This is a genomic window from Aeromonas tecta, from assembly GCF_000820185.1.
Lineage (GTDB): Bacteria > Pseudomonadota > Gammaproteobacteria > Enterobacterales > Aeromonadaceae > Aeromonas > Aeromonas tecta.
The window spans coordinates 57,452-109,987 of the sequence record NZ_CDCA01000023.1; the positions used below are offsets into that span (position 1 = coordinate 57,452).

Genomic DNA, 52,536 nt, shown 5'->3' on the forward strand with positions numbered 1-52,536 from the left:
GACCACGATCTTGGCATCGCCCGGGTTTTCCAGCAGGAACTCACCGAGCTTCTCACCCATCGCCTGTTCGACGGCGGTCTTCACTTCGGAAGAGACCAGCTTGTCCTTGGTCTGGGAGGAGAACTTGGGATCAGGCACCTTGACCGAGATGACCGCAATCAGACCTTCACGCACGTCGTCGCCACTGGCGGCCGACTTGGCCTTCTTGCTGTAGTCCTCTTTATCCATGTAGGTGTTGAGGGTACGGGTCAGTGCGGTACGGAAGCCCACCAGATGAGTACCACCATCCCGCTGCGGGATGTTGTTGGTGAAGCAATACACCCCTTCCTGATAGGCGTCGTTCCACTGCATGGCGACTTCGACGCCGATGCCATCCTGCTCGGTGGAGAAGTGGAACACCTTCGGGTGGATCGGGGTCTTGTTCTGGTTCAGGTATTCGACGAAGGCCTTGATGCCGCCCTCGTAGCAGAAATGCACCTCACGGCCATCACGCTCGTCTTGCAGACGGATAGACACGCCTGAGTTGAGGAAGGAGAGTTCGCGCAGGCGCTTGGCCAGGATCTCGTAGTGATACAGGGTATCGCTGAAGATGGTAGGGCTTGGCCAGAAGCGTACTTCGGTACCGGTGCCGGAAGAGCTGTCGCCGATCTGCTTGAGCGGTGCCTGCGGCTCGCCCAAGTGATAGGTCTGCTCGTAGACATGGCCGTTACGACGAATGGTCAGCAGCAGCTTGTCGGACAGGGCGTTCACCACGGAGACGCCCACGCCGTGCAGGCCGCCAGACACCTTGTAGGAGTTGTCATCGAACTTACCGCCTGCGTGCAGCACGGTCATGATGACTTCGGCGGCGGAGCGGCCTTCCTCTTCGTGGATGTCGACCGGGATGCCCCGACCGTTGTCACGCACGGAGACGGAACCGTCTGAATGGATCTTGACCAGAATATCGGAGCAGTAGCCAGCCAGAGCCTCATCGATGGAGTTATCGACGACTTCAAACACCATGTGGTGCAGACCCGAGCCATCATCCGTGTCGCCGATGTACATCCCCGGGCGCTTGCGGACCGCATCCAGGCCCTTCAGCACCTTGATATTCGAGGAGTCGTAAGTATTTTCACTCATAGCTTACTCTCTGCCTTCTCTAACGTTTCGGAGATCTTGCCTTGTTCCACGTGGAACAACTTGCAGTCATTCGCATCCATCATGTCTGCGAGCTGACCGGTATCGATGGCGGTGATAAACACCTGGGACGCACACTGCTTCAGCCTTGCGGCCAGCAAGCGGCGCTTGTCGACATCCAGTTCAGAGGCAAAATCGTCAATTAAAAAAATACAGCCGCGGCTGCTATGTTGATTCAAATAGAGCCCTTGGGCCAGTCGCATGGCACAGACCAACAACTTCAGCTGACCCCTGGACAAAATATCCTGAGCGGGCACCCCGTTCGCCTTGAGTCGCACATCGGCCTTCTGTGGGCCTACCCCTGTGTAACCCAGCGAGCGATCCCGCTCAAACCCCGCCTCCAGCAATTCGCCGAGGGGGCGGTCTTTCTCCCAGCCCCGGTAGAAACCGAGACTGATGTCGAATTCCGGCAAGAAATCCGCCGTCATCTCCTTGATCAGGGGCGTAATGGCCTGACAATAACTGGCGCGAAACGCTGCTAATTCAGTCCCCAGCCGTACTAACTCCTGATCCCAGAACGCCAACTGGCGATACTGACTGCTCTGACGCAGCAAGGCATTACGTTGTTTCAGTAGCCGCCGCACTCGTCCCCACAGGGAGAAGAAGGTCGGCTCCTGATGAAAAACACCCCAATCCAGCCAGGCACGGCGCGCCTGGGGCCCACCGGTCAACAGATTGAAACCATCGGGATGGATCAACTGCACCGGTAGCAACTCGGCCAGCTCGGCCAATCGCTGGGCCTGAGCCCCGGCGATCTTGAGCTGGGTCTCGCCGCTCTTGTCCTTGGCGAGGCCGATGGGCACCTGACGCCCCTCCAGTTCGCACTGGGCAAACAGGGTGAAGGCCCGCTCCCCCTGGCGGATGACCCGCCCGGTCAGGTGAGTACGAAAGGAACGACCGAGACCGAGATAATGAATGGCTTCCAGCACGCTGGTCTTGCCGCTGCCGTTGCACCCGACCAGGATGTTGAGGCCGGGGGACAGCTTGAGACTGGCCTGCTGGATATTGCGAAAGTCACTGAGCTGAAGTTTGACCAGGGACACGACTAGATCCGCATCGGCATCACCACGTACTGAGCATCTTGGCTGTCAAAATCCTCAATAATGGCACTGCTGATGGAATCGCTCAGGCTGATCCGGATCTGGTCACATTTTAACGTATTCAGCACGTCCAGCACATAGGAGACGTTGAAGCCGATCTCCATCTCGCTGGCCTCGTATTGTACGTCAAGCAGCTCTTCCGCTTCTTCCTGTTCCGGGTTGTTGGCGGTGATGCGCAGCAAATGTTGCTGCAAATTGAGACGCACCCCACGGAATTTTTCGTTGGAAAGAATGGCGGCGCGGGCGAAGGCCTGGCGCAGATCCTCACGACCGGCGATCAACGCCTTGTCGCTGTTGCGCGGAATGACCCGGCGCCAGTCCGGGAAGCGGCCATCTACCAGCTTGGAGGTGAAGATGAAGCCATCCAGCGCGGCGCGCAGGTTGCTGCGGCCGATCTGCAGCCGTACCGGCTTGTCTTCCGCCTCAAGCAGGCGCACCAGCTCAAGCACCCCTTTACGGGGCAGGATAACCTGATGATCGGGCAGCGATTCTTGTACCACTTCACGACGGCAGGTGGCGAGACGGTGACCGTCGGTTGCGACGGTGCGCAGGCCATGGCCTTCGCTCTCGAACAGCATGCCGTTCAGGTAGTAGCGCACGTCCTGGCTGGCCATGGAGAACTGGGTCGCATCGATCAGCTTCTTCAGTTCCAGCTGACTGATGTCGAATTCGAGCACGGACTCCCAGTCCTCGATATTCGGATACTCGGTCGCCGGCAGGGTCGACAGATTGAAGCGGGAGCGGCCGGAGCGGATGATCAAGCGTTCGCCTTCGGTGCTGAGGCGAATGTCCGCCCCTTCCGGCAGGCCACGGCAGATATCCAGCAGCTTGCGGGCCGGCACTGTGGTGCGGCCATCCTGGCTGTCGCTGTTGAGATAGACCTGACCGATCATCTCCACTTCGAGGTCGGTACCGGTCAGGGATAGCAGACCGTTGCTGACATCGAGCAGGACGTTGCCGAGGATCGGCAGGGTCGGCCGGCCACCCAGGGCACCGGACACCAGTTGCAGAGGACGTAACAGGGCCTCACGGCTAATTTCGAGCTGCATCTGTGCTCTCCGTTGTGATTAGGAGGAAAAGGTTCGGATCAGGTTGGAATATTCACACTGCATCTGTCCACTCCGTTCCGTTATCAGGAAGAAAGGGTACGGATCAGGTTGGAATAGTCTTCCTTGATGTCGTGACTCTCCTCCTTCAGCTGCTCGATCTTGCGGCAGGCATGAAGAACGGTAGTGTGGTCACGGCCACCAAAGGCATCCCCTATCTCCGGCAAACTGTGGTTGGTCAGCTCCTTGGCCAGTGCCATCGCCAGCTGGCGTGGACGGGCAACGGAGCGTGAGCGGCGTTTGGACAGCAGATCCGCCAACTTGATCTTGTAGTACTCCGCCACCGTCTTCTGGATGTTGTCGATGGTGACCAGCTTCTCCTGCAAGGCCAGCAAGTCGCGCAGCGCTTCACGCACGAAATCGATGTTGATGGCACGGCCGGTGAAGTTGGCGTTGGCGATGACCCGGTTGAGGGCCCCTTCCAGTTCACGGACGTTGGATCTCAGTCGCTTGGCGATGAAGAAGGCGACTTCGTCCGGCAGGTGGATCTGGTTCTCGTCCGCCTTGCGCATCAGGATCGCGACGCGGGTCTCCAGCTCGGGCGGTTCGATCGCCACGGTCAGGCCCCAACCGAAGCGGGACTTGAGACGATCCTCCACCCCGTTGATCTCTTTCGGATAGCGATCCGAGGTCAGGATGATCTGCTGGTTACCTTCGAGCAAGGCGTTGAAGGTATGGAAGAACTCCTCCTGGGAGCGCTCCTTGTTGGCGAAGAACTGGATGTCATCGATGAGCAAGGCATCGACGCTACGGTAATAACGCTTGAACTCTTCAATGGCGTTATTCTGCAGCGCCTTCACCATGTCCTGGACGAAGCGCTCGGAGTGCATGTAGATGACTTTGGCGTCTTTCTTGCGCTCTTTGATGGCATTGCCAACGGCGTGCAGCAGGTGGGTCTTGCCCAGACCGGTGCCACCATAGAGGAACAGCGGGTTATAAGCGCCACCCGGATTGTCGGCCACCTGACGGGCCGCCGCACGGGCCAACTGGTTGGACTTACCTTCGACGAAATTCTCGAAGGTATAGTTCACGTTGGTGTTGCTCTTATGGTTCGGCTCGGGCTTGGTTTCCGCCTTGCTTTCCCAACTCTTCTGCAAGTTATTCACAGGCGCAGCACCACGCGCCGGCGCTCTTGCGACCGCGACGGGATGGGGACGATTACCTATGTCAAAACGCAGGGTGGGACCATCGACGCCACAGAGCTCATTGATGATGCCGTTGACCCGGAGCAGGTACTTGTCGCGTACCCAATCCAGAACGAAGCGATTAGGTGCATACAGGGTCAGAGTATTGTCACTCAACTCCGCTTGAAGCGGCCGGATCCACATGCTGAATTCTGCCGAGGGCAACTCATCTTGCAGCCGGTTTAGGCACTGCTGCCATAGCGAAGCAGTCACTCTAGACTCCCGTCAATTGATTAACTAAAGACCGGCTATTCTACGTTTTTAGCGGCTGGATCTCTAGTTGCCGCCACGCGGATCCAGCAAATAAGATCCTTGACTTTCAAGGATCCAGCGCCCCAGGATCTGATTTCATCCCCAAAGTTACCCACAGCTACCAGCTGGGGTGTGGACAGAATGATTCGGTGCTGCTGCGGTTATTTTATATAACCAAATATCATTTATTCTTTATATTTTATTCCAATAACATCTGCGCCAACCCGTGATTACAACTAAAAATACAAAACAATATAGAGAGAGAGGAATCCCATGACATCCACTATCAAACTGATCTCCGGCGCAGCCATTTTGCTGGCCACCCTGTCTGGCCAGGCGGTTGCCCAGGAAACCATCAAGGTCGGTATGTCCGGCAAGTATTTCCCGTTCACCTTCGTCAAGCAGGACAAGCTGCAGGGCTTTGAGGTGGACATGTGGAACCAGATCGGTGAGCGCACCGGTTACAAGGTAGAGTTCGTCACCGCCAGCTTCTCCGGCCTGTTTGGCATGCTGGAAACCGGTCGCGTCGATACCATCTCCAACCAGATCACCATCACCGACGAGCGCAAGGCCAAGTACGCCTTCTCCCAGCCCTATGTCTATGACGGCGCCCAGATCGTGGTGCGCAAGGGCAACAGCACCATCCACGGTCTCAAGGATCTGGAAGGCAAAACCGTCGCGGTGAACCTCGGCTCCAACTTCGAAGAGCTGCTGCGCAAGAATGATCCGAACAAGAAGATCGATGTCCGTACCTATGACTCCAGCTTCGAGCAGGATGTGGCCCTGGGCCGCATCGACGCCTTCGTGATGGACCGCGTCTCCACCGCCCAGCTGATCAAGGAATCCAAGCTTCCGCTGCAACAGGCCGGCAAGCCGTTCGAGACCATCGAAAACGCCCTGCCCTTCCTGAAGACCCCGGAAAAACAGGCCGTGCTGAAGAAGGTTGATGATGCCCTGACCGCCATGCGCAAAGACGGCTCCCTGACCAAGATCTCGGAAAAATGGTTCGCAGCGGACATCACTAACAAATAAATGATGGAATTCGACCTCGAGTACACACTCGGGCTGTTCCCCATCCTGCTCAAGTATCTGGGCACCACGATGGAAATGGCCCTGTGGGGATTCGTATTGGCACTCGTACTGTCGCTGGCCCTGGCGATAGTACGGGTGTTTCGCGTTCCCGCAATTCACTGGCTGGCGATGCTCTATATCTCGTTCTTCCGAGGTACACCCCTGCTCGTTCAGCTGTTCCTGCTCTACTACGGCCTGCCGCAACTGTTCCCCATCTTCGTGGGAATGGATGCCTTTACCGCCGCCATCATCGGCCTGACCCTGCACTTTGCCGCCTACATGGCCGAGTCGATCCGGGCTGCCATCCTGGGGATCAACAAGAGCCAGATGGAAGCTGCCCTCAGCATCGGCATGAGTCGCTATCAGGCGATGCAGAGGATCATCCTGCCCCAGGCGGCGCGCATCGCGACCCCATCGCTGATGAACTACTTCATCGACATGATCAAGAGCACCTCGCTCGCCTTCACCCTGGGCGTGGCGGAGATCATGGGGAAAGCGCAGATGGAAGCCGCCTCCTCCTTCAAGTTCTTCGAGAGCTTCATGGCGGTGGCCCTGGTCTACTGGGTGGTGGTCATCTTCTTCACCCGCTTGCAGCATCTGCTGGAAGTGCGTCTCAACCGCGCCTACTGAGGAACAACTCATGATCAAACTGAGCGGCCTCACCAAGGCGTTTGATGACAATGTGGTGCTCAACAGCATCGATCTGGAGGTCAAGAAGGGGGAGATAGTGGTCATTATCGGCCCCTCCGGCACCGGTAAATCGACCCTGCTGCGCTGCCTCAACCTGCTGGAGACACCGGATGCGGGCCAGCTTGCCATCGATGATCTGCAGCTCAACCTGGCCCACGCCGACGAGAAGCAGGCCATCGAGCTGCGCAAGCGCACCTCCTTCGTGTTCCAGAACTACGCCCTGTTTGCCAACAAGACCGCGCTGGACAACATCGCCGAGGGTCTCATCACCGTCTGGAAGCAGCCGAAGGCAGAGGCCCGCGCCACCGCGCTGGGCATCCTCAAAGACATTGGCCTCGCCGATAAACAGGATGCCTACCCGGCGTCGCTGTCCGGCGGCCAACAACAGCGGGTAGGTATAGGTCGCGCCATGGCGGCCCATTCCAAGGTGATCCTGTTCGATGAGCCTACCTCGGCGCTCGATCCCGAGTGGGTCGATGAGGTACTTGGCCTGATGAAACAGCTCGCCAGCCAGCACCAGACCATGGTGGTGGTGACCCACGAGATCGAGTTTGCCCGTGATGTCGCCGATCGGGTGATCTTCATGGAGGGGGGCCGGATCGTGGAACAGGGCCCACCGAGCCAGATATTGGTCGATCCGCAGGATCCCCGCACCCGGGAGTTCCTGCGAAAAGTACTTAAATAGCTCTCTCTTTGGCGGCTTTGCCGCCTTTTTTATTGAGGGATCCTTGTTTAACCCCGGGTTGCCAGTATAATTCGGGCCCTTGATCCTTCGGATCCTGTCAGCTTTCACTGCCTCTTTAGGAGTTAGCGCAAGATGAGGGGGTACGGCGGATTGACTGGAAGCCGAACTCTGTTTAGAATTCGGCCTCTTTTGCTAGTCGTCACACGCTATAGCTGGCGCGTCGGCTAAGTGTGACAATCAAAACTGTACAGAAATACGGAATCGAATCATGAAACGTACTTTTCAACCGTCCAACCTGAAGCGTAAGCGCTCTCACGGTTTCCGCGCTCGCATGGCTACTGCCAACGGTCGCAAAGTTCTGGCCGCTCGTCGTGCCAAGGGTCGTGCCCGCCTGGTAGTCTAATGCCTACCCAGCACACCTTCTCTCGGGAGTTACGTCTGTTAACTCCCGAACACTTCAAACGCGTTTTCGCCGAGCCTGTCCGGGCCGCTTCTCCGCAAATTACGCTTCTTGCTTGCCCCAATACCCTCGAACACCCCCGTCTTGGCCTCGCTGTGCCCAAAAAAGCACTCAAGCGTGCCGTCTGGCGTAACCGTGTCAAACGAGTGGTGCGGGAAAGCTTCCGTCTCAACCAAGCCAATCTGCCCGCTATCGACATCGTCGTTATCGCCAAGGGTGGCGTCAAAGAGATGGATAACGAGGAGTTGTTCAAGTTACTGGAAAAGCTATGGCGCACTCTGTCACGCCGTTGCAATGGGTAGCTATCAAACTGATACGCCTGTATCAGCTAATCATTAGTCCCCTGCTCGGGCCGCGCTGCCGTTTCACTCCGACTTGTTCCCAATTTGCGATAGAAGCCATCCGACTTCACGGTTTCATAAAAGGCGTTTGGTTAGCTAGCAAACGTCTATTAAAATGCCATCCCTTATCCGAGGGTGGTTATGACCCGGTTCCGCAACCAAAGCGAAGAAACTGAAGACTATGGAATCACAACGCAATTTACTCCTGATCGGTTTGCTGTTCGTGAGCTTCTTGCTCTGGCAACAGTGGGAGTCCGACAAGGCTCCGAAGCCGGCCCCGACTACCGTGGCCCAAACCGAACATTTCGTACCTGAAGCCGGTCAGACCGGTGATATTCCTCAGGTTTCCGAGCAAGCCAACGCCACTACCGCACGCAAGCTGGTCACCGTCTCCTCCGACGTGCTCAAGCTGACCCTGGATACCCAGGGCGGTGACATCGTCTCTGCCGAGCTGCTGGCCCACAAGCTGGAAGAAGGCAAGGAACAGGCGTTCACGCTGCTGACCAGCCAACCTGCGCACATCTATGTTGCCCAGAGCGGTCTGGTGGGTCGTGATGGCCCGGACAGCCAGCCTCAGGGTCGTCCTACCTATGAAGCCGCCCAGACCAGCTATCAGCTGGCCGACGGTCAGGATCAAGTCGTGGTTCCCATGACCTGGACCGACAGCAAGGGCGTGGTCTTCACCAAGGAATTCGTGCTCAAACGCGGTGACTATGCGATTGGCGTCGATTACAAGATCGACAACAAATCTGCCGAGCCGGTTCAGGTGCAGTTCTATGGTCAGCTGAAGCAGACCGTGACCACACCGAAGGATCAGGAAGGTCATGCCATGGTGGCCAGCGCCTACCGTGGTGGTGCCTTCTCCAGCGAAGACACCCGCTACAAGAAGTACACCTTCGACGAGATGAAGGATGCCGACCTGAACAAGACCACCAAGGGTGGTTGGGTCGCCATGCTGCAACACTACTTCGTCTCTGCCTGGGCGCCGAATGCCGACGATACCAACAGCTTCTACAGCCGCGTGATCCCGGGTAAAGACCAGGCCATCATCGGCTACAAGGCACCGCTGGTTGACGTGGCTGCCGGCCAACAGGCCGAAGTGGGCAGCAAGCTGTGGGTGGGTCCCAAGCTGCAAGACCAGATGGCCAAGGTGGCAAACCACCTCGACCTGACCGTCGACTACGGCTGGCTCTGGTTCATCGCCCAACCGCTGCACTGGCTGCTGACCGTGTTCCACGGTTTCGTCCAGAACTGGGGTGTGGCCATCATCATGCTGACCCTGCTGGTACGCGGTATCATGTTCCCGCTGACCAAGGCCCAGTACACCTCCATGGCCAAGATGCGCATGCTGCAACCCAAGCTGGCTGCGCTCAAGGAACGCTTCGGTGACGATCGCCAGAAGATGTCCCAGGGCATGATGGAGCTGTACAAGAAGGAGAAGGTCAACCCGCTCGGTGGCTGTCTGCCGATCCTGGTGCAGATGCCTATCTTCATCGCCCTGTACTGGGCACTGATGGAATCGGTTGAACTGCGTCATGCGCCGTTCGCCCTGTGGATCACCGACCTGTCGGTGAAGGACCCCTTCTTCGTGCTGCCAATCCTCATGGGTGCTTCCATGTGGTATCTGCAGAAGATGAGCCCGACCACCATCACCGACCCGATGCAACAGAAAGTGATGCAGTTCATGCCGATCATCTTCACCTTCATGTTCCTCTGGTTCCCGGCAGGTCTGACCCTGTACTGGCTGGTGAGCAACGTCATCTCCATCACCCAACAGACGATTATCTATCGTCAGCTGGAGAAGAAAGGCCTGCATACCCGCAGCTGATCTTGCTTTCGATGACAAAAGAGGCGGCCTTAGGGCCGCCTTTTTTATTACAATGTCCGCAATCACCGAACTGACGAGCCAAGCAAATGACAACAGATACGATCGTGGCCCAGGCCACCGCCCCCGGCCGGGGTGGCGTCGGCATAGTCCGGGTCTCCGGCCCCGCCGCCCAGCGGGTCGCCGAGGTGGTACTCGGCAAGCTGCCCAGGGTACGTTACGCCGAATATCTGCCGTTCAATGACGAGCAGGGTCAGCCGCTGGATCAGGGCATCGCCCTGCTGTTCAAGGCCCCCAACAGCTTCACCGGCGAAGACGTGCTGGAGCTGCAGGGTCACGGTGGCCCCGTCATCCTGGACATGCTGATCCGCCGCATCCTGCAGATTGACGGCATCCGCCCCGCTCGCCCCGGCGAGTTCAGCGAGCGCGCCTTCCTCAACGACAAGCTGGATCTGGCCCAGGCCGAGGCCATCGCCGATCTGATTGAAGCGTCAAGCGAGCAGGCCGCCCGCAGCGCCATGCACTCCCTGCAGGGCCAGTTCTCCGGCAAGATCCAGCAGCTGGTAGAGAGCCTCACCCGGTTGCGGATCTATGTAGAAGCCGCCATCGACTTCCCGGATGAGGAGATAGACTTCCTCTCCGACGGCAAGGTGGCCGGCGATCTGTACACCATCATGGACGAACTGGATGCCGTGCGCGGTGAGGCCAAGCAAGGCGCCCTGCTGCGGGAGGGGATGAAGGTGGTGATCGCCGGTCGTCCCAACGCCGGCAAGTCGAGCCTGCTCAACGCCCTGGCCGGGCGCGAGTCCGCCATCGTCACCGAGATCGCCGGCACCACCCGCGACGTGCTGCGCGAGCACATTCACCTGGATGGCATGCCGCTGCACATCATCGACACCGCCGGCCTGCGTGACACCCAGGACAAGGTGGAGCAGATCGGCATCGAGCGCGCCTGGGCCGAGATCGAGCAGGCTGACCGGGTGCTGTTTATGGTGGATGGCACCACCACGGCGGCGGTTGACCCGCGCGAGATCTGGCCGGAATTTGTTGATCGGTTGCCAAAAAACATCGGCCTCACCGTGGTGCGCAACAAGGCCGATCTGACCGGTGAAGACCTGGCACCGAGCCAGGAGTTGGGCCACGCCGTCTACCGTATCTCCGCCAAAACCGAGCTGGGGCTGCCTGCGCTGCGTGAACACCTCAAGGCCTGCATGGGCTTCCAGGGCAATACCGAGGGGGGCTTCATGGCCCGTCGTCGCCATCTGGATGCACTGGAGCGCGCCGCCGAGCGGCTGCTGGTGGCAAAGGAACAGCTGGAAGTGTTCGTGGCAGGGGAGCTGGTGGCCGAGGAACTGCGCCTGGCGCAGGAGTCCTTGAGCGAGATCACCGGCGAGTTCAGCTCGGACGATCTGCTGGGCCGCATTTTCTCCAGCTTCTGCATCGGCAAGTAAGTCGCACGACAGACAATAAAAAGCCCGGGGTTATCCCGGGCTTTTTTGTGCGTTTTTTATTCTAAAACCTATAGCCGGCGCAGGCACCACATGAAGTAAGCGCCCCCTAACAGGGTGGAGACCAAGCCGACCGGTACTTCTTGCGGGAACAGGACTTGTTGACCTATCCAGTCCGCCGAGACCATCAGCAAGGCGCCGCAGCCCGCCGCCCCGAGCAGGTGCCAGCGCGCCCTCACCAGCCCCATCAGCTTGGCCATGTGCGGCGCCAGCAGGCCGGCGAAGGAGAGCGGGCCTATCACCATGGTCGCACTGGCGGTCAGCACCGCCACCAGCAGCAGGATGACGAGCTGGGCGCGGTTAAGGCGAATGCCGAGCGCCGTCGCCACCGCCGGCCCCATCGGCATCAGATCCAGCCAACGGCTCACCAGCAGACAGACCCCCAGCATCAGCACCGCCAGCACAGCCAGCGCCACGGCCACCGGCTGGGTGACGTAATAGGTGGAGCCGGACATCCAGGAGAGCAGCTGCTGCACCCGCAGATCGCCGTTGGCCAGGGCGATGGCCTGCAGCGGCTCAAACAGCGCCGTGATGGCGATGCCGGACAGCAAAATCCGCTCAGGCTGGAAGCCATGCTTGCGGTTGATCAGCACCAGCAGCAGCAGGCAGCCAAAGGCGCCCACCAGCCCGCCCAGCAGCATCATGGACAGCGGCAAAGCCGGCAACAGCAAGGCTGTCGCGATCACCCCCATAAAGGTGCCACCGCTCACCCCCAGCAGCTCCGGGCTCGCCATGGGGTTGTTGCTGACTCGCTGCAACAGAGTACCCGCCAGCGCCAGCAGCACGCCGGCTGCAGCGGCCGCCAGGGTACGTGGCAGGCGCCACTCCAGTTGGGCCTGCCATCTGAGCCAGCTCGGCCAACCCCAGCCACCCATCCCCTGCCCGAACAGCAGGGAGGCCAGCATGGCCACCACCAGCGCAGCCACCAGCAGGCCGATGAAGCGGGCCGGCGCCGGATGCCGCTCCACCACCAGTCCACTGGCCGATTTAGGCGTCGACGACTTGAAGGTGAGGCGCGGGATCAGCCAGAGCAGCAGTGGCGCCCCCAGCAGTGCCGTCATGGCACCGGTCGGGATCAGCACGGGCCAGAAGCGGGTCAGGGATTGCAACAACAGATCGGTGGCCGCCAGCAGCAAGGCTCCCAGTACCGGTGCCCACAGCAGCCGCAGGCCGAGCCGCCTCACCCCCAGCATCCGCACCATGACGGGGGCCGCCAGCCCGATAAAACCGATGAGCCCCACCACGCTCACCACGCAGGCGGTGATGAAAACCGCGAGGCCGAGCCCGGCGAAGCGCAGGTGCTTGAGGGAGACCCCCAGGCTGCGGGCGCTGGCATCGTCCAGCTCCAGCACCGCCAGCGGGCGGGTCAGCAGCGCCGCCAGCACGCCGGCCACCAGCAGCCGTGGCAACAGGTAGCCGACCCCGCTCCAGCTGGTCTGGGCCAGTGAGCCGCTACCCCACACCAGCAGGCCCTTGAGCTCCTCCTGAAAGAACAGCAGCAACCCCAGGCTGACGGCCGCCAGATAGAGGTTGATCACCAGGCCCGCGAACACGATGACCACAGGGTTGAGCTGACGACGCCAAGCCAGGGCAAACACCAGCCCCATGGCGAGGCTCCCCCCCAGCATGGCGATCCACTCGCGCCCGATCAGCAGCCAGCTCGGGGCAAACAGGGTCACCACCATCAGCGCCAGCTGGGCACCGGAGGCGACCCCCAGGGTGGTCGGTGAGGCGAGCGGATTGCGCAGCACCTGTTGCATCAGGGTACCGGCCAGCCCGAGGGCGGCGCCGGCCAGCAGGCAGATCGCTAGCCTCGGCAGCCAGCTGAAGTGGATCACCGCCTGACGGGCATCGTCCAGTTGTGGCGAGAACAGGGCCTGCCACCAGAGCGCTTGCGGCAGCTGGTGGGCCAGATCCCAACCAGCCAGCACACCTATCAGCAACAGCAGGAACAGGCCGGGCCTGAGCAGGGCCGCGGGAAGAACGTGATTCATTGGATGGCCCCCTTGGCGGTCACCTGAGTTGCCGGATCGGAGGACCTATCCTCTTGCAAGGCGCCACTCAACAGATCGGCGAAGCGGCGGGCGGCGAGCAGGCCACCGAAGCTCCAGACGGCGGGCAGGTGTAACACCTTGCCCTGCTTCACCAGCGGTAGGTGCTGCCACAGTCCCGGCTCCTGCAGCCGTTCACTCACCCCGACCGGAATGGGATCGACCACCACCAGTCTGGCTTCCGGCAGCGCCAGGAACTGCTCCAGGCTGACCACGGAGAAGCCCCAGGCATTGGTCTCCCCCTGCCAGGCGTTGCGCAGCCCCAACCGGTTCATCACCGCCTCGAACAGGCTGTGACGGCCGAATACCCGCACATGGCGCTCGTCGATAAATTGCACCAGCAGCAAAGGGGGAATATTGGCAGGAAGTTGTCCCTTCATCCGTGCCAGATCCCGCTCCAGCACGGCGAGCTGACGCTCGGCCTCGGCGGTTTTGTTCACCAGCGCGGCTATGGTCAGGGTCGCCTCGTGCAGCCGCTGCCACAGACCCGCATCGGGTTCATAGAGGGCGATGGATTGCACCGGCGCAATGTGGGACAGGGTGGGTTCCAGCGATGCCATCAGCGGCGAGATGAGGATGAGGTCGGGTTTGAGCTCCGCCAGCAGCTCGCGGTTGGGTTGCATGCGCAGGCCTATATCCACCACCTCGGCGGGCAGCCTGGGCTCCCCCACCCAGGCGCGGTAGGATTCCACATCCCCCATGGCCAGCGGCGTGACGCCGAGGGCCAGCAGGGTTTCCGCTATGGTCCAGTCAACCGTCGCGATACGGGGAGTGGATTGGGCATCCTGTTTGATCACTGCAGGCTTGCCGCTATCCTGCCCGGTAGCGATCGGCTTGGCCGGTTCGGCCTGCAACAGCAGCGGTGCCAGCAGGCAGCAGAGCCAGCCCGTTTTTTTCAATAAACGCATCGAGATGGCCCCGCTAGATGATGGCGATGGAGTGGGCATGGGCCGGATGACGCATCACCTCCATGGGAATGCCATAGATGTCCTGTAGAGTATCGCTGGTCATGATGCGCGAAGGCTCACCGTGGATCAGCAGGCGACCCGTGTGCAGCGCCACCAGTTGATCGCAGAAGCGGGAGGCCATGTTGATGTCGTGGATGACGATGATGACCCCGAGGTTGAGCTGACGGCTGAGCTGCTTGACCAGGGTCAACACCTCCATCTGATGGGCCACATCCAGCGCGGCCAGCGGCTCGTCCAGCAGGATGAAACGGCTCTCCTGGGCCAGCAGCATGGCGAGCCAGACCCGGCCGCGCTCGCCGCCGGAGAGGGTGTCCACCAGCCGATCGGCGAAGGGCTCGGTGTGAGTGAGCTCGATGGCCTTCTCTACCTGACGGTGATCTTCCTCCCGCATGCGGCCCAGCAGGCCGCGCCAGGGGTAGCGCCCCATCTCCACCAGCTCGCGGCCAATCAGGTTCTCGGCACTCGGCAGATGCTGGGGCAGGTAGGCGACCTGGCGGGCGAAGTCCCGGTTGCCCCAGTCGCTCAGCGGCTTGTCGTCGAACAGGATCTCGCCGCCGCTCAGGGGCTGCTGGCGGGCCAGCAGCTTGAGCAGGGTGGATTTGCCTGAGCCGTTGTGGCCGATAAGGCCATAGACCTGCCCCTGCTCGAAACGCAGATCGGTGGGGTGCAGCAGTTGGCGGCCATTGACCGCAAAGCTGGCAGCTTTCATCTCAAACATAAGCGGTTCCTGTTGGCCGGATTCAGACCGGCACCTCTGCATTCAAGTCTGTGTCCAGATGGGCGACCGCATCCTGGCTGACCCGGGCACGTTGTTCGCCGGTCAGCTCGGTGAGCTGGCCCTGACGCATCTCCAGCAGGCGATCCGCCTGGGAGAAGTAGAGATCGTCGTGACTGATGGCAATCACCGTCTTGCCCATCTCCTTGAGCCGTGGCAACAACACCTGATAGAAGATGCGGCGGAACTGGGGATCCTGATCCGCGGCCCACTCATCAAACAGCATCACCTCCCGCTGCTCCGCCAGCGCCAGCAGCAGGGCGACCCGCTTGCGCTGCCCCTGGGAGAGCTCGATGTTGGCGATGAAGTCATCCTCGATGCGCAACTTGCTGCCCATCTGCAGCCGTTCCAGCCACTCGGTGATCAGCGCCTGCTTGGGCTCAGGCCCCAGCAGATGCTGGAACAGGTGATAGTCGGTGAAGATGGCGGAGAACAGTGCCAGATAGGCGTTGCGATCCGCAATGGGCTCACCATCCAACAGGATCCGACCAGAGACCGGCTGATAAAGGCCGGTCAGCAGCATAGCCAGGGTCGACTTGCCGGAACCGTTGCCACCGATAATGAAGATCTGCTCTCCCTTCTCGATGGTCAGGCTGATGGGGCCCACGGCAAAGCCGCCCTCCCCCTGATAGTGAAAGCTCACCTCTTCCAGCTGGATCCGCAGCCAAGCGCGAGGGGCCGGCGGCAACGGGAAGGCAGGATCCGGCTTGGCCAATGTCAGGGTGGTTATCTTGTCAAACGCCACCTGGGCGGCGATCAGGGTCGGCAAGGCGCCAATGCCTTGCAGCAAAGGAGTGCGCAGGAACAGCAAGGTCAGCGCGAAGGTCGCCGCCACATTGGAGTTGGCCCAACCGAGGCCATTGGCCAGGAAGAACACCAGACCGATGGCTCCCAGCATCATGATATTCGACCAGTTCACCGCGCTCAGGTGATAGGTGTCGGCGCTGATGATGTGACGGCGATAGTCCTGGGCATTGCGCTCATAGAGCTGGTGGTAGACGAAGTGAGCCCGCTCGCGATTGAGCGCCAGCTCCTTGCTGCCGGCGATGATGGACTGATAGTTCTGATAGAGCTTGTCTTCGGCCTGACGCATATGGGACAGGTGACGATAGACATGGTTCACCAGCAGCCAGCCCACCACCATGGTAAAGGTAACCCAGAGGGCGGTCACACCGAGCAGGGACGGCGACAGCCAGCCGAGATAGAGGGCAGAGCCAATGGTGAGTACCAGCCCCTGCACCAGCTCCGGCAGGCGCACGAAGGCGATGGTGATCTGGCCGATGTCGCTGGAGAGAGAAGCCAGCAGCGGCCCCTGCCCTATCTGGCGAATGCGGGCGACATCGGTGTCCAGCAGCTGCTTGAGCAGGCGGCCGCGCAGGTGATAGACGAAGTGATGACCCAGGGTGGTCAGGGCCAGCTGGGAGCCGAGGGTGATGACCAGCAGCAAGAGAATGAGGCCGATCAGCTGGCCAAGAACCGGCAATGGCTCTGCAACTGATTCGATAAGTGATTGATTGATAAAGGCAATAACAGCTATTCCACTCACGGCACTGAGCAGACTGAGCAGGGTAATGAGGATGAAGGGCCAACGGTATTGGCGGTAAACGAGTGACAAGAGTTCCATGACAGGCCTGTGTACAAAAAGAAGGAGGGCGGGAGCTTAACGCTCCCGCCCGGCCTGTATCTTACCAGCGGTAGTTGACAGATCCGACTACGCTGCGCGGCTCACCGTAGTAGCAGTAGTAATCACAGCTCGCTACGTAGGTGTCGTTCAGCAGGTTGTTGACGTTGACCTGGGCACGCCAGTTCTTGGCAAAGTCATACCCGATCATCGCATCCCACACGGTCTGGGCTGGCACTTCGGCCGAACCATAGATCGGGGTGTAGTCCGCATTCACGGCACCAATGCCGACACTGGAGCCGATATAACGCACGCCAGTGCCCACTTCCAGGCCGGAAACCGGCCCTTGCTGCACCTTGTAGTTACCCCAGAAGGAGGCCTGGTGGCGCGGGATCAGGCTGGCGCGACGATCGCCGTCACCGGTGTCGTTGGTCTTGGCATCGGTGTAGGTATAGGCAGCGGTCAGGCGCAGTGCCTCTGTCGCCTGTACGCTCCCTTCCAGCTCGACACCCTGGGAGGTTACTTCACCCGCCTGGGTCTGTTGGCCGGAACCGGTGGAGACCAGTGAGTTGGTCTGCTCCAGATCGAACAGCGCCAGGTTGATGTAACCATCGAGGAAGCTCGGCGCGTACTTGATACCGGTCTCATACAGCTTGCCTTCCAGCGGCTTGTAGGAGTTCTTGGTGTTGGGGTCGATACCCGGCAGCACTTCGAATGATTCGGCATAGGCAAAGTACGGGGAGAGGCCATTGTCGGCCAGGTACATCAGACTGCCGGAGAGCGAGAGGTTGTCGTCATACTGTTTCTCGTTCTTGCTCACCGCTTCGCTGATGTTGTGGGTCTCCACATAGTCGAAACGACCACCTGCGGTCAGCAACCAGCGATCATCCCAACGGATCTGATGCTGGGCATAGATACCACTCTGGCCCTTGGTGTTCTTCTGATAGGTCGCAGTGGACTCATCAAAACCTGGGAAACCACTGTAATCCGGATGCATGGTATCGATGGAGCCCATGCCGTAGTTATCGGCCTCAACCCCTTCGTTCACGTGGCGCTGCAGATCGATCCCCATCAACAGGGTCTGCTCGGTGCGATCCGTGTTCCAGTAGCCCACCAGCTGGTTATCCATGGTGGCACTCTTGGTGTCCCCATCACGGTAAACCAGACCACGGTAGGCGGTGGTGCCTTCGTAAGTCGGGAAGATATAGGTCTGACGCAGCAACAGATCGTTGTAGTTGAAGCGAACGTTCTGCTTGAACTCCCAGGTCTGGTTGATCTGGTGGGCCAACTCGTAGCCGGCAGAGATCTGGGTGTTGCGGTTGCGATCGTAATCCGGCTGACTCAGGTTGGTGCTGGGATCGATCTGGCCGCCTTCGGTATTGAGGGTGCCATAGACGGGGAAGAAACCGTTGGTGGGCACCCCTTCGTCGTGCAGGAAGCTGGCCAGCAGGGTGAGGCTGGTACGATCCGAGATATCCAGAGTCACGCTCGGCGCCAGGTAGGCACGCTCGTTGTAGGTGCCATCCAGCACGCCATCACGCTCTTTATAGAGAGCAACCATGCGATAACGGCTGTTGTCGGTCAGATCGTCGGAGAAATCGACCCCGACCTGACGCAGATCCCGGTTGCCCAGTTGCAGGTTGACCAGACCTTGCGGCGTCGCGGTAGGACGCTTGCTGATGGCGTTGATCACGCCGCCGGGAGGTGCCTCACCGTAGAGAATGGAGGCGGGGCCTTTGAGCACTTCCACGCTCTCCAGACCGAATGGCTCCGGTGTCCACACGTAGTAACCGGTGCTGAACAGGCGGTTGCCGTCCAGATAAGAGGCGGCATCGAAGCCACGCACCTTGAACCAGTCGGTGTTGTTGTCTGAACCGTAGAGGCCGGAGAGGACGCCAGAGCGATAACGCAGGGATTCGTCGAGCTGCTGTACGGCGTGCTGATCCATCTCCTCGCGATTGACCACGGAGACGGCGCGAGGCGTCTCGGCCATCGGCACTTCGATCTTCATGGCGGTACCGGTTACCACCATGGTCTCACTGGCCTTGGGTGATTCCTTTTCCACTTGTTCCGCAGCCAGAACCGGCAGACTTGCTAGCAAACAGGAGAGCGGCAGCAGGCGTTGAACACCCTTCTTCCGCATCACTGCAATGGGGTTGTCATTTTGCGCAATCATATTAAATGTCTCAAATATCAATACGTTATTTTGGTTTCTTATTATGAGCGCCCAATCTTGCCGGTCAGCCCGGTTCCTTAGGCGAATAAAGCAGCATCATGCTACTACAGGAGCCATGATCGAATCGATTCAATAATTGCTAATCATTTGCATCTGTATTGTTACTTAATGTATCAAGTGGACGTTATTTCGAGCAGCAGGACTCATTCATGCATTGGGCTAACGGACCGGCGCCTGACAAGGATCAAAAATGGCGATCCCTCTCGCCTCTCGCTCAAAAAGTCGAAAGGATCCTTTATCCCCAAGCTTTATCCATATTTATCCACATCCTTTGGCGGTAGAATCCGGCTCCGCACTTTCCGCATTTTTTCAGGATCCATTCCATGGCCAAACTCAATCTCGTCGTCGGCTCCATGCTGGGCGCCGCCGAATATGTCGCAGATCATGTCGCCAGCCTGCTGGAACAGGCGGGTCATCAGCCCCAGATCCACAACCCGGCGCGCCTTGCCGAGGTGCTGGCCGAGCCAGATACCATACTGCTGGTTATCACCTCCACCCATGGTGCCGGCGACGTTCCCGATAACCTGCAGCCCTTCGCCAAGGATCTTGCCGACCTGCATCCGGATCTTAACGCCTTGAAATATGGGGTGATCGCGCTCGGTGACAGCAGTTATGACACCTTCTGCCAGGGTGGCAGGACGCTGGATCGTCTATTGGCCGAGTGCGGCGCCAGCCGGATCGGGGATCGTCTCGATATCGATGTGACCCAGCATGAGATACCGGAAGATGCTGCTGAAGTCTGGATCCAGCAGTGGATGCAGATGATCGCCTGATCAGGGACGGGGAGATCCGGTGACAGAGCGCCGATCTCCCCGCTTATCCCCAGATCCCTATCCACCAGGTTATTAACAGATCTTCCCGCATGGGACTTTTAGCGAGGTGACGAAAAAAACTGCGATTGTTTGTGTATAACTATAGGGTTAACCGCTGTAAAACCTATAGTTATCCATGTATGAGATCCAATCTAGCTAGTGCCTGTGTATAAAAGTACTGGTTATCCCCTAGTTCAAGGCCTCAGGATCCAAGCTTTTCCACAAGCTGGGATCGTCTATAACCAGATGATCTTTATGATCAAAAAGTGCTTATCAACAGAAACCTTGGATCCTAATAAAAGATCCAATAGAAAAGATCGATCTAAAGATCCTTAAGATCTATTTAATGGATCCTTCATCCATACTGATCCTGAAGTAGACGTTCCCCTCAGGATGCGAAACAGATAGAATGATCCGCCCTCCAGCCCAGGCAAATAACGATCTTCAGGCGTGCAGATCAAGGTGATCCCCAATGCAATACCATGAACAATTTGATGTGATCGTCGTCGGCGGCGGTCACGCAGGAACCGAAGCAGCAACAGCGGCCGCCCGTATGGGCCTCAATACCCTGTTGCTGACCCACAACATCGATACGCTGGGACACATGTCCTGTAATCCGGCGATCGGCGGGATCGGCAAGGGACACCTGGTCAAGGAAGTAGACGCTCTGGGCGGGATCATGGCGCGAGCCATCGATCTTGGCGGGATCCAGTTCCGTACACTCAACTCCTCCAAAGGTCCGGCAGTACGTGCGACTCGTGCTCAGGCAGATCGCTTGCTCTACAAGGCCGTAGTACGCCAGACACTTGAAAACTACCAGAATCTGAAGATCTTCCAGCAGGCCTGCGACGATCTGATCATGGACGGGGATCGTGTTGCCGGTGTCGTCACCCAGAGCGGGATCCGCATCAGTGGCAAGACAGTGGTGCTGACCGTCGGGACCTTCCTGAACGGCTTGATCCATATCGGCATGGAAAACTACAAGGGCGGTCGCGCCGGGGATCCTCCCTCGATCGCCCTGGCTCAACGCCTGCGTGAGATGCCGTTTCGCATGGATCGCCTCAAGACCGGCACACCGCCTCGTATCGATGCCCGCACCGTCGATTTCTCCGTGATGCAGCAGCAGCACGGTGACGATCCTCGTCCGGTCTTCTCGTTTATCGGCGATGCCAGTCAGCACCCACGCCAGGTGCCTTGCTACGTCACTCACACCAACGAGCAGACTCACGAAGTGATCCGCAACAACCTGGATCGCAGCCCCATGTACGCCGGGGTGATCGAGGGGATCGGTCCCCGTTACTGCCCGTCGATCGAAGATAAGATCACTCGTTTTGCAGACAAGACGGCGCATCAGATCTTCGTCGAGCCAGAAGGCCTGACCACCCACGAACTCTACCCGAACGGGATCTCCACCAGCCTGCCGTTCGACGTGCAGGTGCAGATCGTCCGCTCGATCCGTGGCTTCGAGAATGCCCACATCACCCGCCCCGGCTATGCCATCGAATATGACTTCTTCGATCCGCGGGATCTCAAGGCCAACATGGAGAGCAAGTGCATCGAAAACCTGTTCTTCGCCGGCCAGATCAACGGCACCACCGGCTATGAAGAGGCGGCATCCCAAGGGTTGATGGCGGGTTTGAACGCCGGCCTGCGGGCTCAGGGCAAAGATGCCTGGCATCCTCGCCGGGATCAGGCCTACATGGGCGTGATGATGGACGATCTCTCCACCCTGGGGACCCGCGAACCGTATCGCATGTTCACCAGCCGCGCCGAATATCGCTTGTTGCTGCGCGAAGATAACGCCGATCTGCGTCTGACCGCCATCGGTCGTGAGTTGGGTCTGGTGGATGACGAGCGCTGGAGCAAGTTCAACGCCAAGATGGAGCAGGTTGAGCAGGAGCGTCAGCGCGTGCGTTCGACCTGGATCCACCCGCAACACCCTTCGCTGGAGGCGGTCAACGCCCTGGTCAACACCCCGCTGACTCGCGAACAGAATCTGGAGGAGCTGCTGCGTCGCCCCGAGGTGACCTACGACGCCTTGATGGCCATCGAAGGTGTGGGCCCGGGTCTGGCCGATCCTGCCGCCGCGGATCAGGTGGAGATCCAGATCAAATATGCCGGTTACATCGAGCGTCAGCACGACGAGGTGGAGAAGCAGCTGCGCAACGAGAACACCCTGTTGCCGCTGGACATGAATTACCGCGACGTGAATGGTCTCTCCAACGAGGTGATCGCCAAGCTCAACGATGCCAAGCCGCAGACCATAGGTCAGGCCTCCCGCATCTCCGGCATCACCCCGGCCGCCATCTCCATCCTGCTGGTACACCTGAAAAAACACGGCCTGCTGCGTAAAACCGCCTGAGGATCCTCACCGTTGGAAAATATGCTGGAAAGACTGAATGGCCTGCTCATGCAGGCCGATATTGTTATCACCGATACCCAAAAGAGCCAGTTGATACAGCTGGTTGAGTTGCTGCACAAGTGGAACAAGGCTTACAATCTCACCTCGGTGCGGGATCCGGACGCCATGCTGGTCAAGCATATTCTCGACAGCCTGGTAGTGAGCCCTCACCTGAAGGGTGAGCATTTCATCGATGTCGGGACCGGCCCCGGGCTGCCGGGTTTGCCGTTGGCCGTCATCAATCCGGACAAGCAGTTCGTGCTGCTCGACAGTCTGGGCAAGCGGATCAACTTCATCCGTCAGGTGATCCTGGAGCTGGGGCTGACCAATGTGACGCCAATCAAGTCCCGGGTTGAAGAGTATCAGCCAGAGGTGGGCTTCGATGGAGTGCTGAGCCGTGCCTTTGCCTCTCTGGAGGACATGCTGAGCTGGTGTCACCATCTGCCGTCACCCCAGGGCAGTTTCCTGGCGCTCAAGGGACAATATCCCGAGCAGGAACTGGCCGAGCTGCCTGCCAGTATTCGTCTCGTCGCCACTCACAAACTGGTGGTGCCGGAGCTGGAAGGCGAGCGTCATCTGCTGGAGTTTCAAGCCATCCAGCCCGAATAGGGCCGCCGTATTCATTTAGGGGATAGTGTGGGAAAAGTCATTGCCATAGCCAACCAGAAGGGTGGAGTGGGTAAAACCACCACCTGTGTGAATCTGGCCGCCTCCCTGGCCGCCACCCGGCGCAAGGTGCTGGTGATCGATCTGGATCCGCAGGGCAATGCCACCATGGGCAGTGGTGTCGACAAATACGAAGTCGAGCGCACTGCCTATGAACTGCTGATCGACGATGCCCCCATCGGTGAGGTGATCATCCCCGAGACATCGGGCGGTTATCACCTGATCGCCGCCAATGCCGATGTCACCGCGGCAGAAATTCGCCTGATGGAATTCTTCGCCCGCGAGATCCGCCTGCGCAACGCGCTGGCCTCGGTGCGGGACAAATACGACTACGTCTTCATCGACTGCCCGCCTTCTCTCAATATGCTGACCGTCAATGCCATGGCTGCCGCCGATTCCGTGCTGGTGCCCATGCAGTGTGAGTATTATGCGCTGGAAGGGCTCACCGCCCTGGTCGATACCATCAGCAAGTTGGCGGCCGTGGTCAATCCGGAGCTGAAGATCGAAGGGGTGCTGCGCACCATGTTCGATCACCGCAACCGGTTGGCCAATGATGTGTCCGATCAGCTGAAACAGCATTTTGGGGACAAGGTCTATCGCACCATCATCCCCCGCAACGTAAGACTGGCGGAGGCCCCGAGCTTCGGTGCCCCGGCCATGCACTATGACAAATCATCGGTGGGGGCCAAGGCCTATCTGGCCCTGGCTGGCGAGATCCTGCGTCGTCAGGAGCAAGAGCTCCAGCCGACCACCGCAGACCGAGAGAGCATATGACCCCGAAGAAACGTGGACTGGGCAAGGGACTGGATGCCCTGCTCAGCACCAGCACGGCCGCTCGCCAGAAACAGGTGATGAGTGACCAGCGTACCGAGCAGGCCATGGCCCCCACCAACCAGGGGGAGTTGCGCAAGCTGCCGCTGGAGTGGCTGCAGTCTGGCAAGTACCAGCCGCGCAAGGACATGTCGCAGGATGCACTGGAAGACCTGGCCAACTCGATCCGGGCGCAAGGCGTGATTCAGCCGATAGTGGTACGTTCCATCGGCGAGAATCGCTTCGAGATCATCGCCGGTGAGCGGCGCTGGCGCGCCTCCCAGCTCGCCAGGCTCGAGGTGGTTCCCTGCATCGTCAAGGATGTACCGGACGAGGCGGCAGTGGCCATCGCGCTGATTGAGAACATCCAGCGCGAGGATCTCAACGCCATCGAGGAAGCGGTCGCCCTGCAGCGCCTGCTGACCGAATTCGAACTGACTCACCAGCAGGTAGCCGAGGCGGTGGGCAAGTCCCGCACCACAGTGACCAACTTGCTGCGCCTCAATCAGCTCAACGAAGACGTGAAACGCTTCGTCGAGCACGGGGATCTCGACATGGGTCATGCCCGTGCCCTGCTGGCGCTGAGCGGCCCGGCTCAGTCCGAGCTGGCCAAGCTGGTCGCCCAGAAGGGATTGACCGTGCGAGATACCGAGAAACTCGTGCAAAAGACGCTGGAACCGGCAAAAACCAAGGTTGAACCGGTTCGCGATCCACAATTCGGTTACATCGAGCGCCAGATTTCAGAAAAAATTGGCAATCAGGTACAACTTCAACCGGGTAAGCAGGATAGCGGTAAGTTAGTAATAAGTTACGATAACTTAGCGGATTTGGACCGCTTACTGTGCTATTTTGGCCTGTCAGAATCGTGATTTTTACGCTTTCTGTAGTAATAAAACATCCATTCCTTTCGATATGAACATAACCTTAATTTCGCGCGGAAAGCCGCAAAAATTAAGGATTTTTGCCATGTTGCAATAGCCGTCTTCACGGGTATAATTTGACCGGCTTTTCGAGCTGTGAAGCTGGGGTCTTCGGAACCCGATTTTTTACAGTTCTGTAATGTTCAGGGGTAGGTTGGTGAAACAGAAAGTAGCCTTGGAAGGTTTGACGCTAGCCTTGGCTATGCTTGTTTGTCAGCTCATCCTGATCCTGGCGATCAGTTCCGTCTGGTTTTATCAGGCGGGGGCGTTCGCCGGACATTCCTCTCTCTATGGGGGGGGAATGTACTGGGTTCCTCAAGCTCTGTTCACGCTCTGGGTTCTGCGCCGCAAGGTGACGAAGGAGAGTGTGGGTCTGGTTCTGCGGGACTTTTATGGTGGGGCAGGGATTAAGCTCATTACTACAACAGGACTTTTCGCCCTGATGTTTGGCTCCGGGATCGAGGTCAACACCGTCTCGTTCTTCGCCACTTATATCCTCGCCCTCGTTGTACAGTGGATAGTTTCATTCACGCTTAACAACCACTATTAGGAAAACTCATGTCTGCAACCGGAGAAGTCCTGACTCCTCAGGGATATATCTCCCACCACCTGACCCACCTGCAAGTCGGGTCCGGGTTCTGGACGGTCAATATCGACTCTATGATATTTTCTGTCTTGCTAGGCGCCCTGTTTATCTGGTCGTTCCGCCGCGTTGCCGTCAAGGCCACAAGCGGTGTGCCCGGTAAACTGCAGTGCTTTGTGGAGATGCTGGTCGAGTTTGTGAATGGTAACGTCAAAGATATCTTCCATGGTCGGAACCCGGTCATTGCGCCGTTGGGACTGACAGTGTTTGTCTGGATCTTCCTGATGAACTTCATGGATTTGATCCCCGTTGACTTTATCCCTCACGCTGCACAGTTGATGGGTGTTCCCTATCTGCGTGTGGTTCCCTCTGCTGACGTTAACATCACCATGTCCATGGCTTTGGGCGTGTTCTTCTTGATCCTGTATTACAGCATCAAGGTCAAGGGTATCAGCGGATTCGTGAAGGAGCTGACGCTTCAGCCTTTCAATCACCCCGCTGCCATCCCGGTTAACTTCATCCTTGAAACCGTCACGTTGATTTCCAAGCCTGTTTCTTTGGGTCTGCGACTGTTCGGCAACATGTATGCTGGCGAGCTGATCTTTATCCTGATTGCGGGTTTGTTACCCTGGTGGTCACAGTGGATCCTGTCCGTGCCTTGGGCAATTTTCCACATCCTGATCATCACTTTGCAGGCGTTTATCTTCATGGTTCTGACCATCGTCTATCTGTCGATGGCACAAGAAGACCATTGATGATGCAACTCAAATAATCCTTTTTATACAATCAATTACATCTAAATAAATGGAGATCCTCATGGAAAACTTGAACATGGACCTGCTGTACATCGCTGCTGCAATGATGATGGGTCTGGCGGCTATCGGCGCCTCCATCGGTATCGGTATCCTGGGTGGCAAGTTCCTGGAAGGTGCAGCTCGTCAGCCTGACCTGATCCCTGTTCTGCGTACCCAGTTCTTCATCGTGATGGGTCTGGTAGATGCGATCCCGATGATCGCCGTTGGTCTGGGTCTGTATGTGATGTTTGCGGTTGCCTAAGTCGTTACGACTCACGCAGAACCCATTAACTAACTTAAGAGGACATCGGCTGTGAATATCAACGCCACCCTCCTCGGCCAAGCAATTGCTTTTTTCATCTTCGTAGTGTTTTGCATGAAGTACGTATGGCCGCCGTTGATCGCTGCCATCGAAGCCCGTCAGAAAGAAATTGCTGATGGTCTCTCTTCTGCCGAACGTGCCAAGAAAGATCTGGATTTGGCCAAGGCCAACGCCACCGATCAGCTGAAAGAAGCCAAGCTTCAGGCTGCTGAAATCGTCGATCAGGCCAACAAACGCAAGGCCCAGATCATTGATGAAGCCGCTGTCGGAGCTCAAGCAGAGCGGGAGAAAATCCTGGCTCAGGGCCGTGCAGAGATCGAAGCTGAACGTCATCGTGCCAAAGAAGAACTGCGCAAGCAGGTTGCTGCTCTTGCTATCGCGGGTGCAGAGAAGATCCTGGCACGCCAAATCGACCAGGCTGCCAACAGCGACATCGTCGACAAACTGGTAGCAGAACTGTAACGGGAACGGGGCTATGTCTGAACTGACTACAATCGCTCGCCCCTACGCCAAGGCTGCTTTCGAGTTTGCCGTTGAGCACAAGGCGGTTGACCAATGGCTGGGGATGCTCGGCTTCGCTGCACAAGTAGCGGAGAACGACACCATCCACAACCTGGTGAACGGCTCTGTGGCTGCCGAAGAGCTCGCAAATCTGTTTGTGGGCGTCTGCGGTGAGCAACTCGACGAGCATGGTCAGAACCTGATCCGGGTGATGGCCGAGAATGGTCGCTTGGGTGTGCTGCCGGCAGTCGTTGCTGAATTTGTAGCGCTCAAGGCTGAACTGGACAAAGAAGTTCAGGCTGACGTGATTTCGGCGATCGAACTGACCGACCAGCAGAAAGCCAAACTTCAGGCTTCTCTGGAACAACGTCTCGCGCGCAAAGTGAAGCTGAAGTGCAGCATCGATGCGTCCTTGATGGCCGGGGTGCTCATCAAGGCCGGTGATCTGGTTATCGACGGCACAGTCCGCGGTAAGCTGGATCGCATGGCCGATGCGCTGCAATCTTGATTGGGGTATTAGAGCATGCAACTGAATTCCACTGAAATCGCCGAGCTTATCAAGCAGCGCATCGCGCAGTTTGATGTCAAGAGCGAAGCGCGTAACGAAGGTACCATCGTCTCTGTGAGCGACGGTATCATTCGTATCCACGGCCTGGCCGATGCCATGCAGGGTGAGATGATCGAGCTGCCGGGCAACCGCTTCGCTCTGGCATTGAACCTGGAGCGTGACTCCGTTGGTGCCGTAGTAATGGGTCCCTATGCCAACCTGGCGGAAGGGATGAAAGTAAAAGGTACCGGCCGTATTTTGGAAGTGCCGGTCGGTCGTGGTCTGTTGGGCCGGGTGGTCAACACCCTGGGTCAGCCGATCGACGGTAAGGGCCCGGTAGACAACGACGGCTACTCGCCGATCGAAGTCATTGCACCTGGCGTTATCGAGCGTAAGTCTGTTGACCAGCCAGTCCAGACCGGTCTGAAAGCCATCGATGCCATGATCCCTATCGGTCGTGGCCAGCGTGAGCTGATCATCGGTGACCGTCAGGTTGGTAAGACCGCCATCGCGATCGACACCATCATCAACCAGAAAGACTCCGGCATTAAGTGTGTCTACGTTGCGATTGGCCAGAAGGCCTCTACCATCGCCAACGTGGTGCGCAAGCTGGAAGAGCACGGCGCACTGGCCAACACCATCGTGGTGGTTGCCTCTGCCTCCGAAGCCGCTGCTCTGCAGTACCTGGCACCTTATGCTGGTTGCTCCATGGGTGAGTACTTCCGTGACCGCGGTGAAGACGCGCTGATCATCTATGATGACCTGTCCAAACAGGCCGTAGCTTATCGCCAGATCTCCCTGCTGCTGCGCCGTCCGCCAGGACGTGAAGCTTATCCGGGCGACGTGTTCTATCTGCACTCCCGTCTGCTGGAGCGTGCTTCCCGCGTCAACGTCGAGTACGTCGAGAAGTTCACCAAGGGTGCCGTGACTGGCCAGACCGGTTCTTTGACCGCGCTGCCGATCATCGAAACTCAGGCTGGTGACGTGTCTGCGTTCGTGCCGACCAACGTGATCTCCATCACCGATGGCCAGATCTTCCTGACCACTCAGCTGTTCAACTCCGGTATTCGTCCGGCGGTTGACCCGGGTATCTCCGTATCCCGTGTAGGCGGCGCTGCTCAGACCAAGATCGTCAAGAAGCTGTCCGGTGGTATTCGTACCGCACTGGCTCAGTATCGTGAGCTGGCGGCCTTCGCCCAGTTCTCTTCCGATCTGGACGATGCGACTCGCAAGCAGCTGGATCACGGTCAGAAAGTGACTGAGCTGATGAAGCAGAAGCAGTACTCTCCGATGAGCGTGGCTCACCAGGCTCTGGTGCTGTTCGCTGCCGAGAAGGGTTATCTGGCCGATGTCGAAATCGCCAAGATCGTCGACTTCGAGGCCTCTCTGCTCTCTTACGCCAATACCCAGCACGGTCCGCTGATGGCTGAAATCAATGCCTCGGCTGACTACAACGACGCTGTCGTTGGCAAGCTGACTGCGTTGCTGGATGACTTCAAGGCAACCCAGACCTGGTAAGCGTGTGTGGCAGCACAAGCTGCCACCTGATGGAGAGAAGAGATGGCCGGCGCAAAAGAGATACGTAACAAGATCGGGAGTGTGAAAAACACTCAGAAGATCACCAGCGCTATGGAAATGGTGGCAGCCAGCAAAATGCGCCGTGCGCAGGAACGCATGTCTGCCAGCCGTCCGTACGCTGAAACCATGCGCAAGGTGATCGGCCATATCGCTCAGGGGAACTTGGAATACAAGCACCCCTACCTCATCGAACGTGAGGTCAAGCGAGTGGGTTACATCGTCGTCTCCACCGACCGTGGCCTGTGTGGGGGTCTGAACATCAACTTGTTCAAGGCTGCCCTCAACGATATGAAGCAATGGAGCGAGCAAGGTGCCAAGGTTGACATGGCACTGATTGGTAGCAAGGCCTCCAACTTCTTCGAACGGCACGGCGCCAAGGTGAAAGCCCATGTCTCCGGACTGGGTGACAACCCGAGCGTCAATGACCTGATTGGTTCAGTCAAGGTCATGCTGAAGGCTTACGACAACGGTGAGATTGATAGGCTGTATCTGGTGTACAACAAGTTTGTTAACACCATGGTTCAGCAACCGAAGGTCGATCAACTGCTGCCTTTGCCCGTAACAGAAGACAGCAAGCTGAACAAGAAGAACCACTGGGATTACCTCTATGAGCCGGATCCCAAGCAACTGCTGGATACCCTGCTGATTCGCTACGTCGAATCCCAGGTGTACCAGGGTGTGGTAGAAAACTTGGCCAGTGAACAGGCAGCCCGAATGGTTGCCATGCAAGCCGCGACTGACAACGCCGGTAACCTGATTAACGATCTGCAACTGGTGTACAACAAGGCCCGTCAGGCCAGTATTACCCAGGAACTGACAGAGATCGTGTCCGGTGCTGCTGCGGTGTAAGGCAAGGGTTATCAAAGGTTTAGAGGATTTGACATGAGTAATGGTTTCATCGTCCAAATCATCGGCGCCGTGGTGGACATCGAGTTCCCGCAGGATGCCGTGCCCCAGGTGTACGATGCACTGAAAGTGATCAGCGAAGGCCAAGGCCAGGGTCTGGTACTGGAAGTTCAGCAACAGATCGGCGGCGGCGTCGTTCGCTGCATCACCATGGGTTCCTCCGACGGTCTGCGTCGTGGGTTGGAAGTAGTTAACAGCGGCAAGGCCATCCAGGTACCGGTTGGTACCTCGACCCTGGGTCGTATCATGAACGTACTGGGCGAGCCTATCGATGAGAAAGGCCCGATCGGCGAAGAAGAGCGTTGGTCCATCCACCGCGAAGCCCCCAGCTACGAAGATCAGTCCAACAGCGCCGAGCTGCTGGAGACCGGCATCAAGGTTATCGACCTGGTATGTCCGTTCGCCAAGGGTGGTAAGGTCGGTCTGTTCGGTGGTGCCGGTGTCGGCAAGACCGTTAACATGATGGAGCTGATCCGTAACATCGCGATCGAACACAGCGGTTACTCCGTGTTCGCCGGTGTGGGTGAGCGTACCCGTGAGGGTAACGACTTCTACCACGAGATGATGGAGTCCAACGTACTGGACAAAGTATCTCTGGTTTACGGTCAGATGAACGAGCCGCCCGGAAACCGTCTGCGCGTGGCGCTGACCGGTCTGACCATGGCCGAGAAGTTCCGTGACGAGGGTCGTGATGTACTGTTCTTCGTGGACAACATCTACCGTTACACCCTGGCCGGTACCGAAGTATCCGCACTGCTTGGTCGTATGCCGTCCGCAGTAGGTTACCAGCCGACCCTGGCCGAGGAGATGGGTGTTCTGCAAGAACGTATCACCTCCACCAAGACCGGTTCCATCACTTCAGTCCAGGCCGTTTACGTGCCTGCGGATGACTTGACCGACCCGTCTCCGGCGACCACCTTCGCCCACTTGGATGCGACCATCGTTCTGTCCCGTCAGATCGCGGCCCTGGGTATCTACCCGGCCGTTGACCCGCTGGACTCCACCTCCCGTCAGCTGGATCCGCTGGTGGTTGGCAAGGAGCACTACGAGACTGCTCGTGGTGTGCAGATCGTACTGCAGCGCTACAAAGAGCTGAAGGACATCATCGCCATCCTGGGTATGGATGAACTGTCAGAAGAAGACAAACTGACCGTATCCCGTGCCCGTAAGATCGAGCGTTTCCTGTCCCAGCCGTTCTTCGTGGCCGAAGTATTTACCGGTTCTTCCGGCAAATACGTGCCGCTGAAAGAGACCATCCGTGGTTTCCAGGGCATCCTGAAAGGCGAGTACGACGATCTGCCAGAGCAGGCGTTTTACATGGTTGGCAGCATCGACGAAGTCGTCGAGAAAGCCAAGAAACTGTAAGCCTCGATAGGAGGGCCTATGGCTGAGATGATCTCATTTCACCTGGACGTGGTGAGCGCCGAAGGGAAACTGTTTTCCGGTCGGGTTCAATCCGCTCAGGTAACAGGCTCCGAGGGTGAGCTGGGTCTTCGCCACGGTCATGCTCCGTTGCTGACTGCCATCAAGCCGGGCCTGGTCCGCTTGATCAAGCAAAATGGTAGCGAAGAGGTGTTGTACATCTCCGGTGGTATGCTGGAAGTGCAACCCGAGTCCGTGACCGTGCTGGCCGATACCGCCATTCGTGCCGAAGACTTGGATGAGGCGAAAGCCCAGGAAGCCAAGCGTCGTGCCGAAGAGCGGATCCACAGCTCCCATGGTGATATCGACTATGCGCAGGCATCTGCCGAGCTGTCCAAAGCGATGGCCCAGCTGCGGGTTATTGATATCGTCAAAAAGAATTACCGTTAATCACGGTGATGCAAAAAGCGACCTTCGGGTCGCTTTTTTTTTATCCGTTGGATAGACTCCGCCGGGTATTTCCTCAAGTTTCAAAGGCTAGCTATGTCTCTCAACGTCGTGATCCTGGCTGCGGGTAAAGGTACTCGTATGCGCTCCTCCTTGCCAAAGGTACTGCACCCCGTCGCCAACAAGCCCATGGTCTCCCATGTCATCGAGACTGCGCGCCAGATCGGTGCTGAACAGCTGCACCTGGTCTATGGCCATGGCGCCGAGCTACTGAAGGAGCGGATCGCCGCGCCAGATCTGAACTGGGTGCTGCAGGCGCAGCAGCTGGGCACCGGCCATGCCGTCGCCCAGGCCATCCCATTCTGGCAGGACGAAGACGACGTACTGGTGCTGTACGGTGATACCCCGCTGATCCAGCCAGAGACCCTGCAACGGCTGCTGGCCGCCAAGGCGGATGACGGCATGGCGCTGCTGACCGTGGTACTGGACAACCCGACCGGCTATGGCCGTATCGTGCGGGCGAATGGCCAGGTGGTCGGTATCGTCGAACAGAAGGATGCCAATGCCGAGCAGCTCGCCATTTGTGAGGTGAACACCGGCGTACTGGTGGCCAAGGGGGCGCAGCTGCGCAGCTGGCTGTCTCGCCTGGACAACAAGAACGCCCAGGGCGAGTTCTACCTCACCGACGTGATCGCCATGGCTCATGGCGATGGCTGCTCCATCGCCGCCGTCCATCCTGACAATGCCATGGAAGTGGAAGGGGCCAACAACCGGGTCCAGCTGGCGGCGCTCGAGCGCAGCTACCAGAAGATGCAGGCCGAGAAGCTGATGATCGCCGGCGCCACCCTGATCGATCCCGCTCGCTTCGATCTGCGTGGCACGCTCGAGATCGGGGAAGAGGTGGTGATCGACGTCAACGTCATCATCGAGGGCAAGGTGAAGCTCGGTAACCATGTGCGCATCGGTGCCGGCAGCGTGCTAAAGGATTGCGAGATTGGCGATCACAGCGAAGTGAAGCCCTACTCCGTCATCGAAGGTGCCCTGGTGGCCGATCAATGCTCGGTCGGTCCTTTCGCCCGCCTGCGCCCCGGCGCCGTACTGGAGCAGGATGCCCACGTCGGCAACTTCGTCGAGATGAAGAAATCGCGGCTCGGGGTTGGCTCCAAATGTGGTCATTTGACCTATCTGGGGGATGCGGACATCGGTGCCAAGGTGAACATCGGCGCCGGTACCATTACTTGTAATTATGATGGGGTGAACAAGTTCCAGACCATCATCGAGGACGACGTCTTCGTCGGCTCCGATACCCAGCTGGTGGCGCCGGTGCGCATCGGCAAGGGTGCAACCCTGGGGGCGGGCTCCACCATCACCAAGGACGTGGCCGAGAACGAGCTGGTCATCACCCGGGTGCCCCAGCGCCACATCAAGAACTGGGCTCGCCCGGTCAAGAAGAAGTGATGCCTGGCTTCGTTCCGGCTCACCCATGACATAGAACCGGCGCCTGATGGCGCCGGTTTTGTTTATGGGGTCTGCTCCCCTCGCTCCGTCACCTGGTACCAATCCAGCTTGCGGGTCAGCATCATGACCAGCGCCAGGATGGCAAACAGCAGCAGGGCACCGAGCAGCAGGGCTATCTCTTCAGCCTGCAATAATCCGAACAATATACTGTATACCAGCCCCAGCAGCGCGGAGAAACCCAGCCCCTGCCTGATCCCGCCCAACACATGGCTGAGGTAGAAGCCGTTGAGCGCCACGCTGGCCAGACTCGCCAGCAGATACGCCAGGGCGAAGCCCAGATGTTCGGTCAGCGCCAGCAACACCAGGTAGAAGATGGCCAGCCCCATGCCCACCAGCGCGTACTGGATCGGATGTACCCGCAGCCCCTTGAGCAGCTCGAACATGAAGAAGCTGAGGAAGGTGAGGCCGATGAACAGCAGGGCATATTTGGCGGCCCGCTCGTTCAGCTGATAGTGATCCACCGGTTGCACCAGGCTGACGCTGAAGCTGGGCAGTTTCTCCCCAACGCCTTTCATCAGACGGTTGAAACGGGTCTCCATGTCGGTAGCAAACCAGCTGGTCTGCCAGTTGGCCTCGAAGCCCTGCTCGCTCAGGGTGCGGTTGCCGGGCAGGAAGTCGCCGATGAAATTGGGGTGGGGCCAGTTACCGCTCAGATGCAGCTTGCTGTCCTGGCCGAGGGGGACTATCTCCAGCGCATTCATTCCCTGCAGGTTCAGTTCGATGTGAAAGCGACCGTCTTCGCCGGGCAATACATCGAGTGGCGCATGGATGCCCGCCATGGCGTCCCCCAGCAGGGCGCCGGGTGCAAACGGGATACGCGCCTCCCCCAGTCGCAGTTCTGGCACGCTGTTGATGCCGCGGGCATCGGACAACACCAGGCTGAGGTAGGGTTTGCCCGGGACCAGGGCAGGATCCGCGCCATCAAAGCGCAAATCCGGGTTGTCGGCCACCAGCAGCTTGTCATTCAGATTGGCTGGCAAGCGGCCGGAGAGGGAGAGGCGGGTCTGGTACACCTGGGCCTGATAGATGCCGAGCTTGCGCGGGGCGATTTCCATGTTGGCCCGCACATCCAGCTGATCCGGCAGCAGGTAGCGATAGACCCGCTCCTGGCGCACGAAGTGCTTGCCATCCTGCTCCACCGTCACGGCGCGGGTATAGGGCTGCACCAGCACCGGCCCCAGCAGCCGTTGCGGGCCGCTGCTGCTGGCCATGATGCTGTGGATGGCCTGGCTGCGGTAAGCCTGACGTTCCCGGTTCAGTTCCATGATCGAGTGAACCGGGATCATCAGCAGCAGGCTGAGCAGCAATAGTAGGACGATCTTGTGGGTGAGTATCTGTTTGACCATGACGCATCTCCTTGTTGATGGGAGCGAGTGTGACTGGTCTGGGTGAAGGGGAGATGGGGCCCTGTGAAGTGAGGGTGAAGGGGAATAAAAAAACCGGCGCGGGGCGCCGGCTCTTGCTGGTATTACAGCTTCTTCAACTGAGCCGGCAGGGCGGCAAAAACCTCGTCTCTCGCCTTGAGGGACGCAAACTGCTTGCCCGGCTTCTGCACTACGGTGTGGACGAAGATGAGCTTCTTGTCCTGCTTGCTGGCCCAGCCGACGAACCAGCCGATCTGTTGCTCCCGGTTGAGGCTGCCATCCAGCAACTTGGGGTACCCCATGCCAGTCTTGCCGTGGATCTGCCAGCCATCGATGTCCGGTTGACGCAGGATGGCGCTGGTGTGGTTCAGGGTCTGGGCGGAGACCGGCAATTTGCCGCTCACCAGCTTGCCGAGGAAGCGGGCCTGCTCTTGCGGGCTGATGGCGAGGCTGGAGCTGAGCCAGGCCTGGGTCAGACCGTCGTGTTTGCCAGGGTTGCCCGAGAGATCCCGGTTGCCGTAGTCGAAGCTGTCCACATAGCGCTGGAAGCGCGCCGCCCCCAGCCACTCGGTGAGGCGCTGGGAGTACCAGATGACGGAGTACTTCATCCAGCGACTCGGGCTGGTGGTCTCCCGCCACTCGGGCAGAAAATCGGCGTCGCCGGGTTTGAACGGCAGCGCCGGCAGCTGCTCATCCAGCAGAAAACCGCTGTCATAGCCCATCAGTGCCAGCGGGATCTTGAAGGTGGAGGCGGGCGGCAGCTGACTGGCGCAGTCACCCTCGGTGGTTATCGGCTTGCCGCTGCCATCGGCAAACAGCATGCAACCGGTGGCGGCACCGGCAGGCAATGAGCAGAGCAGGCTGGCGGCGAGCAGGCCGGACAACAGAATGCGGGGCATGAAGATCTCCTTGATTCATCAGAACGCGTGTCGAGCACCCTGGCGGGACACGACCTCAGGGAGGCGCAGATTAGCGTCGCTCTGTGTGTTCAATGTGAAGTTCAGCCGGTCGGTAGCCAGAGTTCGGCCAGCACGCCGCCCTCGGGATGATTGCTCAGATTCAGCCGGCCGCCGTGCTGGCGCGCCACCTCGCTGGCGAAGCTGAGGCCGAGCCCGCTGCTCTTGCCCTTGTCGGGTCTGGGCAGGGAGTAGAAGCGCTCGAAGATCCGTGGCTGCGCGTAGTCCGGGATGCCGGGCCCCCGATCCCTCACCTGGAAGAGATAGCCGCCCTCATGCCCCTTGCCCGTAAGGGTGACGAGGCCACCAATCGGCGAGAAATCGAGGGCGTTGTCCAGCAGGTTGCCGAGGGCCTGCTCCACCAGCAGGGGATCCCACTTCTGCTTCTGGGCCTCGGCCAGATCGAGTCGGAGTGTGATCTGACGGCGCAGGGCGACTATCTGGCGGGCGTCCAGCACCCGCCTGCCGAGCCTGGCGGGATCGCAAGACTGACGATCCAGCCCCTGCCCCGACTCCAGCCTGGCCAGCTGCAGCATGCGCTCGATCAGTCGCTGCATGCGGACCGTCTCCAGATTGATGTTGCCGATGAAACGCCTGGCCACCTCGGCTGGTGGCGCCTCGGTCAATATCTCCCCGGCCCCGCGAATGGCGGCAAGGGGGCTCTTCAACTCGTGGGTCAGGCTGTGGACATAGGATTCGATGTAGGACTTGCCGTCGAGCCGACGGCGCATGGTCTCCAGAGATCGGCCGAGCCGGTCCAGCTCAGGGCTGTGGAGCCTCGGCAGGCTGGCGGGCTGATCCTGGCTGACCGCATCGGCATAGTGCACCAGCTTGCCGATGGCGCGGTTGAGCCACCACACCAGCAGGGCGCCGATCAGCAGCGAGAGGCCCAGCAGCAAGGCAGCGCCCTGCAGCAACTGGTGTTCGCTGCGCTCTATCATGGGCAACAGGGTGCGGTTGGGCTTGGCGACGGTGAGGGAGCCCAGGATCTCGGAGCCATCCCGCAGCGGTGCGGCCACGTGCATCACCGAGCTGGCGGGGTCATCCGGGTCACTGCGGGTGCTGCGGGCGCCGTATTCACCGCGCAAGGTGCGGTAGACGTCGTTCCAGCGCGAATAGTCCTTGCCCAGATCCTGGCCGCTGGAGTCATAGACCACGGTCCCCTTCCCATCGACCACATAGATGCGGTACTCGGCCTGTTGCTTGAGGTGGCCGTCGATCAGGGCGTTGATGGGACTCTGGTTGAGGCGGGCGAAGGCGCTGGCGAGCCGGCCATCCGCCATCTTGCCTTCCTGCAGATCGTCCAGCGCCAGTGGCGCCAGCAGCTGGGCCATGTCCACCAGGGTATCTTCGGTGGCGCTGCGCACCCCGGGTTTTATCTCCTCGACGAAGATCTCCAGCACGAACCAGGCGGCCAGGGCGAAGATCAGCACCAGGCCACACAGCAGTTGCAGCCCGATCCTCATGCCGGCTCCTGGCTGTATGGCCCGCCAGCTTCAGTCAACCGAGCCATTGCCATCATCCAGCGTCTCATGCCAACTCCAGGCTGTAGCCCAGCCCCCTGTGGGTCAGGATCAGATTGGTGGCGGGATCCCGCTCCCGCAGCTTGGCGCGCAGGGTCTTGATATGGGTGTCCACGGTGCGATCCAGGCTCTCCTCGGCCCCGCTCCACACCAGATCCATCAGTTGCTGGCGGGAGTAGACCCGGCCCGGTGCCTGCATCAGGGTCCTGAGCAGCAGGTATTCGTAGCGGGTGAGCGCCAGCGCCTGGCCGTGGAAGCAGATGCGGGCCCGCTCCTCGTCCAGTGCCAGCAGCTGGCTCGGTTGGGGGGGGCTGGGTTGGCTGCGGCGCAGGATCACCCGCACCCGGGCACAGACCTCCCGTGGGGAAAAGGGCTTGGCCACATAGTCGTCGGCGCCAATCTCCAGCCCGATCAGCCTGTCTATCTCCTCGCTGCGGGCGGTGAGAAACATCAGCGGGGTGTCGCAGCGAGCCCGGACCAGTTTGCACAGCTCGAAACCACTGATGTCCGGCAGCCCCACATCCAGGATCAGAAAGTCGGGCCGCGTCTGTTCCAGTCGCACCAGCAACGGCTGGCCGAGGGGAAACCACTCCACCTCGAAACCGTCGGTTTGCAGTGCATAGATCAGGGTGTCGGCGATGCTGGCCTCATCTTCCACCAGCCAGATGACTCGTTTTTGCATGGCGTCCTCGTTGCAAATCGGCCTGTCCATTCTGGCATCGAACTAAATCGGATCCTATTTGCGGTTTTATTTTTCCAAAAAAGGCGCTAACATTTCGACATTCTTTCGAATCGAAACTTAATAATGACCAAGCGAAACACTCAACAGCGTCGCCACACCATAGTGACCCTGGTGCAAGAACAGGGTGAAGTGAGCGTCGATGCCCTCGCCAAACACTTCTCCACCTCGGAAGTGACCATCCGCAAGGATCTGGCGGTGCTGGAAACCGGCGGTCTGTTGTTGCGCCGTTACGGTGGCGCCGTGCCCCTGCCGAGTGAAATGGTAGCCGACAGCAACCCCGAGCAAGTTTCGAACCGAAAGCTGGCCATCGCCCGTGCCGCCGCCGAGCGGATCCGCGATCACAATCGCGTCATCATCGACAGCGGCAGCACCACCAGCGCCATGATCCCCCTGCTGGGCAACAAGCGCGGCCTCATCGTGATGACCAACTCCCTCAATGTGGCTGGCGCCCTGCGCGAGCTGGAGAACGAACCCACTCTGCTGATGACCGGTGGTACCTGGGATCCCCACTCCGAATCCTTCCAGGGTCAGGTGGCGGAGCAGGTGCTGCGCTCCTATGACTTCGATCAGCTGTTCATCGGCGCCGATGGCATAGACCCCGAGCGGGGCACCACCACCTTCAACGAGCTGGTGGGCCTGTCCCGGGTCATGGCCGAGGTGTCCCGCGAGGTCATCGTCATGGTCGAGTCGGAGAAGATAGGCCGCAAGATCCCCAATCTGGAGCTGCCCTGGGCACAGATCCATACCCTGGTCACCGACGCCGGCCTGGCCGACGAGACCCGGCAACTACTCGAATCCAAAGGGGTGACGCTGATCTGCGCCCCCCTCGCAGGCTGAATCTCGCCTGCTATCCCATTGTTTGTTAACAGTTCAAGTTCAAGTTCAAGTTCAAGTTCAAGGAGAAGTCTATGTGTGGCATCGTCGGGGCCGTGGCCCAACGTGATGTGGCTGAAATTCTGGTGGAAGGCCTGCGCCGTCTCGAGTACCGCGGTTATGACTCCGCCGGGGTGGCCGTGTTCAGCGCCAACCAGCCGCTGCAGCGGGTGCGTCGTCTGGGCAAGGTGGCCGAACTGGCCAAGGCGCTGGAAGAGCAGTCCGTCCACGGCGGCACCGGCATCGCCCACACCCGCTGGGCCACTCACGGCGAGCCGTCCGAGCGCAACGCCCACCCCCACGTCTCCGAGCACATAGTGGTGGTGCACAACGGCATCATCGAGAACCATGAAGAGCTGCGCAGCCGGCTGCAGGGCATGGGCTACGAGTTCAGCTCCGACACCGATACCGAGGTGATCGCCCATCTGGTACACCACGAGCTGAAATCCGCCCCCAGCCTGCTGGCCGCCATGCAGGTGGCGGTGAAGCAGCTGCGTGGCGCCTACGGCACTGTGGTGATGGACAGCCGCGACGACAGCCGCGTGGTGGTGGCCCGCTCCGGCTCCCCCCTGGTGATCGGCCGCGGCATCGGCGAGAACTTCATCGCCTCCGATCAGATGGCGTTGCTGCCGGTGACCCGCCGCTTCATCTTCCTGGAAGAGGGGGACGTGGCCGAGGTGACCCGTCGCGACGTGCACATCTTCGACACTCACGGCGACGCCGTGGTGCGCGAGGAGCTGGAGTCCGAGCTCTCCCACGATGCTGGTGACAAGGGCGAGTACCGTCACTACATGCTCAAAGAGATCTACGAGCAGCCCAAGGCCATCACCAATACCCTGGAAGGCCGCCTCGGCACCGATCACGTGGTGATCGAGTCGTTCGGCAACGGTGCCCGCGCCATCTTCGACCAGGTCGAGCACATCCAGATCGTCGCCTGCGGCACCTCCTACAACTCCGGCATGGTGGCCCGCTACTGGTTCGAAGAGATCGCCGGTGTCTCCTGCGACGTGGAGATAGCCTCCGAGTTCCGCTATCGCAAGTCGGTGGTGCGCCCCAACAGCCTGCTGGTGACCCTGTCCCAGAGCGGCGAGACCGCCGATACCCTGGCCGCCCTGCGGCTGGCCAAGGAGTCCGGCTACATGAGCTCGCTGGCGATCTGCAACGTGCCGGGCTCCTCCCTGGTGCGCGAATCGGATCTTGCCTTCATGACCCGGGCCGGGGCCGAGATCGGTGTCGCCTCCACCAAGGCCTTCACCACCCAGCTGGCCGGCCTGCTGATGCTGGTGGCCTCCGTCGGTCACTGCCGTGGCAACCTGAGTGCCGCCGCCGAGGCCGAGCTGGTCAAGGCTCTGCAAGCGCTGCCGCTGCGCATCAAGGAGAGCCTGGCGCTGGCCAAGCAGATCGAGACCCTGGCCGAAGAGTTTGCCGACAAGCACCACAGCCTGTTCCTCGGCCGTGGCAGCCAGTACCCTATCGCCATGGAGGGGGCGCTCAAGCTGAAGGAGATCTCCTACATCCACGCCGAAGCCTATGCCGCCGGTGAGCTCAAGCATGGCCCGCTGGCGCTGATCGATGCCGAGATGCCCATCATAGTGGTGGCGCCGAACAACGATCTGCTGGAGAAGCTGAAGTCCAACGTGGAAGAGGTGCGTGCCCGTGGCGGTATCCTCTACGTGTTCGCCGATGCCGATGCCGGCTTCAAGAGCGACGAGACCATGCGGGTGATGAGCCTCAACCACGTGGAAGAGGTGATAGCCCCCATCGTCTACACGGTGCCGCTGCAGCTGCTCTCCTATCACGTCGCCCTGATCAAGGGCACCGACGTGGATCAGCCGCGCAACCTGGCTAAATCCGTCACCGTGGAATAGACCCCGGGTTCACGGCGCCGTCCGCCCCGGGAGATCCCGCCTGAAAACCGGCGCACCATGCCAGTGGTGCGCCGGTTTTTTATTGCTCAACTTATTGAAAGCAGGCAGTTTATATCAAAGCTAAGCTTCCTCTAGATCGAGTGGCTTATGGCAATGGTCACTCATTATTGAACTGGAGCAGGAAGCACCATGAATCATCCTCAAGACTTCCATCAGTCAGCAACCGTGCTGGTGGTGGACGATACCCCGGACAACCTGATGCTGATGGCCGCCTTGCTCAAGGACAAGTACAGGGTCAAGGTTGCCAACAGCGGTGAGAAGGCGCTACGCATCCTGCAGGGGGATCCTCTGCCTGAGCTGATACTGCTCGACATCATGATGCCGGGACTCTCCGGCCATCAGGTGGCCGAGCGGCTCCTGCAAGAGCCGCGAACCCGCGATATTCCCATCATTTTCCTCACCGCCATGACCGCCGTGGAGAGCGAGATCCAGGGACTGGCGCTCGGCGCCGTGGATTACATCACCAAGCCCATCAGCCCGCCCCGGGTGCTGGCCCGGGTCGATACCCAACTGAAGATCAAGGCTGCCGCCGATTTCCTGCGGGATCAGAACGACTTTCTCGAGCAGGAGGTCCAGCGCCGCACCCGCGAGGTGATGGCCATCCAGGACGTGACCATCCAGGCCATGGCCTCCCTGGCGGAGACCCGTGACAACGAGACCGGCAATCATATTCGCCGCACCCAGCACTACGTCAAACTGCTGGCCGAGCTGCTGCGGGATCACCCCCGTTTTCGTCACTTCCTCGACGACGACACCATCGGGCTGCTGTTCAAGTCGGCCCCCCTGCACGACATCGGCAAGGTCGGCATCCCGGATCACATCCTGCTGAAACCCGGCCGTTTAACGGTGGAAGAGTTCGAGATCATGATGACCCACACCACCCTGGGGCGTGATGCCATCCAGCGGGCCGAGGATCAGCTCGGCATCTCGGTGGACTTTTTGCGTCTGGCCAAGGAGATTGCCTACAGCCATCAGGAGAAGTGGGACGGCAGCGGCTACCCGCAGGGTCTGGCCGGAGATGCCATTCCCATCAGCGCCCGGCTGATGGCGGTGGCTGACGTCTATGATGCGCTGATCAGTCGCCGGGTGTACAAGCCAGGCATGTCTCACCAGGAAGCGGTGGAGATCATCCGCCAGGGGGGGGGCCGGCACTTCGATCCGGACGTCTGCGATGCCTTTCTGTCTGCCCACGAGCAATTCCGGGCTATCGCCGAGCGTTTTAGCGACAGCGAGCAGGATATGACCAATCTGCTGGCGGCCAAGCATAGCCCAACCCCCTGAGCCAGGAACAAGGAGCCCATGATGAGAGTGCTTGCCCTGCTTGAGCGGCTCGCGCTGCGACACAAGCTGATACTGGGGTTTGCCGTGTTGCTGGTGCTTGCGCTGGCACTTGGGGTGCAGAGCCTGCGTGTCCAGACCAAACTGACCCGGGATCTGGATCATCTCTACAGCAAGGATCTGGTAGGGGCCCTCCACCTACAGGAGGCGCGGGTACAGTTGCCGCATATCGTACAGGCGCTCCACAAGGCCGTCGGTACCGATGATGAAGACATCAGGCGCGAGGCCATCAAGCAGCTGCATGACGCCCAGTTGCGCCTGCGCGAGGAGCTGGCTCTGACCCAGCCGACACTCTGGCGTACCGAAAACCTGATCAATGCCTCCGAACTCAAACTACAGCTCGAACGTCACCAACAGCTCGGCGACAGAGCCTTGCAACTGGCTGCTCAGGGCCATCAGGATCAGGCGCAGGCGCTGCTCAACGGCGATGAGTTCGAGCAGCTGGATTTTCGCGCCGACAGCATGCTGACGCAGATTGCAAAGATCAAACAGGAGGCTCTGCGGGATCTGGTCATGCAAATCAGCGATTATGCCAAGCGCAGCAGCGTGCTCACCTCCATCCTGCTGCTGGGAGGCCTGGCGCTGGCGCTGATGCTGGCCTGGTTGGTCAGCAAATCGATCAACAATCCGCTCGATCGAGTGCGCCATGCGGTGGACCTGCTGGCGGCCGGGCAGCTGGATCAACCCATACCCCATGTCGATATGTCCAACGAGACTGGCGACTTGGCGCGGGCCATCGCCACCTTGCAGCTCGAGGCACGCCAGCTCGAGCTGCAGCGCAAGGTCAAGTCCCATGTCTCTTTGCTGCAGGTCGATCTGCAGCAGGCAGAGACTCCGCAGGAGTTGGCGCAAGTCTTCTTTGCTCACATGGCCCCATCACTTGGCATCTGCCAGGGGGGGCTCTACAGCCTGCATCAAGGCTCAAGCAGCCTGCAACTGTTGGGGGGTTATGCCAATGATCCCGCGCATCCGCTGGCAGTGACGGTTGCTCTCGGTGAGGGGCTGCTCGGTCAGTGCGCGATCGATCGTCGGCCGCGTCAGCTGGAGGGGTTGGCCGAGTCATTCTGGCATGTGCGTTCCCAGTTGGGGGGGGCTCCGGCCAGCCACCTGCTGGTGCAACCCGTGATGCGTGGCGATCGACTGCTCGGTGTAATGGAGTTGGCCGGTTTCCATCCCCTTGGGGAGACTGAGGCTCTCTTATTGCAGGAGGTGTTGCCCAGGCTGGCTGGTGCCATGGCCATCATGGAACGCAGCGAGGCCGCCCTGACTCTGTTACAGGAGACCCGGCGCCAGGCCGACGAGATGGGGGCACAAACCCTGCAACTGGAGCGTCAGGCGGTAGAACTGGAGGTGCAGCAATCTGCGTTGCGGGCCACCGAGGCATGGTATCGCGGCATTATAGAGGCGGCGCCAGACGGCATGCTGGTGATCGGTGCCGATGGCCGCATCCTGCTCACCAATCCGCAGCTGGACAAGCTGTTCGGCTATGCCAGCGGCGAGCTGATCGGTCAATCCATCGAGTGTCTGGTACCGGAGAGCGGCCGTGGCGCCCATGTGGCGCGGCGTGATGACTTCATCACTCACGGCAGCACTCGCCAGATGGGGGCGAGCATCGAAGATCTGCAAGGGGTGCGCAAGGATGGCGGCCTGTTCTCCGTGGAGATCGGCTTGTCCCACCTGCCCACTCTGGCCGGGCGTGGCACCTGTGTCTGTGCCTCGGTGCGGGATGTCAGTGAGCGCCGGGCGTTGGGGGCCAGGTTGCGCACGGCCAGTGAGCGCCTGACGCTGGCGCAGGAGGCTGGCGGCATAGGTCTGTTCGACATGGATCTCGTGACCGGCCATGGCTACTGGACACCCCAGCTGGAAAATATGTTCGGGCTGGAGCCGGGTGGCTTCGGCGGCACGCTGGATCACTGGAAGGCGCTGCTGCACCCCGATGATGCGACGCCTGCCGGCGACGCCTTCGAAATGGCGATCGCAAACGGCGATGACCGACTCGAGATCGATTTTCGTATCCTGCGTCAACGGGATGGTGCGGTGCGCACCTTCAAGTCCCTGTGTCGTTTTACTCGCACCCCGGAAGGAACGCCGCTGCGGGCAACCGGGGTCAATATCGACGTCACGGCGCTGACCGAGGCACGCGCGGTCGCGGAGGAGGCGACCCAGGCCAAGAGCGCCTTCCTCGCCAATATGAGCCACGAGATCCGTACCCCGATGAACGCCATCATCGGCATGAGCCATCTGGCGTTGGGTACAGAGCTGGATCGTCGCCAGCGCAACTACATCGAAAAGGTGCATCGCTCGGCGGAGAACCTGCTCGGCATCATCAATGACATTCTCGATTTCTCGAAGATCGAGGCCGGCAAGATGGATCTGGAGCAGATCCCCTTCCATTTGGAGGATGTGCTGGACAATTTTGCCAACATGATTGGCCTGCGTGCCGAAGACAAGGGTCTTGAACTGTTGTTCAACCCCGCCATCGATCTGCCTACCGCACTGGTGGGGGATCCGCTGCGGCTGGGGCAGGTACTGATCAACCTGGGCAATAATGCCGTGAAGTTCACCGAGCGCGGCGAGATAGTAGTAGGTGCCGAGTTGCTCGGCGATGATGGCGCTGGATTGGAGCTGCACTTCTGGGTGCGTGATACCGGTATTGGCATGAGCATCGAACAATGCGAAGGGATATTCCGGTCCTTTAGTCAGGGTGACAGCTCCATCACCCGCAAATACGGTGGCACCGGATTGGGTCTCTCCATCTCCAAACGCCTGATCGAGTTGATGGGGGGGCGCATCTGGGTAGAAAGCGTGCCTGGGCAGGGCTCCACCTTCCATTTTACGGCCATCCTTGGACGCCAGGACGAGCTGTTGCCACGGCGCATGTTCACCCAGGACGAGCTGCGCGGTGTGCGGGCGCTGGTGGTCGACGACAATGCCAGCGCCCGCGAGATCCTATCTGGCATGGCCAGCAGCTTTGGGGTCGAGGTGGACGTGGCCGACGGTGGTCGCATGGCCCTGGCAATGCTGGTGGAAGCCGAGCACAAGCACTTGCCCTATGACCTGGTATTGATGGACTGGCGCATGCCGGGCATGGACGGAGTTGAGACGGTGCGGCAGATACATGGGGCCAACCTGGCCCGCACACCGTCGGTGATCATGGTCACAGCCTTCGGCCGTGAGGAGGTGCGTGAGCAGGCAGAGTTGCACGGTGTCGTGTTGCCCATGGTGCTGACCAAGCCGGTGACACCATCCACCTTGCTGGAGGCGTTGGGGGGGGCGCTCGGTAGGACGCCTCAGCTTGATACCCGCCTGGCTGAACGCAGCGAGCAGAGCGCCAGCACCACGGCCAGCCTGCGTGGTGCTCGCCTGCTGCTGGTGGAGGACAACGAGCTGAACCGTGAGCTGGTGAACGAGCTGTTGCAGGGGGTGGGTATAGAGTTGCATCAGGCGTTTGATGGTCAGCAGGCGCTCGACTTGTTGGAGCGTGACGCCGACTTCGACGGCGTATTGATGGATTGCCAGATGCCGGTGATGGACGGCTACACCGCGACCCAGCTGATCCGCCAGCAGCCACGTTTCGCGGCGTTGCCGGTGATCGCCATGACGGCCAATGCCATGGCTGGGGACAGGGAGCAGGCGTTGGCCTGTGGCATGAACGATCACATCGCCAAACCCCTCAATGTGGCCGTTATGTTTGCGACTCTGGCAAGGTGGATCAAGCCGCGGGCCCGCCCAGCGGTGGAGGCTGTGGCTGACGTTGCAACCTCAGGCTCCGAGATGCCCGCCGAGCTTGAGGGTATCGATCAGGCTGCAGGGCTGGCGACTTGTCAGGGGCACACCGACCTCTATCACAGGTTGCTGCGCAAGTTTCATGGCGCCAATCAGTACTTCACCAAACAGTTCGAGCTCGCCCTTGTCGATCCGGATCCTATGGCGGCGACCCGGCTCGCCCACAGTCTCAAGGGAACGGCGGGCAATATAGGGGCATTCGGCGTCGCACAGGCCGCTGCGGCATTGGAGCGACTAAGTCAGAACAATGCCAGCAGTGACGCTATCCAGGTAGCGCTGGTCGAGGTGGAGCAGGCGCTGGCACCTATGCTAACCACCCTGGCTCAACTGGTAGATAAGGGGTCGCCACAACCTATACCTGTGCAATTGCCAGAAGCCGAGCTGCAACCCAGGTTGATGAGGCTTGGCCGCCTGCTGGCCGAGAGTGACAGCGAAGCTGTCGAGGTATTGGTTGAGCTGCGAGCCCTCGCCCTTTCTCCCGAGTTGGCGGAGCGCCTGGCCCGGGTCGCGCAGCGGGTTGATCACTTCGACTTCGATGCCGCACTGGTACAACTGGAGGGCACAAGCTAGCTCGTACGAGCCGGCATGAGTGGCATCCCGGTGATGGGACCGATGTCTTCATCATAAAAAAAGAGCCGCGATCCGCGGCTCTTTTTCGTCAACTTTTCGAGCCTAGGAAAGGCGCAGGTTGGTGATAGTCACATCGTTGAGTGAGGGCACAATGATACCGCTGGAGATGCTCTTGGCGATCGCCTGGTTGCGGTTCTTTGAATCCGTCTTGTTGGTGACCTGATTGAGGTGAAAGTTCACCGTACGCTCGCTGATCCCGAGGATGGTTGCTATCTCCCAAGAGGTTTTTCCCTCGCTGGCCCAGAACAGGCATTCCTTCTCCCGATCCGATAGCTCGGCCAGGTACTTCATCAGATCCGGTCTGCTCTTTATCAGTTGCAGCGCCGAGTTGAAGATGTAGCTGGCGCAAAATGACAGCAAGGGAACGTTTTCAAACATCAGGTCGGAATTGGACTTTTCCTTGCTGATGAAGGAGAGGATGCCGTGTTCTCCCTGCGGAGTGTGCAGCGGGAAGGAGACGCCGTTCCTGACCCCGAAGTCGGCGGCCAGGTTCATCACTTCCCGGCTGGCACTGGGCAACCAGGGGGAATCACAGTCGAGTTTGTTCCAGAAGATGGGTTGGGTCTGCTTCAGTCCTAGAAAGACTACTGGGTCCTGGGTCAGGTAGTGCCGCTCCGTATAGGCATCAAACCAGCTGGTCGGGCAGTTGTTAAACAATGCCACATGGGATTTCTGCATGCTGATGGGGAAAATAATGAGCAAGCGGAAGTAATCAAAACCCATTTGATGACTGAAACGCTCCAGTTGTTGCTGGATCTCGCTCGTCTTCTTGGCCTTGGTGAACCGATCTATGTGTTCCCAGATCGCATCGTTGAACATGTCACTCTCCTTTTCCGACCTCTTATCATCCTGATCGAAAAGATATTTTTTAGTTATTTAATGTGGTGTTGTTACTACCAACGCCAGTAACTCCCGTGCTTGTTTAAAAATTATCCTGTTTTTTCGGCCGCAGGCCAAGAGAATCATCTGATTGCCACTGACACCACTCTTTGAGACAATGAGAATAGTTATCATTGTTAAGATTATGTACCATGAAAAAGCTCTGGGGTCTGGCCTTGTTGCCATTGGCCGCCCACTTCGTCGCCAATGCCGACGAGCTGGTTGCGCCTGCACTAAAGAACAGCATAGCTGCCGGGAAAGTTTCCCAGCAACGTGTGGAAAAAGCGGCCGATGCGGCTGTCTCCGCCAGAACGGAGCTGCAGAATGCGCAGCTGCAATTGCGCGATCTGGAAGCCTACAATCGCTACATGCAATCACTGGTGGCCGATCAGCAAAATGAGCTGGGTCTGCTGACCAGCCAGCTGGAGGCGGTAGAGCAAACTCGCCAGGGCCTGATCCCCTTGATGTTGCAGATGCAGGCCGACTTGGAACAGCTGGTGCAGGACGATATTCCCTTGCGCAGAGAGGATCGTCTGGCGCGGATTGAGCAGCTCAAGCTGACCATGGCGCGGGCCGATGTGAGCGAGGCGGAGAAATTCCGCCAATTGCTGCAGGCTTACCAGATCGAGGCCGAATATGGCAGCCGGATGGATGCCTATCCTGCTCAGCTGGCGCTGGATGGGGCAGAGCGTCGGGTCGATGTGCTGGCCCTGGGCCGCGTCTCTCTGCTGGCCATGACAGCCGATCGCAGCCAGGCTTGGCGCTGGTCTGCCGAGAGCAAGCAATGGCTGGCGCTCGACAGCGAATGGTTGTCGCCTATCGCCGATGCGCTGGACATGGCGGCCGACAAGAAAGTCCCGCAACTGTTGCATGTGCCCCTGTCTGTCGCCCGTAGCCAGGAGGCCCAATCATGAGAGCAGCCATGAAGTGGTTCCCCCTTATCGTCGCCCTCTCCCTTGGCTCTCCGCTGGCCGTCGCCAATGAAGACTGGCAGGCACAAGAGCTGGCCCGTGAACAGACAGCCCAGCAGGATCTGGCGTCCGTTTCCGCCGAGTTAAGCAGTGCTCGCGCCAAGCTGGCCGCGGCCCAGAGTCTGAGCAAGCAGCTGGCCAGCGAGTTTGCTAACAATGAAAAGCAGTTGGTTGAACTCAAGGGTCAGTGGGAGCAAGCCTCCGGCGACATGAACGAGATCTTCGCCGTGACCCGCCAGGGTGCGAGCGATGCGGTCAAGTTGTTGGCAGAGTCTGCGGTTCAGGGTCAGCATCCGGATCGATTGGCTGGACTGACCGCGATGGCGCAGGACAAGCAGGTACCGGATCGCGCGGCCCTCGCCCTGCTGCCCGCCACCCTGATGCAAGAGATCCGCGAGTCGGGTCGTATCACCCAGTTCACCGGCAAGGTACGTGATGCTCAGGGCGTGGCCAGTGAACAATCGCTGACGCGTGTCGGCAGCTTCGCGTTGTTTGGTGATGCCGGCTTCCTGCAATCGAGCGCCAATGGGCTGAGCCCGGTACTGGGTCTGCCTGGTGCCCTGCACTCCGAGTTGACCGCTTATCAGGGCAAGGAGGGTGAGGCGTTGCCGCTGGATCCTTCCCACGGCGTGCTGCTCGAGATGCTGGCTCAGGCTCCTACCTTCTGGCAGCAAGTCCAGCAAGGTGGCCAGGTTGGCGCCATCATAGTGTTGCTGGCCGCCATCGGTCTGGGTATTGCCGGGGTGCGGTTGTGGACCCTGTCCCGTGAACTGACCCGAGTGCGTCGTCAACTCAAGAGTGGTGAATACCATACCGACAACGCCCTCGGTCGGGTGTTGACGGTGGCTGAACAACATCCCGAGCTGAGCATGGAGACGCTCGAACTGAGGCTGGATGAGGCAATACTGCAAGAAACTCCCAGGCTTGAACGCGGTATCGGCATGGTCAAGGTCATCGCCGCCATTGCTCCCATGCTGGGTCTGCTAGGCACCGTGACCGGGATGATAGGTACCTTCCAGGCCATCACCCAATTCGGTACCGGCGATCCCAAGATCATGGCGGGTGGCATCTCCATGGCGTTGATCACCACAGTGCAGGGGCTGGTGGCTGCAATTCCGCTTATTCTGGCTCACAGCCTGCTGCAGTCTCGTTTCACCGAGCTCTCCAATGTGCTGGAGCAGCAAGTCGTCGGCATTCTGGCCGAACGGGCCGAGAGCAACGGAAACGGGATGGAGCGGGTGGCATGATGCTCGACATCTGGCAACAGTTGCAGAGCTTCATGGGCCGTGGCGGCCCGGTGCTCTGGGTCATCTTGGCCCTGCTGGTGCTGATGTGGATCCTGATGATCGAGCGCCTGCTCTACCTCCATCTGGGTTTCAGCCCGTTGCAGCGCCAGTTGTTCGACCGCTGGCAGGCCCGCGCCGAGCATCACAGCTGGCATGCCAAGGCCATCCGTGGCCGCTGGTTGGCCGAGGCAGAACTCGAGCTCAATCGCCATCTGATCTTCATCCGCACCCTGGTGGTGCTCTGCCCCATGCTGGGTCTGCTTGGCACAGTGACCGGCATGATAGGCGTATTCGATGCGTTGGCTGCCGCCAACCGCTTTAACCCGGAAAGTATGGCGGGCGGGATCTCCCGCGCCACCATCCCCACCATGGCTGGCATGGTGGTGGCGCTGTCCGGCGTTTTGTTACTCAGCCGGCTCGAGAGTCGGGCCAAGCGTGCGCTGGCCAGGACTCGTGACGGCTTGCGAGAAGAGAAGGTAATGCAATGAGACGGCAATCCAAACGCCAGCGTGATGAAGTGCAGATCGATATGACCCCCATGCTGGATATCGTGTTCATCATGCTGATCTTCTTCATCGTGACCACTTCCTTCGTGCGTGAAGCCGGGCTCGAGGTTCACAGACCCCAGGCCAGCGAGGCCAAGCCCCAGAAATCCTCCAGCATCATGCTGGCCATCGGCGCCCAGGGACAGATCTTCCTCGATCGCAAGCAAGTCGATGTGGAGCGAGTGCAGGCCAGCCTGTCCCGACTGCTGGCGGAACAACCTGATGCCAGTCTGGTGATCCAGGCGGACGAACGGGTGCCCCATGGTCGGGTGGTGCGGGTGATGGATGCGGCCAAGGCCGCCGGGATAGCCAATATCGCCGTGGCGGTAGCACCCAAATGAAGTACAAGCTGATGAGCCTGGGGCTGGGGGTTGCCCTCAGTCTGGCAATTCTGCTGTTTATGGCCACGCTGGTGGAGCCTCCCAAGGGAGAGAAAAACTCGGCGGAGCAGAAAGCCATCGTCATCAATATGCAGACCGAGGTGAATGACGTTCAGGTGCGTGAGCGCCCGGTACCGCAAGAACCCGAACCCCTGCCTGAGCCTCCGGCGGCGCTGGCTTCTGCGCCCATGCCCATGCCTGCGGCTGCCCCCTTGCCCTCGGTACAGCCGAGCCTGGATCTGGTCTCCAGCCTGAGCGCGGTGCAGGTTTACGCCCCGGGTGTCGCCACCAGTACAGCACCGGTGGCGAGTGGCAACTTCCATGGCCAGGCGGAAGGCATGGGGGTCGGTGTCGGTGACATGCTGATACCGCTGCAGCGGGTCGAGCCGGTTTATCCCTATCGTGCCCAGCAGGCGGGTATCGAAGGGTCGGTGACCATTCGCTTCACCATCGACAGCGAGGGGCGAGTCGGGAATGTGGAGGTCATAGAGGCCAAGCCGAAGCGTCAGTTTGAGCGCGCGGCCATTCAAGCGGTCAGCAAGTGGCGTTACCAGCCACGGCCCGGTGCCACCGACAAGCTGGTACAAACCGTCAATCTCAAATTCAAATTGGAGTCATAACCATGCTGCGGATCTGGATCTGCCTGCTGGCACTGGTCAGCCAAGCCTGCCTGGCCATGGAGGTGAGCCCGAATTTCTCCCGCCAGTTGGAACCCGTGATGAAGCTCTACCAGTCCGGCCAGTGGCAACAAGCTCAGCACAAGGCGAGCGGGCTCAAGCCTGCATCCGACGCCGAGAAAGCATGGCTGGCCCAATTGCAGGCCTCCTTGGCGGCTAACTTGCAGCAAACCACCCAGGCGAGCCGCTACGTGGAGCAAGCGTTGGCTTATAAAGAGTGGCCGGAGCAGCAGCAACTCCAGTTGCTGCGCCTGCGTGGTGACATCCAGGCCCAGCAATCCAACTGGTCTGGCGCCATTGCCAGCTACAAGGCGGCGCTGGCGTTGAAAGCGGATGATGCGCTGCGGTTACGATTGGCGGGTCTCTATTACCACAACAAGCAATATGGTGAAGCGGCCAGTCAGAGCGAGCAACTACTGAAGAAAGGTTGGAACAAGCAGGCGGCGATCATTCGTCTCTCTGCCCTGACCGCCCTGCAGCGTTACGCCGTGGCGGCCGATCAGGCGCAGGAGCTTGTTCGCCACGAGCCAAAAGAGAGCAAGTGGTGGCAGCAAGCGGTGTCTCTGAACCTTTCTGCCAAACAGGGTGATCAGGCGCTGGCACTGTTGCAGACAGCTATCGACCGCCAGTTGATGGATGACGTGGCCGCGCGCGGTCAGCTGATCCGTCTGTATGCCTGGCAGGGGCTGCCCTATCGTGGCGCCCGCCTGTTGGAGGCGGCGATGGCCAAGGGACAAATGAAGCAGAGTGCCGAGAATCAGCAGTTGCTGGCTCAATTGTGGGAAGGTGCCCGGGAATGGCCCAAAGCCATCGACAGCTGGCAACTGCTCGCCAAACAGTACGCACATCCCAAGGCGGGCATGCGCGCAGCAGAGCTGTTGCTGCAGCAAGGCAAGACGGATGCGGCCATGAGCCAGCTTGCGGTTATCAAGTCGTCCAAGGGGGAGCAGGGCAACAGAGCCAAGGCGCTGCTGGTACAGGCACACCTTAATAAGCAGCAGTATGCACAGGCGTTGGCGCTTGCCCTCGAACTGCAGCGAGAAGGCAACTGGCAGCAGCGGGCAACCAGCTGGGTCAACTATATCCAGGCCCAGAGCGAGACGTTGAGCAAAAAATCGGCTTAAAAGAGGGTAAAAGAACGCGTTTTATCCTCTTCAGGTTACTTCTCCAGCAAACGAGATCTTTTTCACAAAAAGCCCTTGTCATCCCGGCGCCGCTCCCTATAATGCGCCCCTACCAGCACGGCACAACACGCCGCGTTGATGAGCTAGCTTCACAGTGAAGCGGGCGCCGAAAGAAAAGCGAAAACAAGCGCTTGACTTTCGAAGTGAGAAGCGTAATATGCGCCTCCTCAACGCGATAAGCGTGACGCTCTTTAACAATTTGAATCAAGCAATCTGTGTGGGCACTCACAGCATCGAGCATCAAAATTAATTTTTGAT

48 protein-coding genes (1 of these 48 running past the window's edge) are annotated in these 52,536 nt (G+C 59.5%); 33 read left to right on the forward strand and 15 right to left on the reverse strand.

Features of this window, described 5'->3' with window-relative positions; genetic code table 11:
* From gyrB to dnaA, 4 genes are all read right to left on the reverse strand, one after another.
* Nucleotides 1-1,119: the 5' end (the start) of a DNA topoisomerase (ATP-hydrolyzing) subunit B gene (gene gyrB / locus BN1137_RS08695; RefSeq protein ID WP_050718225.1), read on the reverse strand. 1,296 nt of this gene lie to the left of the window's left edge; 1,119 of the gene's 2,415 nt are visible here — the first part of the coding sequence; it begins with the start codon at nt 1,117-1,119; its stop codon lies off the left edge, out of view.
* Nucleotides 1,116-2,219, reverse strand: a complete 1,104-nt coding sequence (recF, locus tag BN1137_RS08700; protein WP_050718226.1) for a DNA replication/repair protein RecF — start codon at nt 2,217-2,219, stop codon at nt 1,116-1,118. Before recF ends, gyrB begins: the two co-directional genes overlap by 4 nt.
* Before the next feature lie 2 nt (nt 2,220-2,221).
* Nucleotides 2,222-3,325, reverse strand: a complete 1,104-nt coding sequence (dnaN, locus tag BN1137_RS08705) for a DNA polymerase III subunit beta (protein WP_050718227.1) — start codon at nt 3,323-3,325, stop codon at nt 2,222-2,224.
* Between the two features lie 83 nt (nt 3,326-3,408).
* Complete coding sequence (dnaA, locus tag BN1137_RS08710; RefSeq protein ID WP_050718228.1) at nt 3,409-4,779, reverse strand: chromosomal replication initiator protein DnaA; 1,371 nt, start codon at nt 4,777-4,779, stop codon at nt 3,409-3,411.
* Between the two features lie 312 nt (nt 4,780-5,091).
* Between dnaA and BN1137_RS08715 the strand changes: the two genes are divergently transcribed.
* From BN1137_RS08715 to mnmE, 8 genes are all read left to right on the forward strand, one after another.
* Nucleotides 5,092-5,850 (forward strand): amino acid ABC transporter substrate-binding protein, encoded by a 759-nt coding sequence (locus tag BN1137_RS08715; RefSeq protein ID WP_050718229.1) that lies wholly within the window; start codon nt 5,092-5,094, stop codon nt 5,848-5,850.
* Nucleotides 5,851-6,519, forward strand: coding sequence for an amino acid ABC transporter permease (locus BN1137_RS08720; RefSeq protein ID WP_157433685.1), 669 nt, complete (start codon nt 5,851-5,853; stop codon nt 6,517-6,519). It begins immediately after the preceding gene.
* A gap of 10 nt (nt 6,520-6,529) precedes the next feature.
* A complete protein-coding gene (locus BN1137_RS08725; protein ID WP_050718230.1) occupies nt 6,530-7,264 on the forward strand; it encodes an amino acid ABC transporter ATP-binding protein in 735 nt (244 codons plus the stop codon).
* Nucleotides 7,265-7,532: 268 nt separating this feature from the next.
* On the forward strand, nt 7,533-7,667 hold the full coding sequence (gene rpmH / locus BN1137_RS08730) for a 50S ribosomal protein L34 (protein WP_005307156.1): 135 nt from the start codon (nt 7,533-7,535) through the stop codon (nt 7,665-7,667).
* On the forward strand, nt 7,667-8,026 hold the full coding sequence (gene rnpA / locus BN1137_RS08735; protein ID WP_033129678.1) for a ribonuclease P protein component: 360 nt from the start codon (nt 7,667-7,669) through the stop codon (nt 8,024-8,026). Before rpmH ends, rnpA begins: the two co-directional genes overlap by 1 nt.
* Nucleotides 7,993-8,241 (forward strand): membrane protein insertion efficiency factor YidD, encoded by a 249-nt coding sequence (gene yidD, locus BN1137_RS21895; protein WP_010672280.1) that lies wholly within the window; start codon nt 7,993-7,995, stop codon nt 8,239-8,241. The genes rnpA and yidD overlap by 34 nt, the downstream gene beginning before the upstream one ends.
* A gap of 5 nt (nt 8,242-8,246) precedes the next feature.
* Nucleotides 8,247-9,893 carry a membrane protein insertase YidC gene (yidC, locus tag BN1137_RS08740; protein ID WP_050718231.1) on the forward strand — a complete coding sequence of 549 codons (1,647 nt, stop codon included), beginning with the start codon at nt 8,247-8,249 and terminating at the stop codon, nt 9,891-9,893.
* An 86-nt stretch (nt 9,894-9,979) separates the two neighbouring features.
* Nucleotides 9,980-11,341 (forward strand): tRNA uridine-5-carboxymethylaminomethyl(34) synthesis GTPase MnmE, encoded by a 1,362-nt coding sequence (mnmE, locus tag BN1137_RS08745; RefSeq protein ID WP_050718232.1) that lies wholly within the window; start codon nt 9,980-9,982, stop codon nt 11,339-11,341.
* A gap of 68 nt (nt 11,342-11,409) precedes the next feature.
* Here the strand turns inward: mnmE and fhuB are convergent, their stop codons facing one another.
* The 5 genes from fhuB to BN1137_RS08770 all read right to left on the reverse strand — a co-directional run bounded on the left by fhuB (nt 11,410) and on the right by BN1137_RS08770 (nt 18,989).
* Nucleotides 11,410-13,392 carry a Fe(3+)-hydroxamate ABC transporter permease FhuB gene (gene fhuB, locus BN1137_RS08750; RefSeq protein ID WP_050718233.1) on the reverse strand — a complete coding sequence of 661 codons (1,983 nt, stop codon included), beginning with the start codon at nt 13,390-13,392 and terminating at the stop codon, nt 11,410-11,412.
* A complete protein-coding gene (locus BN1137_RS08755) occupies nt 13,389-14,357 on the reverse strand; it encodes an ABC transporter substrate-binding protein (protein ID WP_050718234.1) in 969 nt (322 codons plus the stop codon). Before BN1137_RS08755 ends, fhuB begins: the two co-directional genes overlap by 4 nt.
* A 13-nt stretch (nt 14,358-14,370) precedes the next feature.
* Complete coding sequence (locus tag BN1137_RS08760) at nt 14,371-15,135, reverse strand: ATP-binding cassette domain-containing protein (protein WP_050718235.1); 765 nt, start codon at nt 15,133-15,135, stop codon at nt 14,371-14,373.
* 22 nt (nt 15,136-15,157) lie between these two features.
* Nucleotides 15,158-16,816 (reverse strand): multidrug ABC transporter permease/ATP-binding protein, encoded by a 1,659-nt coding sequence (locus BN1137_RS08765; RefSeq protein ID WP_050718236.1) that lies wholly within the window; start codon nt 16,814-16,816, stop codon nt 15,158-15,160.
* 61 nt (nt 16,817-16,877) lie between these two features.
* Nucleotides 16,878-18,989 carry a TonB-dependent siderophore receptor gene (locus BN1137_RS08770; protein ID WP_050718237.1) on the reverse strand — a complete coding sequence of 704 codons (2,112 nt, stop codon included), beginning with the start codon at nt 18,987-18,989 and terminating at the stop codon, nt 16,878-16,880.
* 383 nt (nt 18,990-19,372) lie between these two features.
* On the opposite strand from BN1137_RS08770, the gene mioC reads away from it, so the two are divergent.
* The 15 genes from mioC to glmU all read left to right on the forward strand — a co-directional run bounded on the left by mioC (nt 19,373) and on the right by glmU (nt 33,156).
* Nucleotides 19,373-19,822: an FMN-binding protein MioC gene (mioC, locus tag BN1137_RS08775; RefSeq protein ID WP_050718238.1), complete on the forward strand. Its 450-nt coding sequence runs from the start codon at nt 19,373-19,375 to the stop codon at nt 19,820-19,822.
* A gap of 511 nt (nt 19,823-20,333) precedes the next feature.
* Nucleotides 20,334-22,223 carry a tRNA uridine-5-carboxymethylaminomethyl(34) synthesis enzyme MnmG gene (mnmG, locus tag BN1137_RS08780; protein WP_050718239.1) on the forward strand — a complete coding sequence of 630 codons (1,890 nt, stop codon included), beginning with the start codon at nt 20,334-20,336 and terminating at the stop codon, nt 22,221-22,223.
* Nucleotides 22,224-22,244: 21 nt separating this feature from the next.
* Nucleotides 22,245-22,871 carry a 16S rRNA (guanine(527)-N(7))-methyltransferase RsmG gene (gene rsmG, locus BN1137_RS08785; protein ID WP_050718265.1) on the forward strand — a complete coding sequence of 209 codons (627 nt, stop codon included), beginning with the start codon at nt 22,245-22,247 and terminating at the stop codon, nt 22,869-22,871.
* Between the two features lie 27 nt (nt 22,872-22,898).
* A complete protein-coding gene (locus BN1137_RS08790; protein ID WP_050718240.1) occupies nt 22,899-23,702 on the forward strand; it encodes a ParA family protein in 804 nt (267 codons plus the stop codon).
* A complete protein-coding gene (locus BN1137_RS08795) occupies nt 23,699-24,607 on the forward strand; it encodes a ParB/RepB/Spo0J family partition protein (RefSeq protein ID WP_050718241.1) in 909 nt (302 codons plus the stop codon). Before BN1137_RS08790 ends, BN1137_RS08795 begins: the two co-directional genes overlap by 4 nt.
* A 190-nt stretch (nt 24,608-24,797) precedes the next feature.
* Nucleotides 24,798-25,208: an ATP synthase subunit I gene (locus tag BN1137_RS08800; RefSeq protein ID WP_050718242.1), complete on the forward strand. Its 411-nt coding sequence runs from the start codon at nt 24,798-24,800 to the stop codon at nt 25,206-25,208.
* Between the two features lie 8 nt (nt 25,209-25,216).
* Nucleotides 25,217-25,996 (forward strand): F0F1 ATP synthase subunit A, encoded by a 780-nt coding sequence (gene atpB, locus BN1137_RS08805; RefSeq protein WP_033129664.1) that lies wholly within the window; start codon nt 25,217-25,219, stop codon nt 25,994-25,996.
* 61 nt (nt 25,997-26,057) lie between these two features.
* Complete coding sequence (gene atpE / locus BN1137_RS08810) at nt 26,058-26,297, forward strand: F0F1 ATP synthase subunit C (protein WP_010672265.1); 240 nt, start codon at nt 26,058-26,060, stop codon at nt 26,295-26,297.
* Between the two features lie 51 nt (nt 26,298-26,348).
* A complete protein-coding gene (gene atpF, locus BN1137_RS08815) occupies nt 26,349-26,819 on the forward strand; it encodes a F0F1 ATP synthase subunit B (protein ID WP_033129663.1) in 471 nt (156 codons plus the stop codon).
* Nucleotides 26,820-26,832: 13 nt separating this feature from the next.
* Complete coding sequence (gene atpH, locus BN1137_RS08820) at nt 26,833-27,366, forward strand: F0F1 ATP synthase subunit delta (RefSeq protein ID WP_050718243.1); 534 nt, start codon at nt 26,833-26,835, stop codon at nt 27,364-27,366.
* 15 nt (nt 27,367-27,381) lie between these two features.
* Nucleotides 27,382-28,923 carry a F0F1 ATP synthase subunit alpha gene (atpA, locus tag BN1137_RS08825; protein WP_033129661.1) on the forward strand — a complete coding sequence of 514 codons (1,542 nt, stop codon included), beginning with the start codon at nt 27,382-27,384 and terminating at the stop codon, nt 28,921-28,923.
* Between the two features lie 42 nt (nt 28,924-28,965).
* Complete coding sequence (atpG, locus tag BN1137_RS08830) at nt 28,966-29,832, forward strand: F0F1 ATP synthase subunit gamma (protein WP_050718244.1); 867 nt, start codon at nt 28,966-28,968, stop codon at nt 29,830-29,832.
* Nucleotides 29,833-29,865: 33 nt separating this feature from the next.
* Complete coding sequence (gene atpD, locus BN1137_RS08835) at nt 29,866-31,254, forward strand: F0F1 ATP synthase subunit beta (RefSeq protein ID WP_033129659.1); 1,389 nt, start codon at nt 29,866-29,868, stop codon at nt 31,252-31,254.
* Between the two features lie 18 nt (nt 31,255-31,272).
* Nucleotides 31,273-31,701, forward strand: coding sequence for a F0F1 ATP synthase subunit epsilon (locus BN1137_RS08840; RefSeq protein WP_033129658.1), 429 nt, complete (start codon nt 31,273-31,275; stop codon nt 31,699-31,701).
* A gap of 93 nt (nt 31,702-31,794) precedes the next feature.
* The gene (glmU, locus tag BN1137_RS08845; protein WP_050718245.1) at nt 31,795-33,156 is read left to right on the forward strand and encodes a bifunctional UDP-N-acetylglucosamine diphosphorylase/glucosamine-1-phosphate N-acetyltransferase GlmU; all 1,362 of its coding nucleotides are present in this window, start codon (nt 31,795-31,797) and stop codon (nt 33,154-33,156) included.
* 62 nt (nt 33,157-33,218) lie between these two features.
* On the opposite strand, the gene creD is transcribed toward glmU, so the two are convergent.
* The 4 genes from creD to blrA all read right to left on the reverse strand — a co-directional run bounded on the left by creD (nt 33,219) and on the right by blrA (nt 37,741).
* The gene (creD, locus tag BN1137_RS08850; protein ID WP_050718246.1) at nt 33,219-34,562 is read right to left on the reverse strand and encodes a cell envelope integrity protein CreD; all 1,344 of its coding nucleotides are present in this window, start codon (nt 34,560-34,562) and stop codon (nt 33,219-33,221) included.
* A gap of 122 nt (nt 34,563-34,684) precedes the next feature.
* Nucleotides 34,685-35,479, reverse strand: a complete 795-nt coding sequence (gene blaOXA, locus BN1137_RS08855) for a class D beta-lactamase (RefSeq protein WP_050718247.1) — start codon at nt 35,477-35,479, stop codon at nt 34,685-34,687.
* A gap of 101 nt (nt 35,480-35,580) precedes the next feature.
* Complete coding sequence (blrB, locus tag BN1137_RS08860; RefSeq protein ID WP_050718248.1) at nt 35,581-37,002, reverse strand: beta-lactam sensor histidine kinase BlrB; 1,422 nt, start codon at nt 37,000-37,002, stop codon at nt 35,581-35,583.
* A 64-nt stretch (nt 37,003-37,066) separates the two neighbouring features.
* Nucleotides 37,067-37,741: a beta-lactam response regulator transcription factor BlrA gene (blrA, locus tag BN1137_RS08865; protein WP_050718249.1), complete on the reverse strand. Its 675-nt coding sequence runs from the start codon at nt 37,739-37,741 to the stop codon at nt 37,067-37,069.
* 123 nt (nt 37,742-37,864) lie between these two features.
* Between blrA and BN1137_RS08870 the strand changes: the two genes are divergently transcribed.
* The 4 genes from BN1137_RS08870 (at nt 37,865) to BN1137_RS08885 (ending at nt 46,296) form a co-directional block, all read left to right on the forward strand.
* Nucleotides 37,865-38,638: a DeoR/GlpR family DNA-binding transcription regulator gene (locus tag BN1137_RS08870; protein ID WP_050718250.1), complete on the forward strand. Its 774-nt coding sequence runs from the start codon at nt 37,865-37,867 to the stop codon at nt 38,636-38,638.
* A 71-nt stretch (nt 38,639-38,709) separates the two neighbouring features.
* Nucleotides 38,710-40,542, forward strand: coding sequence for a glutamine--fructose-6-phosphate transaminase (isomerizing) (gene glmS / locus BN1137_RS08875; RefSeq protein WP_050718251.1), 1,833 nt, complete (start codon nt 38,710-38,712; stop codon nt 40,540-40,542).
* A 189-nt stretch (nt 40,543-40,731) separates the two neighbouring features.
* Nucleotides 40,732-41,883 carry a response regulator gene (locus BN1137_RS08880; protein ID WP_033129651.1) on the forward strand — a complete coding sequence of 384 codons (1,152 nt, stop codon included), beginning with the start codon at nt 40,732-40,734 and terminating at the stop codon, nt 41,881-41,883.
* Nucleotides 41,884-41,904: 21 nt separating this feature from the next.
* Complete coding sequence (locus BN1137_RS08885) at nt 41,905-46,296, forward strand: response regulator (RefSeq protein ID WP_198150616.1); 4,392 nt, start codon at nt 41,905-41,907, stop codon at nt 46,294-46,296.
* A 102-nt stretch (nt 46,297-46,398) separates the two neighbouring features.
* On the opposite strand, the gene BN1137_RS08890 is transcribed toward BN1137_RS08885, so the two are convergent.
* Nucleotides 46,399-47,175, reverse strand: a complete 777-nt coding sequence (locus BN1137_RS08890) for a LuxR family transcriptional regulator (protein WP_050718253.1) — start codon at nt 47,173-47,175, stop codon at nt 46,399-46,401.
* 212 nt (nt 47,176-47,387) lie between these two features.
* Here BN1137_RS08890 and BN1137_RS08895 point away from each other — a divergent pair, with 212 nt between their 5' ends.
* From BN1137_RS08895 to BN1137_RS08920, 6 genes are read left to right on the forward strand one after another with little or no spacing between them, the layout of a single operon-like run.
* Nucleotides 47,388-48,149, forward strand: a complete 762-nt coding sequence (locus tag BN1137_RS08895; protein WP_050718254.1) for a DUF3450 domain-containing protein — start codon at nt 47,388-47,390, stop codon at nt 48,147-48,149.
* Nucleotides 48,146-49,453, forward strand: coding sequence for a MotA/TolQ/ExbB proton channel family protein (locus tag BN1137_RS08900; protein ID WP_050718255.1), 1,308 nt, complete (start codon nt 48,146-48,148; stop codon nt 49,451-49,453). The genes BN1137_RS08895 and BN1137_RS08900 overlap by 4 nt, the downstream gene beginning before the upstream one ends.
* Nucleotides 49,450-49,980 carry a MotA/TolQ/ExbB proton channel family protein gene (locus BN1137_RS08905; protein WP_050718256.1) on the forward strand — a complete coding sequence of 177 codons (531 nt, stop codon included), beginning with the start codon at nt 49,450-49,452 and terminating at the stop codon, nt 49,978-49,980. Before BN1137_RS08900 ends, BN1137_RS08905 begins: the two co-directional genes overlap by 4 nt.
* The gene (locus BN1137_RS08910) at nt 49,977-50,378 is read left to right on the forward strand and encodes an ExbD/TolR family protein (RefSeq protein WP_050718257.1); all 402 of its coding nucleotides are present in this window, start codon (nt 49,977-49,979) and stop codon (nt 50,376-50,378) included. Before BN1137_RS08905 ends, BN1137_RS08910 begins: the two co-directional genes overlap by 4 nt.
* Complete coding sequence (locus tag BN1137_RS08915) at nt 50,375-51,037, forward strand: energy transducer TonB (RefSeq protein ID WP_050718258.1); 663 nt, start codon at nt 50,375-50,377, stop codon at nt 51,035-51,037. The genes BN1137_RS08910 and BN1137_RS08915 overlap by 4 nt, the downstream gene beginning before the upstream one ends.
* 2 nt (nt 51,038-51,039) lie before the next feature.
* Nucleotides 51,040-52,218, forward strand: a complete 1,179-nt coding sequence (locus tag BN1137_RS08920; RefSeq protein ID WP_050718259.1) for a tetratricopeptide repeat protein — start codon at nt 51,040-51,042, stop codon at nt 52,216-52,218.
* A 109-nt stretch (nt 52,219-52,327) separates the two neighbouring features.
* Here the strand turns inward: BN1137_RS08920 and BN1137_RS22850 are convergent.
* A partial coding sequence (locus tag BN1137_RS22850; RefSeq protein WP_232306912.1) for a hypothetical protein occupies nt 52,328-52,536 on the reverse strand: 209 nt, incomplete at its 5' end.

Coding starts and splice junctions, on each gene's coding strand:
- BN1137_RS08720 (WP_157433685.1), top strand. CDS start 5,851: ATGATGGAATTCGACCTCGAGTACACACTCGGGCTGTTCCCCATCCTG.
- BN1137_RS08760 (WP_050718235.1), bottom strand. CDS start 15,135: ATGTTTGAGATGAAAGCTGCCAGCTTTGCGGTCAATGGCCGCCAACTG.
- BN1137_RS08890 (WP_050718253.1), bottom strand. CDS start 47,175: ATGTTCAACGATGCGATCTGGGAACACATAGATCGGTTCACCAAGGCC.
- glmU (WP_050718245.1), top strand. CDS start 31,795: ATGTCTCTCAACGTCGTGATCCTGGCTGCGGGTAAAGGTACTCGTATG.
- BN1137_RS08910 (WP_050718257.1), top strand. CDS start 49,977: ATGAGACGGCAATCCAAACGCCAGCGTGATGAAGTGCAGATCGATATG.
- BN1137_RS08915 (WP_050718258.1), top strand. CDS start 50,375: ATGAAGTACAAGCTGATGAGCCTGGGGCTGGGGGTTGCCCTCAGTCTG.
- BN1137_RS08880 (WP_033129651.1), top strand. CDS start 40,732: ATGAATCATCCTCAAGACTTCCATCAGTCAGCAACCGTGCTGGTGGTG.
- atpA (WP_033129661.1), top strand. CDS start 27,382: ATGCAACTGAATTCCACTGAAATCGCCGAGCTTATCAAGCAGCGCATC.
- rnpA (WP_033129678.1), top strand. CDS start 7,667: ATGCCTACCCAGCACACCTTCTCTCGGGAGTTACGTCTGTTAACTCCC.
- yidD (WP_010672280.1), top strand. CDS start 7,993: ATGGCGCACTCTGTCACGCCGTTGCAATGGGTAGCTATCAAACTGATA.
- dnaN (WP_050718227.1), bottom strand. CDS start 3,325: ATGCAGCTCGAAATTAGCCGTGAGGCCCTGTTACGTCCTCTGCAACTG.
- BN1137_RS08895 (WP_050718254.1), top strand. CDS start 47,388: ATGAAAAAGCTCTGGGGTCTGGCCTTGTTGCCATTGGCCGCCCACTTC.
- BN1137_RS08795 (WP_050718241.1), top strand. CDS start 23,699: ATGACCCCGAAGAAACGTGGACTGGGCAAGGGACTGGATGCCCTGCTC.
- BN1137_RS08800 (WP_050718242.1), top strand. CDS start 24,798: ATGTTCAGGGGTAGGTTGGTGAAACAGAAAGTAGCCTTGGAAGGTTTG.
- atpB (WP_033129664.1), top strand. CDS start 25,217: ATGTCTGCAACCGGAGAAGTCCTGACTCCTCAGGGATATATCTCCCAC.
- atpD (WP_033129659.1), top strand. CDS start 29,866: ATGAGTAATGGTTTCATCGTCCAAATCATCGGCGCCGTGGTGGACATC.
- atpH (WP_050718243.1), top strand. CDS start 26,833: ATGTCTGAACTGACTACAATCGCTCGCCCCTACGCCAAGGCTGCTTTC.
- glmS (WP_050718251.1), top strand. CDS start 38,710: ATGTGTGGCATCGTCGGGGCCGTGGCCCAACGTGATGTGGCTGAAATT.
- rsmG (WP_050718265.1), top strand. CDS start 22,245: ATGCTGGAAAGACTGAATGGCCTGCTCATGCAGGCCGATATTGTTATC.
- mnmE (WP_050718232.1), top strand. CDS start 9,980: ATGACAACAGATACGATCGTGGCCCAGGCCACCGCCCCCGGCCGGGGT.
- BN1137_RS08725 (WP_050718230.1), top strand. CDS start 6,530: ATGATCAAACTGAGCGGCCTCACCAAGGCGTTTGATGACAATGTGGTG.
- BN1137_RS08920 (WP_050718259.1), top strand. CDS start 51,040: ATGCTGCGGATCTGGATCTGCCTGCTGGCACTGGTCAGCCAAGCCTGC.
- yidC (WP_050718231.1), top strand. CDS start 8,247: ATGGAATCACAACGCAATTTACTCCTGATCGGTTTGCTGTTCGTGAGC.
- atpG (WP_050718244.1), top strand. CDS start 28,966: ATGGCCGGCGCAAAAGAGATACGTAACAAGATCGGGAGTGTGAAAAAC.
- atpE (WP_010672265.1), top strand. CDS start 26,058: ATGGAAAACTTGAACATGGACCTGCTGTACATCGCTGCTGCAATGATG.
- BN1137_RS08715 (WP_050718229.1), top strand. CDS start 5,092: ATGACATCCACTATCAAACTGATCTCCGGCGCAGCCATTTTGCTGGCC.
- BN1137_RS08770 (WP_050718237.1), bottom strand. CDS start 18,989: ATGATTGCGCAAAATGACAACCCCATTGCAGTGATGCGGAAGAAGGGT.
- blaOXA (WP_050718247.1), bottom strand. CDS start 35,479: ATGCCCCGCATTCTGTTGTCCGGCCTGCTCGCCGCCAGCCTGCTCTGC.
- creD (WP_050718246.1), bottom strand. CDS start 34,562: ATGGTCAAACAGATACTCACCCACAAGATCGTCCTACTATTGCTGCTC.
- rpmH (WP_005307156.1), top strand. CDS start 7,533: ATGAAACGTACTTTTCAACCGTCCAACCTGAAGCGTAAGCGCTCTCAC.
- mnmG (WP_050718239.1), top strand. CDS start 20,334: ATGCAATACCATGAACAATTTGATGTGATCGTCGTCGGCGGCGGTCAC.
- fhuB (WP_050718233.1), bottom strand. CDS start 13,392: ATGAATCACGTTCTTCCCGCGGCCCTGCTCAGGCCCGGCCTGTTCCTG.
- BN1137_RS08900 (WP_050718255.1), top strand. CDS start 48,146: ATGAGAGCAGCCATGAAGTGGTTCCCCCTTATCGTCGCCCTCTCCCTT.
- BN1137_RS08840 (WP_033129658.1), top strand. CDS start 31,273: ATGGCTGAGATGATCTCATTTCACCTGGACGTGGTGAGCGCCGAAGGG.
- mioC (WP_050718238.1), top strand. CDS start 19,373: ATGGCCAAACTCAATCTCGTCGTCGGCTCCATGCTGGGCGCCGCCGAA.
- blrA (WP_050718249.1), bottom strand. CDS start 37,741: ATGCAAAAACGAGTCATCTGGCTGGTGGAAGATGAGGCCAGCATCGCC.
- BN1137_RS08885 (WP_198150616.1), top strand. CDS start 41,905: ATGAGAGTGCTTGCCCTGCTTGAGCGGCTCGCGCTGCGACACAAGCTG.
- blrB (WP_050718248.1), bottom strand. CDS start 37,002: ATGAGGATCGGGCTGCAACTGCTGTGTGGCCTGGTGCTGATCTTCGCC.
- BN1137_RS08905 (WP_050718256.1), top strand. CDS start 49,450: ATGATGCTCGACATCTGGCAACAGTTGCAGAGCTTCATGGGCCGTGGC.
- BN1137_RS08755 (WP_050718234.1), bottom strand. CDS start 14,357: ATGCGTTTATTGAAAAAAACGGGCTGGCTCTGCTGCCTGCTGGCACCG.
- BN1137_RS08765 (WP_050718236.1), bottom strand. CDS start 16,816: ATGGAACTCTTGTCACTCGTTTACCGCCAATACCGTTGGCCCTTCATC.
- BN1137_RS08870 (WP_050718250.1), top strand. CDS start 37,865: ATGACCAAGCGAAACACTCAACAGCGTCGCCACACCATAGTGACCCTG.